Annotated in this window: 47 protein-coding genes, 2 tRNA genes and 1 other RNA gene (1 of these 50 running past the window's edge); 37 read left to right on the top strand and 13 right to left on the bottom strand. The window is 57.0% G+C overall.

All coding sequences use genetic code 11. The features are described from left to right. From Q9R35_RS16005 to Q9R35_RS15950, 12 genes are all read left to right on the top strand, one after another. Window positions 1-1,031: the final stretch of a UvrD-helicase domain-containing protein gene (locus Q9R35_RS16005; protein WP_311220116.1), read on the top strand. 2,272 nt of this gene lie to the left of the window's left edge; 1,031 of the gene's 3,303 nt are visible here — the last part of the coding sequence; its start codon lies beyond the left edge, outside the window; it ends in the stop codon at window positions 1,029-1,031. A gap of 16 nt (window positions 1,032-1,047) precedes the next feature. Continuing rightward, window positions 1,048-1,145, top strand: an RNA gene (gene ffs / locus Q9R35_RS16000) — signal recognition particle sRNA small type. Window positions 1,146-1,260: 115 nt separating this feature from the next. Then, complete coding sequence (gene dnaX, locus Q9R35_RS15995; RefSeq protein ID WP_311220115.1) at window positions 1,261-3,654, top strand: DNA polymerase III subunit gamma/tau; 2,394 nt, start codon at window positions 1,261-1,263, stop codon at window positions 3,652-3,654. 41 nt (window positions 3,655-3,695) lie between these two features. Further along, window positions 3,696-4,022, top strand: coding sequence for a YbaB/EbfC family nucleoid-associated protein (locus tag Q9R35_RS15990; protein WP_009463063.1), 327 nt, complete (start codon window positions 3,696-3,698; stop codon window positions 4,020-4,022). After that, window positions 4,022-4,633, top strand: coding sequence for a recombination mediator RecR (gene recR / locus Q9R35_RS15985; protein ID WP_003803396.1), 612 nt, complete (start codon window positions 4,022-4,024; stop codon window positions 4,631-4,633). The genes Q9R35_RS15990 and recR overlap by 1 nt, the downstream gene beginning before the upstream one ends. Before the next feature lie 105 nt (window positions 4,634-4,738). Then, a complete protein-coding gene (locus Q9R35_RS15980; protein ID WP_042484403.1) occupies window positions 4,739-5,779 on the top strand; it encodes an ABC transporter substrate-binding protein in 1,041 nt (346 codons plus the stop codon). After that, window positions 5,772-6,578, top strand: a complete 807-nt coding sequence (locus tag Q9R35_RS15975; RefSeq protein WP_009463065.1) for an ABC transporter ATP-binding protein — start codon at window positions 5,772-5,774, stop codon at window positions 6,576-6,578. Before Q9R35_RS15980 ends, Q9R35_RS15975 begins: the two co-directional genes overlap by 8 nt. Before the next feature lies 1 nt (window position 6,579). Next, window positions 6,580-7,374, top strand: coding sequence for an ABC transporter permease (locus Q9R35_RS15970; protein ID WP_042484406.1), 795 nt, complete (start codon window positions 6,580-6,582; stop codon window positions 7,372-7,374). Between the two features lie 269 nt (window positions 7,375-7,643). Next, window positions 7,644-8,147 (top strand): sigma-70 family RNA polymerase sigma factor, encoded by a 504-nt coding sequence (locus Q9R35_RS15965; protein ID WP_042483745.1) that lies wholly within the window; start codon window positions 7,644-7,646, stop codon window positions 8,145-8,147. Next, the gene (locus tag Q9R35_RS15960) at window positions 8,137-9,123 is read left to right on the top strand and encodes a FecR domain-containing protein (protein ID WP_125304698.1); all 987 of its coding nucleotides are present in this window, start codon (window positions 8,137-8,139) and stop codon (window positions 9,121-9,123) included. Before Q9R35_RS15965 ends, Q9R35_RS15960 begins: the two co-directional genes overlap by 11 nt. A gap of 194 nt (window positions 9,124-9,317) precedes the next feature. After that, complete coding sequence (locus Q9R35_RS15955) at window positions 9,318-11,741, top strand: TonB-dependent receptor (RefSeq protein WP_226791474.1); 2,424 nt, start codon at window positions 9,318-9,320, stop codon at window positions 11,739-11,741. An 85-nt stretch (window positions 11,742-11,826) separates the two neighbouring features. Beyond that, the gene (locus Q9R35_RS15950; RefSeq protein WP_052362921.1) at window positions 11,827-12,918 is read left to right on the top strand and encodes a YncE family protein; all 1,092 of its coding nucleotides are present in this window, start codon (window positions 11,827-11,829) and stop codon (window positions 12,916-12,918) included. Between the two features lie 144 nt (window positions 12,919-13,062). Here the strand turns inward: Q9R35_RS15950 and tal are convergent, their stop codons facing one another. Beyond that, on the bottom strand, window positions 13,063-14,025 hold the full coding sequence (tal, locus tag Q9R35_RS15945; protein ID WP_042483751.1) for a transaldolase: 963 nt from the start codon (window positions 14,023-14,025) through the stop codon (window positions 13,063-13,065). Window positions 14,026-14,194: 169 nt separating this feature from the next. On the opposite strand from tal, the gene carA reads away from it, so the two are divergent. The 4 genes from carA to Q9R35_RS15925 all read left to right on the top strand — a co-directional run bounded on the left by carA (window position 14,195) and on the right by Q9R35_RS15925 (window position 20,447). Next, window positions 14,195-15,358 (top strand): glutamine-hydrolyzing carbamoyl-phosphate synthase small subunit, encoded by a 1,164-nt coding sequence (gene carA / locus Q9R35_RS15940; RefSeq protein ID WP_042483754.1) that lies wholly within the window; start codon window positions 14,195-14,197, stop codon window positions 15,356-15,358. A gap of 8 nt (window positions 15,359-15,366) precedes the next feature. Next, window positions 15,367-18,609 carry a carbamoyl-phosphate synthase large subunit gene (gene carB, locus Q9R35_RS15935; RefSeq protein WP_042483757.1) on the top strand — a complete coding sequence of 1,081 codons (3,243 nt, stop codon included), beginning with the start codon at window positions 15,367-15,369 and terminating at the stop codon, window positions 18,607-18,609. 139 nt (window positions 18,610-18,748) lie between these two features. Further along, window positions 18,749-19,645, top strand: a complete 897-nt coding sequence (gene lpxO, locus Q9R35_RS15930; protein ID WP_252606078.1) for a lipid A hydroxylase LpxO — start codon at window positions 18,749-18,751, stop codon at window positions 19,643-19,645. Window positions 19,646-19,658: 13 nt separating this feature from the next. After that, on the top strand, window positions 19,659-20,447 hold the full coding sequence (locus Q9R35_RS15925; RefSeq protein WP_311220114.1) for an SDR family oxidoreductase: 789 nt from the start codon (window positions 19,659-19,661) through the stop codon (window positions 20,445-20,447). Window positions 20,448-20,491: 44 nt separating this feature from the next. Here the strand turns inward: Q9R35_RS15925 and Q9R35_RS15920 are convergent, their stop codons facing one another. Next, window positions 20,492-21,130 (bottom strand): histidine phosphatase family protein, encoded by a 639-nt coding sequence (locus Q9R35_RS15920; protein ID WP_042483768.1) that lies wholly within the window; start codon window positions 21,128-21,130, stop codon window positions 20,492-20,494. Window positions 21,131-21,452: 322 nt separating this feature from the next. Here Q9R35_RS15920 and Q9R35_RS15915 point away from each other — a divergent pair, with 322 nt between their 5' ends. Next, window positions 21,453-22,778, top strand: a complete 1,326-nt coding sequence (locus Q9R35_RS15915) for a solute carrier family 23 protein (protein ID WP_042483771.1) — start codon at window positions 21,453-21,455, stop codon at window positions 22,776-22,778. A gap of 408 nt (window positions 22,779-23,186) precedes the next feature. After that, a complete protein-coding gene (gene greA, locus Q9R35_RS15910) occupies window positions 23,187-23,663 on the top strand; it encodes a transcription elongation factor GreA (protein ID WP_042483775.1) in 477 nt (158 codons plus the stop codon). 97 nt (window positions 23,664-23,760) lie between these two features. On the opposite strand, the gene Q9R35_RS15905 is transcribed toward greA, so the two are convergent. Next, window positions 23,761-24,357, bottom strand: coding sequence for a YhbY family RNA-binding protein (locus Q9R35_RS15905; protein ID WP_026485246.1), 597 nt, complete (start codon window positions 24,355-24,357; stop codon window positions 23,761-23,763). A 17-nt stretch (window positions 24,358-24,374) separates the two neighbouring features. Between Q9R35_RS15905 and Q9R35_RS15900 the strand changes: the two genes are divergently transcribed. The 5 genes from Q9R35_RS15900 (at window position 24,375) to Q9R35_RS15880 (ending at window position 30,091) form a co-directional block, all read left to right on the top strand. Then, complete coding sequence (locus Q9R35_RS15900) at window positions 24,375-25,013, top strand: RlmE family RNA methyltransferase (RefSeq protein WP_042483780.1); 639 nt, start codon at window positions 24,375-24,377, stop codon at window positions 25,011-25,013. 107 nt (window positions 25,014-25,120) lie between these two features. Then, a complete protein-coding gene (gene ftsH / locus Q9R35_RS15895; RefSeq protein ID WP_042483782.1) occupies window positions 25,121-27,034 on the top strand; it encodes an ATP-dependent zinc metalloprotease FtsH in 1,914 nt (637 codons plus the stop codon). A gap of 23 nt (window positions 27,035-27,057) precedes the next feature. Beyond that, a complete protein-coding gene (folP, locus tag Q9R35_RS15890) occupies window positions 27,058-27,900 on the top strand; it encodes a dihydropteroate synthase (RefSeq protein WP_311220113.1) in 843 nt (280 codons plus the stop codon). After that, window positions 27,897-29,240 carry a phosphoglucosamine mutase gene (gene glmM, locus Q9R35_RS15885; protein ID WP_045931003.1) on the top strand — a complete coding sequence of 448 codons (1,344 nt, stop codon included), beginning with the start codon at window positions 27,897-27,899 and terminating at the stop codon, window positions 29,238-29,240. Before folP ends, glmM begins: the two co-directional genes overlap by 4 nt. 68 nt (window positions 29,241-29,308) lie before the next feature. Next, window positions 29,309-30,091: a GNAT family N-acyltransferase gene (locus tag Q9R35_RS15880; protein ID WP_311220112.1), complete on the top strand. Its 783-nt coding sequence runs from the start codon at window positions 29,309-29,311 to the stop codon at window positions 30,089-30,091. Between the two features lie 283 nt (window positions 30,092-30,374). Here the strand turns inward: Q9R35_RS15880 and Q9R35_RS15875 are convergent, their stop codons facing one another. Then, window positions 30,375-31,865 (bottom strand): Ppx/GppA phosphatase family protein, encoded by a 1,491-nt coding sequence (locus Q9R35_RS15875; RefSeq protein WP_042483793.1) that lies wholly within the window; start codon window positions 31,863-31,865, stop codon window positions 30,375-30,377. A gap of 240 nt (window positions 31,866-32,105) precedes the next feature. Between Q9R35_RS15875 and ppk1 the strand changes: the two genes are divergently transcribed. From ppk1 to pstB, 5 genes are all read left to right on the top strand, one after another. After that, a complete protein-coding gene (gene ppk1, locus Q9R35_RS15870; RefSeq protein WP_045931005.1) occupies window positions 32,106-34,178 on the top strand; it encodes a polyphosphate kinase 1 in 2,073 nt (690 codons plus the stop codon). A gap of 96 nt (window positions 34,179-34,274) precedes the next feature. Next, window positions 34,275-35,318 (top strand): phosphate ABC transporter substrate-binding protein PstS, encoded by a 1,044-nt coding sequence (pstS, locus tag Q9R35_RS15865; protein WP_042483796.1) that lies wholly within the window; start codon window positions 34,275-34,277, stop codon window positions 35,316-35,318. Between the two features lie 220 nt (window positions 35,319-35,538). After that, window positions 35,539-36,477, top strand: coding sequence for a phosphate ABC transporter permease subunit PstC (gene pstC / locus Q9R35_RS15860; RefSeq protein WP_094195842.1), 939 nt, complete (start codon window positions 35,539-35,541; stop codon window positions 36,475-36,477). Between the two features lie 12 nt (window positions 36,478-36,489). Beyond that, complete coding sequence (pstA, locus tag Q9R35_RS15855) at window positions 36,490-37,353, top strand: phosphate ABC transporter permease PstA (protein ID WP_042483801.1); 864 nt, start codon at window positions 36,490-36,492, stop codon at window positions 37,351-37,353. Between the two features lie 33 nt (window positions 37,354-37,386). Next, window positions 37,387-38,166 (top strand): phosphate ABC transporter ATP-binding protein PstB, encoded by a 780-nt coding sequence (gene pstB, locus Q9R35_RS15850; RefSeq protein WP_009463840.1) that lies wholly within the window; start codon window positions 37,387-37,389, stop codon window positions 38,164-38,166. 197 nt (window positions 38,167-38,363) lie between these two features. Here the strand turns inward: pstB and Q9R35_RS15845 are convergent, their stop codons facing one another. Both Q9R35_RS15845 and Q9R35_RS15840 read right to left on the bottom strand, forming a co-directional pair. Next, window positions 38,364-39,989, bottom strand: coding sequence for an acyl-CoA synthetase (locus Q9R35_RS15845; RefSeq protein ID WP_311220111.1), 1,626 nt, complete (start codon window positions 39,987-39,989; stop codon window positions 38,364-38,366). 253 nt (window positions 39,990-40,242) lie between these two features. Beyond that, window positions 40,243-40,659, bottom strand: a complete 417-nt coding sequence (locus Q9R35_RS15840) for a hypothetical protein (RefSeq protein ID WP_045931008.1) — start codon at window positions 40,657-40,659, stop codon at window positions 40,243-40,245. Between the two features lie 224 nt (window positions 40,660-40,883). Between Q9R35_RS15840 and Q9R35_RS15835 the strand changes: the two genes are divergently transcribed. Genes Q9R35_RS15835 through Q9R35_RS15825 form a run of 3 tightly spaced genes read left to right on the top strand, consistent with a single transcriptional unit; the run spans window position 40,884 to window position 43,457 of the window. Continuing rightward, window positions 40,884-41,432, top strand: coding sequence for a PepSY domain-containing protein (locus Q9R35_RS15835; RefSeq protein ID WP_143243294.1), 549 nt, complete (start codon window positions 40,884-40,886; stop codon window positions 41,430-41,432). Window position 41,433: 1 nt separating this feature from the next. Beyond that, entirely contained in the window at window positions 41,434-42,099 is a 666-nt protein-coding gene (locus Q9R35_RS15830; protein ID WP_009457946.1) for a response regulator transcription factor, read from the top strand. Beyond that, entirely contained in the window at window positions 42,096-43,457 is a 1,362-nt protein-coding gene (locus Q9R35_RS15825) for a sensor histidine kinase (RefSeq protein WP_311220110.1), read from the top strand. The genes Q9R35_RS15830 and Q9R35_RS15825 overlap by 4 nt, the downstream gene beginning before the upstream one ends. Before the next feature lie 210 nt (window positions 43,458-43,667). On the opposite strand, the gene Q9R35_RS15820 is transcribed toward Q9R35_RS15825, so the two are convergent. Further along, on the bottom strand, window positions 43,668-44,069 hold the full coding sequence (locus Q9R35_RS15820; RefSeq protein WP_009457944.1) for a DoxX family protein: 402 nt from the start codon (window positions 44,067-44,069) through the stop codon (window positions 43,668-43,670). 82 nt (window positions 44,070-44,151) lie between these two features. Here Q9R35_RS15820 and Q9R35_RS15815 point away from each other — a divergent pair, with 82 nt between their 5' ends. Continuing rightward, entirely contained in the window at window positions 44,152-44,877 is a 726-nt protein-coding gene (locus Q9R35_RS15815; protein ID WP_042483815.1) for a transporter substrate-binding domain-containing protein, read from the top strand. Here the strand turns inward: Q9R35_RS15815 and Q9R35_RS15810 are convergent. Next, on the bottom strand, window positions 44,861-45,766 hold the full coding sequence (locus Q9R35_RS15810; RefSeq protein WP_042483818.1) for a LysR family transcriptional regulator: 906 nt from the start codon (window positions 45,764-45,766) through the stop codon (window positions 44,861-44,863). The two genes, Q9R35_RS15815 and Q9R35_RS15810, sit on opposite strands and share 17 nt — an antisense overlap. Before the next feature lie 98 nt (window positions 45,767-45,864). Between Q9R35_RS15810 and Q9R35_RS15805 the strand changes: the two genes are divergently transcribed. Next, entirely contained in the window at window positions 45,865-46,302 is a 438-nt protein-coding gene (locus Q9R35_RS15805; protein WP_042483821.1) for a PACE efflux transporter, read from the top strand. 95 nt (window positions 46,303-46,397) lie between these two features. Here the strand turns inward: Q9R35_RS15805 and Q9R35_RS15800 are convergent. Then, a tRNA-Pro gene (locus tag Q9R35_RS15800) sits at window positions 46,398-46,474 on the bottom strand. 286 nt (window positions 46,475-46,760) lie between these two features. Between Q9R35_RS15800 and Q9R35_RS15795 the strand changes: the two genes are divergently transcribed. The 3 genes from Q9R35_RS15795 to Q9R35_RS15785 are packed head-to-tail and all read left to right on the top strand — an operon-like array spanning window position 46,761 to window position 49,315. Continuing rightward, the gene (locus Q9R35_RS15795) at window positions 46,761-48,383 is read left to right on the top strand and encodes a flavin monoamine oxidase family protein (protein WP_125304691.1); all 1,623 of its coding nucleotides are present in this window, start codon (window positions 46,761-46,763) and stop codon (window positions 48,381-48,383) included. A gap of 2 nt (window positions 48,384-48,385) precedes the next feature. Continuing rightward, on the top strand, window positions 48,386-48,802 hold the full coding sequence (locus tag Q9R35_RS15790; RefSeq protein WP_026485261.1) for a cytochrome c: 417 nt from the start codon (window positions 48,386-48,388) through the stop codon (window positions 48,800-48,802). Between the two features lie 18 nt (window positions 48,803-48,820). After that, window positions 48,821-49,315 (top strand): DUF421 domain-containing protein, encoded by a 495-nt coding sequence (locus tag Q9R35_RS15785; RefSeq protein WP_080723731.1) that lies wholly within the window; start codon window positions 48,821-48,823, stop codon window positions 49,313-49,315. Window positions 49,316-49,401: 86 nt separating this feature from the next. On the opposite strand, the gene Q9R35_RS15780 is transcribed toward Q9R35_RS15785, so the two are convergent. The 3 genes from Q9R35_RS15780 to Q9R35_RS15770 form a co-directional block, all read right to left on the bottom strand. Continuing rightward, window positions 49,402-49,478, bottom strand: a tRNA-Pro gene (locus Q9R35_RS15780). A 59-nt stretch (window positions 49,479-49,537) separates the two neighbouring features. Next, window positions 49,538-51,427, bottom strand: coding sequence for an LTA synthase family protein (locus tag Q9R35_RS15775; RefSeq protein ID WP_042483827.1), 1,890 nt, complete (start codon window positions 51,425-51,427; stop codon window positions 49,538-49,540). A gap of 242 nt (window positions 51,428-51,669) precedes the next feature. Next, window positions 51,670-55,227 (bottom strand): indolepyruvate ferredoxin oxidoreductase family protein, encoded by a 3,558-nt coding sequence (locus Q9R35_RS15770; RefSeq protein WP_042483830.1) that lies wholly within the window; start codon window positions 55,225-55,227, stop codon window positions 51,670-51,672. 127 nt (window positions 55,228-55,354) lie between these two features. Between Q9R35_RS15770 and Q9R35_RS15765 the strand changes: the two genes are divergently transcribed. After that, window positions 55,355-56,308 carry a LysR family transcriptional regulator gene (locus Q9R35_RS15765; RefSeq protein WP_404977960.1) on the top strand — a complete coding sequence of 318 codons (954 nt, stop codon included), beginning with the start codon at window positions 55,355-55,357 and terminating at the stop codon, window positions 56,306-56,308. 6 nt (window positions 56,309-56,314) lie between these two features. Here the strand turns inward: Q9R35_RS15765 and Q9R35_RS15760 are convergent, their stop codons facing one another. After that, complete coding sequence (locus Q9R35_RS15760; RefSeq protein WP_042483837.1) at window positions 56,315-57,616, bottom strand: phospholipase A; 1,302 nt, start codon at window positions 57,614-57,616, stop codon at window positions 56,315-56,317. Window positions 57,617-57,671 lie beyond the last annotated feature (55 nt).

The following is a 57,671-nucleotide window of genomic DNA, read 5'->3' as shown; positions in this document are numbered from 1 at the left end:
AGGTGATGACGATTCACAAATCCAAGGGGCTGGAGTTCGAAACCGTCATCTTGTTTGGCTTGCACAAGCAATCGGCAGCCGATTCCGAACCCTTGATTCGTCTGGAACACAGCGCCGAGCGCCTGATTCTGGGGCCGATCAGCCATAAAGGCAGCGAGCAACGCGATCCGGTGTCGCAGTTTCTGGCAGCGCGGGAACGTATCCGGGCCGAGCAGGAAAGCCACCGTCTTTTATATGTGGCCCTGACGCGAGCCCGTCAGGAGCTGCATTTGTTTGCGGAACTGAGCATCACCCAGGACAAGGGCCTGCGTGAGCCGGATGGCCGTTCCTTGTTGAGCCGTGTCTGGCCCGTCCTGGATCAGCCACAGGCTCCGGTTTGGCAAGCCGAGCAGGGCGCACAGCAAGAGGAGTCCGGGCAAAGTTCTGCGGCATTGTTGCAGCGAGTGGTGAGTCTGCCCGCTGCACCACCCGAGCAGTTGCCAAGCGCCAGCCCGCAGTATCAAAGCTGGCAGTGGTCCCTGGACACGACTCATGAAAAAGCCATTGGTACGGTTGCCCACGACTGGCTGGAAAAGCTGGGTCGTGAAGGTCTGGAGCAGTGGCCGGTAGAACGCTTGCAGCAAAGCCGCGCCGTGATGCGTCGCCAGTTGCAGCGGGCCGGTGTGCCCGCCACCTATCTGGATGACGCTGCCCAGTCCTTGTTTGAGGCCATTGCCGCAACCGTGCAGACCGAACGGGGCCGCTGGTTGCTGGGTGTCAGCCGCGCCTACCGTGAATGGTCCTTGCTGGACGTCAGCGGCCGGGTGTCGATTATCGATCTGGCCATTTCCCAGGAAGATCACTGGCTGGTGGTGGATTACAAGACCGGACGACCTGCCGAGCATGAAAGCCTGGACGATTTCAAGGCCCGGATGCTGGATCGTTATGCGCCGCAATTGCAGCGTTATTGTGAGCAGGTGCAGGCTCTGGATGGACGGCCCGCGCAGGCTGCGCTTTATTTCCCGAGAGCCGATCTTTGGCTGCCGTATTAATGCTACACTATTGGTCGGCGGGCCCCTCCGCATGGTTCGGCGGTGAATCTGGTCAGGTCGGGAACGAAGCAGCCACAGCCGTGCAGAATCAGTGCCGGAGTCAGGCTCGCCACTTCATTTGCTTATCGGGTTATGCGCGCCCGGTCTATCTGCTTCCCTTCAGCACCGAATCCGGTACACTTTTCCTTTCGCTTATTTGTATTGATGGTTCACGCCGTCCGGAATTCGCATGACCTATCTCGTTCTGGCCCGCAAGTGGCGCCCTCGCTCCTTTGACACCCTGGTTGGTCAGGACCACGTGGTGCGCGCTTTGACGCACGCCCTGGATACCCAGCGCCTGCACCATGCCTGGCTGTTTACGGGCACACGCGGCGTGGGCAAGACTACCTTGTCACGTATTCTGGCCAAGTCGCTGAACTGCGAAACCGGCATCACCTCCAAGCCCTGTGGCGTTTGTCGCGCTTGTACCGAGATTGATGCTGGTCGCTTTATTGATTATGTAGAGCTGGACGCCGCCTCCAACCGGGGCGTGGAAGAGATGACCCAGCTGCTGGAGCAGGCGGTCTACGCCCCCAGCTCGGGCCGCTACAAGGTCTACATGATTGACGAAGTTCACATGCTGACCGGGCACGCCTTCAACGCCATGCTCAAGACGCTGGAAGAACCGCCAGCGCACGTCAAATTCATTCTGGCCACCACAGATCCGCAGAAAATTCCGGTTACGGTCTTGTCGCGCTGTTTGCAATTCAATTTGAAGCAGATGACAGTGCCTGCGATTGTGGGCCACCTGCAGGACATTCTGACCCAGGAAGAAATGCAGTTCGAGCTGCCCGCCTTGCGTTTGCTGGCGCAGGCAGCCGATGGCTCCATGCGGGATGCCTTGTCGCTTAGCGATCAGGCCATTGCTTATAGCGCGGGCGATCTTAGCGCCCAGGCTGTGCAAGCCATGTTGGGCACCATTGATCAACGCCACCTGGCGCAGTTGCTGCAAGCGCTGGTCGCTTATGATGCGCAGGCCATTATGGGTGTGGCCGATGATCTGGCCTTGCGTGGCCTGTCTTATTCGGGCGCTCTGGCTGATTTGGCAACCTTGTTGTCCCGTATCGCCATCGAGCAGCGCATTCCCGGCACGATTTCTGATGATGATCCTCTGGCAGAGGCGGTGCGGCAATTAGCGCCCATGCTCTCGCCCGATCATGTGCAGTTGTTTTATTCGGTAGCGGTGCATAGCCGTCAGGAGCTGTCTTTGGCTCCGGATGAGTACGCCGGTTTTGTGATGGCGTGCTTGCGCATGCTGGCTTTGCTGCCCGAGCCTGTCTCGGCGTATGTGCCACCGCCAGCAGGGCCTTCGGGGTCTGATACTGCTGGTGCTGGTGCGGCTCAGGCTGCTCCCGCTCCTGCGGCAGCCCTCGCTGCCTCTGTTGATGCCGCCGCCTCTGCCGCGCCTCTACAGCAAGCTGCGCAGGGTGCGCAAACAGAGCCGAGCGCACAAACTGCACAAGCAGCGCAAACCACTCAGCCTGCGGTTAACCCACAGGCCGCGCCTCAGCAGGCACAGGCTTCTGCCCCTGTAGTCGTCCCGGTTGCTGATGTTGCCAGTGCACATGCAGCCCAAGCAGCGCCTGTCGCAGAATCCATCCCGGCTGACGACGATTTTGTCCCGGCCTGGGAAGACGCTCCTGAGCCTGCCGGCGCGCAGGTCAGCTATGAATCTTCAGAGTCTGCCCCAGCGGATGCAAGCTTTGAAGCCGGTTCCGCGACCAGTCAGCCTCAAGAAGCTGCGACTGCAGTTGCTGACAGCAGCGCTGTTGAAGCCGCCCAAGCGGCATCGACTCCGTCAGCCCAGCCAGCCGCAGAGCCCATCTCCGCATCCCAGGCTGATTCCTCTGCCGACCCTGTAGCGGAATCCTCCAAAGCCCAGGGCAAGAGCAGTGCTCAGCCCCTGATGTCGTCTCAGGCTCAGGCCGCCGCCCGAGTAGAACCCGTGGCTGAAGAAGCGCCGCCAGCCGTCTCCACCCAGGACGGCCCGGAAGAACCCGCCTGGCTGTCCGAGGGCATGGACGAAGAATTCGAGAATTACCAGCCTTTGGATATGGACGCAGCTCGTGCCGAAGAAGACGGCGATGTACCGTCTGTGTCCATGTCTGATCGCTTCATGCCCGACACCGAACTGGGCCTGCCCGTGCCGCAGAGCGGTTCGGACAGCCCGCGCACCGTGCGACTGGGCGGCATGAAACCGGAAACCTGGCCCGATGTGGCAACCAGCTTGCCCTTAAGCGGCTGGGCCGCCGAACTGGCCCGCCAGAGCGAATGGCTGGGTGTGAAAGGCCAGGAAATCCACTTGCGTGCCAAAATCAAGGCCACTGAAGGCAGTCAGGGCAAAGCGCGCTTGCGCACCGTTCTGTCGGAATACTTTGCCCAGTCCATTCAGTTGGTGATCGAATACGGGGATACAGGCGATGCTACCGCGCATGCCGTGGAGCAGGCCAAGCTGGCCGAGCGTCAGCGACAGGCCGAAGAGCAGGTTGCCCAGGATCCCTTTGTCTTGAGCCTGATCCAGGACTTTGACGGCAGCGTCAAAGCCGGGTCGATCAAGGCTGCTCCTTTGGTTCGGGCCGCCTGAATGGCCCCTTGTCAATTTATATCAATCAGGAAAACCAAACCATGATGAAAGGTCAGATTGCCGGCTTGATGCGCCAGGCGCAGCAAATGCAGGAAAACATGAAAAAGGCTCAGGAAGCCTTGGCCGATATCGAGGTCGAGGGCGTTTCCGGTGGTGGTCTGGTCAAGGTCATCATGAACTGCCGCCACGATGTGCGCCGTGTCTCTATCGACCCCAGCCTGCTGGAAGACGAAAAAGAGATGCTGGAAGATTTGATTGCTGCTGCCTTTAACGATGCACAGCGCAAAGCCGAGGCAACCTCGCAGGAAAAAATGGCGGGTGTTACCGCTGGCCTGCCACTGCCACCCGGTATGAAGTTCCCGTTCTAATGAACGAACCGCAGATCGCTGAGCCCGAACCGCTTCGGGCTCTGATCCAGGCTCTGCGTCGGCTACCCGGTGTGGGCGAGCGTAGCGCTCGCCGCATGGCTTACCATTTGTTGCAACACGATCTGGTAGGCGCCGACCAATTGAGCCGCGCTCTTGAACATGCCACGACGGCACTGCAGCACTGCCAGCGCTGCAATGGTTTCACTGTTCAACCTATCTGTGAAACCTGTGCCAATCCCCGCCGTGATCCGGCGTTGTTGTGTGTGGTGGAGACGCCTGCCGATCAAAACATGATTGAGGCTACGCATGGCTATCGAGGCCTTTACTATGTGCTGATGGGGCGTTTGACGCCGCTGGAAGGCATAGGCCCGGATGCCTTGCAATTTGACCGCTTGCTAGAGCGAGCCGGTGATGGCCAAGTGCAGGAAGTGATTCTAGCGACCAATTTCACCGCAGAGGGCGAAACCACCGCCCATCATTTGGCGGAAATGCTCACTAGCCAAGGTTTGAAAGTAACTCGACTGGCACGCGGTGTGCCAGCCGGGAGCGAGCTGGAGTACGTAGACCCCAGCACCATTGCCTGGGCCTTGATGGAGCGTCGCGCCACGTAATCGGGTTTGACCGCTTGGCGGACAAGGGGGGGACACCCCCCTTTGTTTTTTAGTATAAGTATCAAACCTAAATAATTAATGACCAACAACAAGAAGGGGATTGCCATGAAACTGACTCGTCGTCATGCACTCAAGCTGGTTGGAGCATCGGGTCTAGCGCTGTCATTGCCAACGCTGGGCCGTGCGCAAGAAATCGAGAAAAAAAACCTGACCATTGCCGTGGGCGGCAAGGCGCTGATCTACTATCTGCCCTTGTCCATTGCCGAGATCAATGGCTACTTTGATGACGAAGGTCTCAAAGTCAAGGTGGCGGACTTTGCCGGCGGCTCCAAAGCCCTGCAAGCCGTCGTGGGCGGTAGCGCCGATGTGGTATCGGGTGCGTTTGAGCACACCATCAACTTGCAGGCCAAAGGGCAGATGTACCGCGCCTTTGTGCAGCAGGGGCGTGCACCCGCCATTGTTTTGGCTGTGTCCAACAAGACGATGGCTGACTATAAGTCGCCAGCCGATCTGAAAGGCAAGAAAATCGGTGTGACCGCACCGGGCTCCTCGACCAATATGATGGTCAACTTCTATCTGGAACAAAACGGTCTGAAACCCTCGGACGTGGCCTTTATCGGTGTAGGCGCTGGTGCCGGCGCCGTCACCGCCATGCGTACCGGTCAGATTGATGCCATGGCCAACCTGGATCCGGTTATTGGCACCTTGCTTAAAGAAAACGAAGTCCGTGTCATTGCTGACACCCGTACGGTTGCGGATACCAAGACCATTTTTGGCGGCAACATGCCTTCGGCCTGCCTGTACGCCTCTGAAGAGTTCATTACCAAGAATCCCAATACGGCTCAGGCTTTGGCCAACGCCATTGTGCGCGCCGACAAATGGATTCAGGCCAACGACGCTGAAACTATTGCCAAGACCGTGCCTGCGACCTACCTGCTGGGTGACGTGGAGCTGTACAAGCAATGTCTGGATGCCAATAAGGAAGCACTCTCGCCGGATGGCCTGGTTGATTCTGATGGCCCGACGACCGCCTTGAATGCACTGGCCGCTTTTGTGCCGAATCTGGACGCATCCAAGATTGATATCAGCAAGATCTACACCAACGAATTTGCTGACAATGCCAACAAGAAGTACCCCAATGTCTGAGGCAGCACTTTCTTTAGATAACATCAGCTGTGTTTTTGCCTCCCGGGATGGCAAAGGTACGTATACAGCGGTTCGTGACGCCAGCCTGAGCATTGCTCCAGGCGAATTTGTGTCGGTTGTAGGCCCAACGGGCTGCGGCAAGTCCACGCTCCTGAACGTAGGGGCGGGTTTGCTGAGCCCTTCGTCGGGCGAAGTGCGTGTGTTCGGCAAACCCCTGGAAGGGGTGAACGAGCGCGCTGGCTACATGTTCCAGGGCGAAGCACTGATGCCCTGGCGCAGTGCCGAATCCAACGTGATGGCCGGTCTGGAGTTTGCTGGTGTCCCGCAGGACGAGGCCCGCGCCCGTGCCCAGGAGTGGCTCAAGCGAGTCGGCCTGGGTGGTTTCGGGGATCGTTACCCGCATCAAATGTCTGGCGGTATGCGCAAACGCGTCATGCTGGCCCAGACCCTGATTCGTGATCCCGACATCATTCTGATGGATGAGCCGTTCTCGGCGCTGGACATTCAGACCCGTCAATTGATGGAAAACGAAGTGCTGGAGATCTGGATGGCGCAGCGTAAAGCCGTGCTGTTCATCACGCACGACCTGGACGAAGCCATTGCCATGAGCGATCGAGTGGTGGTTCTGTCAGCCGGGCCGGGCACTCATCCCATCGGCGAATTTCATGTCGATCTTCCACGTCCTCGTGACGTGGCCGAAGTACGCAACGACCCCCGCTTTGTCGAATTGCATGCGGCGATCTGGGCCGTCCTGCGTGATGAGGTTCTGAAGGGTTATGCCCAGCAAAAGCGTGCCTGATATGTCTAAATCTATTACTCAATCCAAGCTGGCCCTGCGCGGCTGGCAAATCTCGCTGCTCGTCGTCATTCTTGCTGCCTGGCATTTCTTCACGCTGGACCCCAAAGTGGCTTTCTTCTTTGGGCAGCCATTGGAAGTGGTCAAGGTGATCTGGGCCTGGTTCGTCACCAACGGTGATATTTACGTGCACCTGGGCGTGACCTTGAGCGAAACCCTGCTGGCCTTTGCCATCGGTACGATTGCTGGTCTGGCTTGCGGTCTGTGGCTGGGGCTCTCGCCCCGTGCGGCGGCCTTGCTGGACCCGTATCTGACGGCGGCCAACTCCATGCCACGCGTGATTCTGGCGCCTATTTTCGGCATGTGGTTCGGTCTGGGTATCTGGTCCAAAGTGGCTCTGGCGGTGACGCTGGTGTTCTTCATCGTGTTCTTTAACGTGTACCAAGGTGTGCGTGAAGTCAGCTCCACACTGCTGGACAATGCCCGCATGCTGGGTGCCAGCCGTCGTCAGTTGCTGCGCCACGTCTATATCCCTTCGGCTACCAGCTGGGTGTTTTCCAGCTTGCACACCTCGGTCGGTCTGGCCTTCGTGGGCGCTGTGGTGGGTGAGTACCTGGGTTCAGCCAGTGGGGTGGGGTATCTGATCCTGCAGGCAGAGGGCACGCTGGATGTGAATACGGTGTTCGCCGGTATTGTGGTGCTGACCGTCTTTGCGCTGATCCTGGATGGACTGGTCAGTGTGTTTGAAGATCGCCTGCTGGCCTGGCGGCCACAAGGTGGCGGTACGGAAAAGCTCTGAACGTATGCCTGAGCAAGCCATCGACTAGCTTGGCTATACGTTGAAAAACCGGCTCCTGTTTCAGGCGCCGGTTTTTTTATGCTTGCTCCTTGTCGTAGGAGCAAGGCAATAGTCAGGTGCTCGCAAATCAGCTTATTGTGCGAGCATTGATGGAACGCATACGCCCAGAATGTGAGACTGTCGGAGCAAACAGCGAGCATTCCTGTTTTTGGAAATGAGAATTGTTGTTATTATCAGCCTTCTCCTTTCCTTACAGGCTCTTTGCTTTCATGTCCGACCGCCGTGCCTTTCGTAAAACCTGGCTTGCTCACTACAGCGAGCTGCTGGGGGCGTGGCGTCGTCGATCTCACGTTGATCACGATGTGGAAGATGCCATGCACGACGCTGTGCTGCGCATACTGGAAAACGGCTCGGTTTCGGCCGATAATCCGGCGGCCTATCTGCAACGCAGTACCTCCAACGGTCTGATCGACCGGCACAGGCGGGAGGAAAAACTGCCCATGGTGCCCTTGCACGAACTGCATGAATCCGAGCATCCCTTGGCAACTGGCCCGGAGTCCCAGGTGTATTCCAGCCAGATGGTCAATGATTTAAGAACGGTGCTGGATGAACTGCCGGACATTTGCAGGCAGGTGTATATTTACCAGCGCCTGGAGGGAAGCTCCCATGCCGAGATTGCCAGTGAACTGGGGATCTCTCGTGCCATGGTGGAAAAGCATATGAACAAAGCGTTGCGACATTTGAGTACAAGGTTACAGAAGTATGCCCCCTGATGTCCTGAACGCAGCGACCGCACAGGATCAGGCGGCCGCCTGGTTTTCTCATCTGCGCTCGGGTGAGGCCTCGCCCGAGGATTGGCGTGCCTTCGAGCAATGGCGACAGTCTGATCAGGAGCATGATCGCTGTTACCGCCATCTGGAGGCGATCTGGCAAGCGACCTTGCAGATTCCCGAGTCCGAGCTGCGGGCTGCCTTGCGGGCTTCGCGCCCATCGGCCCGGGTCAACAAGCCACGCCGTCGTTTTGCCTGGGGCATGACGGCAGGACTGTGTGCGGCGGGTGTACTTGCCGCTGTAGGAATACGGGCTAGCCTGGATACTGAGCCCTCCTATCAAACCACATTGACGACCCCACGCGGGCTGCACGAAGAATTGCGTCTGCCTGATGGCTCTACCTTGATGGCCAATACCGGCACACGGGCGCAGATTCGTTTTTACGAGAATGAGCGTGTCGTTGACCTGTATGCAGGCGAGGTGTTCTTTGATGTGCAGCCTGATCGGTCCCGACCGTTTGTGGTGCATGCCGGGCAAAGCAGGGTGGTGGTCACAGGTACGCGCTTCAATGTTCTGCATGAGCAGCAGCAATTGCAGGTGACGGTAGAGTCCGGTTCGGTCAAGGTGCAGCAGGGTGCCTGGTGGGACCGGGATACCCGCTTGCTGGAGCGTGGGCAATCCGTTTACACGGCTGAGGATGCTCCTCTGGGACTGGTGGAAAAGGCGGATCTGGATACCAGCCTGGCATGGCGTAACGGCATGATTGTGTTCGAAAACACGCCGCTGGAGCAGGCGGTGGCACAGATCAATCGTTACTTGCCGCAAGCGGCTGTTTTCGATGCGCCCCGTTTTGCCTCCTACAAGGTGGCTGGGGTTTTCAGTGTGAATGAGCCTTTGGCCCTGATTCACACCTTGCCCGACCTGGTGCCAGTGAAAGTTCAAACCTTGCCCAGCGGGCAACTGCGAATCAGCGAATAGAGCCCGAGTTTGCCTGGCAATCCAGGTTCTGTTTTTTATTTATCAAAAATAATTCTCATTTTTGTTCCGGTGTTTTGATTCTGGTTCGTCGATAGAGTAAGGGGAGCTGTTTCATGTCGCAGACGGCAGCGCCCATCACCTTGTCTTGAGGCCGCCTTGGGCGTGCCTTGCTACTCTTTGGACCTAGTCAGACTGTGAATACACCGACCTCTTCTGTGTGGCGCAACAAGCCCGCAATCAATACACGCTTGACGATTCTGGCAATCAGCCTGGCCTGCGCCGTCAGCGCCTTGCCGCTGGACGTACGTGCGCAGGCTCAAGCCACCTCCATCAATCTTCCTGTGCAGCCCCTTAGCAAGTCCTTGTTGCAGTTGGGGCAGCAGGCCTCGGTCCAGATCTTCTTCTCTCAGGAGTTGGTGGATGGCCATCAGGCGCCGGCCTTGTCGGGCAGCTATTCTCCTGAGCAGGCGTTGCAGCAGCTCTTGGCGGGCACAGGCATCACGTACAAGCGCAAGGGCAATACCATCAGCCTGACGCCGGACCCGGCCTCCTCGGTGGCCGAGCTGTCCACCATTACTGTCAAGGGCGGGATTCTGGGCGACTTGTCGCCTGCTTATGTGGGCGGGCAAGTGGCAACAGGTGGCAGCCTGGGTTTGCTGGGTTCCGTGGATGTCATGGATAACCCCTTTAGCACCACCAACTACACCTCCGAGCTGCTCTATGACCAGCAGGCCAGAACTCTGGCCGATGTGGTGGTGAATGATGCGGCGGTGCGCACGACGACCTCTACCGGCGGTTTTGGTGAGGACTTTGTGATTCGCGGCTTTGCGGTGGGCAGTGGCGATGTCAGCGTGAACGGCTTGTACAGTCTGGTGTCTTCCAGCCGTGTGCCCGTGCAGATTCTGGAGCGTGTGGAAGTCCTGAAAGGGCCCGGCACCTTGATGCGCGGTATCCCACCCGGAGGGAGTATAGGCGGGGCGATCAATCTGGTGACCAAGCGGGCTGAGGACGAGCCCTTGACCCGTGTGACGGCCAGTTATGTCAGCCAGGCGAACGTGACGGCACAGCTGGATGTGGGCCGCCGTTTTGGTGAAAACAAGGAATGGGGCGTGCGCTTTAATGGCGTCAAGCGTGGTGGGGAAGCCACGTCACGCGATGGCAAACAGGATCTGGGCATGGCCGCTCTGGGTGTGGATTATAGAGGCGCCCGTTTGCGCTGGTCTGCGGATGTCATCCACCAGGAAGACACGCTGGAAAATATCCGTTCGCAAATTGGCTTTCAAAGCGATCTGACCGAGCTGCCTGCACCTCCGGATGGCCGTACCAATTTCTATCCCGGTACCCGCCTGACCCAACGTGACAACACCATCATGTCCCGTCTGGAGTATGACTTCAGCGACTCGGTCACCGGGCATATCGGGGTGGGCTATCGCCACGGCAAGAATCGCCAGATTTTCCCGGTGAATGTGAAACCCGGTAATCCTAATGTGCGCCAGTCTGTAGATGCTGACGGCAATTTCAGCGTGATCTCCACGTTCTATGACTCCTATTCCAAAACGCTAAGCAGCGATGCGGGTTTGAGCGTGGATTTCGACACGGGCAGCGTGGCGCACAAGCTGGCTTTTGGGGTGAGCTATATGGATCAGGAGCTGGGCAATGCCTACAGCCCTGGCACCGAAGTGGCGGACTCCAATATCTACAACCCCGTGCCTATTCCGGCAGGTCCGTCAGAGCGGCTGACGCCACAAAAGGCTTCCAGCACCGGCCTGCTCAGCTTTGCCGTGGCAGATACCTTGTCCTTTGCGGATGACCGTGTCTTGCTGACGGTGGGGGCGCGTCGTCAGACCGTGGATGTCACCAGCTTCAATACGACTACAGGTGTAAAAACTGCCGATTACAGGGCCAGCTCCATCTCGCCCTTGGCGGGGATTGTGGTCAAGCCCATGGAGAATGTCTCGGTCTTCGCCAACTTCACCGAAGGCCTGACGCGCGGCACGATTGTGGGCGACACCTACGCCAACCGGGGCGAGATTCTCAAGCCTTTCAAGTCCCGTCAGTATGAGGCGGGTGTGAAAGTGGATTGGGGTGGCATCATGACCTCGGCCTCCCTGTGGCAGATTGCCCGACCTGCAGGGCAAGAGGATGGAAACAATGTGTATGGCTACTTTGGCGAACAGCGCAACCGTGGTCTGGAGCTGAGTGCCTACGGTGAATTGATGCCAGGTTTGCGCATGATGGCCAGTGCTGGCTTTACCCAAGGCAAGCTTACCAAAACCCAGAACGGCGTGAATGAAGGCAACCGGGCACCGGGTGTGCCTGCCAGCACCTATAACCTGGGTCTGGATTGGGATACGCCTTGGGTACAAGGCCTGAGCCTGAATGGCCGTGTGATTCATACCTCGTCCCAGTACCTGAACAACACCAACACCTTGAAGCTGCCCGCCATGACTCGCTTTGATGTGGGCGCGCGCTACTACACCGATATTGCGGGCAAGGATGTGGTGATCCGCGCCAATATCGAAAACCTGACCGACAAGCGCTACTGGCTGGCTTCCAGCAACTTTGCCACGAATGGGGCAGGGCGCACGTTCATGTTGTCGGCCTCCGTGAATTTCTGATTCGCTGATTGTTAACGTCAGGCAGGGGTTCGCGGCGGCTTTCGGTGCCGTGTAGCCCTGCCTGGACTTGGAAGGGAAAAACAAAATGTTGAAACGATGTTTTCTGATGTCCGTTCTGTCGGCGGCTCTGTTGAGCGTGACCGCGCATGCTCAGCCGTCTGTGCAGCCCTTGAGCCCAGAGTTGGCGCAGCGCAGCTCGATCACGGCCGATGGCGCCTTGCGCAAGGAGCTGGCCTACGGGATTTATCAGATGGCTTACAGCGCGTCTGAAAAGGCCCTGTATGTGGCTTCGGCAGAAATGCTTGATGGTGTACGGGGTGGGGCGCTCTACAAGCTGGACCCACAGACTCTGGATGTACTGGGTGTGATTCACACCGATGAAAGCAATTTTGGCTTGAGCAGCAATGCCGAGGGGAATGTGCTGTTCATGACGAACAGCCTGAACCCGGCAGTTGCGCGTGTGGAGCTGGGAGAAAAGGGTGGTCTGAAACGTACGCCCTTCAGCAATATGGGAACGGATGGTTTCAAGGTGGGGCCACGTACGGTGAAGCTGGATGAGGCTCACAAGCGTCTTTATGTAGGGGGTGTAGGCAATCCAGCAGTGATCTGGGTGCTGGACGAGAGCAGCATGGAAGTGCTCAACACCATTGAGAATGCGGGCAAATGGGTGACGGGCTTATTGTTGGACACGGATCATCGCCGTATGTACGCAGGCAATGGCGACGGTGAAGTGCTGGTGATTGATACGGACAAGAACCAGATCCAACAGCGCTGGAAACCTGCCGGGGACAAGCCGGCGATCTTGCTCAACTTTGCTCTGGACCCGAAGCGCAATCGTTTATACGCCACGGAAAATCAGCATCAGAAAACGGTTTATGTGCTGGATGCCAGCACGGGCAAACTGCTGGAGCAACTGGACGTAGGGGACGCGCTGGATATTGTCTATAACCCCAAGCGTGACGAGCTGTATGTGTCGCATCGTCAGCAGGGCAAGGTGTCTGTACTGGATGCGGGCAGCTATGCGAAAAAGGCGGAATACAGCTTGCCTGCTCATCCCAACAGTCTGCTGCTGGGGCCGGACGATCAACTGTATGTCACGGTGAAAGCGCCATTTACCCCTGACCACAAGGTCAGCGCCCGGGAAAGCGTGGTGCGTATTGATCTGAGCAAAATCTGATTGCCGTCCAGATAACGCTCAAAGCAAATCAGCCCGGCGTAATGCCGGGCTGATTTTTTTTGCTGATCAAATTGTTGATCAAGCAGGGGGTCTTCTTTCAGGGCTTTGCAGGGAGCAAGGCCTTGTATGTTGCTGCGCCAGGGATCAAGCCTGCTGACGCGCCTGTTGAATCAGGGTATCCAGCTTGATGCCGTCCGCGGTGAACTGGCGTATGCCTTCAGCCAGCTTTTCAGTGGCCATTGCGTCCTGGTTCAGGTCGGTGCGGAAGGTGATTTCGTTGCTGGCACGCCATTCGGGGGCGACGGCCTTGGCGCGGGCCACATCCAGCATGGCAGGGACTTCACCTTGGGCTGCATCCAGCTGGCCCAGCAGATCCGGGCTGATGGTCAGCAGATCGCAACCGGCCAGCGCCTTGATCTGGCCAACATTGCGGAAGCTGGCACCCATGATCTCCGTGGGGATGTCATAGGTTTTGTAGTATTCGTAAATGCTGCGTACCGAGCGCACGCCGGGGTCGTTTTCGCCCTGGTTGGCGCTCTCGTCCCAGTCCTGGCCAGCGGCTTTCTTGAACCAGTCGTAGATGCGGCCCACAAAAGGTGAGATCAGGGTGACTTTGGCCTGGGCGCAGGCGATGGCTTGTGGCAGGCAGAACAAGAGGGTCAGGTTGCAGTTGATGCCTTCAGCCTGCAGCGTACGGGCGGCCTGAATGCCTTCCCAGGTACTGGCCAGCTTGATCAGCACGCGTTCACGGGTGATACCGGCTTTTTCGTAATGCTGGATGATATGGCGGGCACGCTCGATACTGGCCAGCGTATCAAAGGACAGGCGGGCATCCACTTCGGTGGAGACGCGGCCCGGCACAATATCCAGAATCTGGCGGCCAAAGGCAACCAGCAGCAGATCGCTGGTTTCAGCCAGGCTGGCATGAGGATGGTCGGCGATGACACGGTCGAGCAAAGGCCGATAGGCCGCCTGCTGGACAGCCTTCAGAATCAGGGAAGGATTGGTTGTTGCATCGGTAGGGCGATACGCGCGCATCGCTTCAAAATCGCCTGTGTCGGCCACTACGGTTGTGCACTGGCGCAGGGAGTCAAGCTGAGTAGTCATGTCTGTTACTAGTCCATCGCAAAGCCATCAAACCAATCGATTACTGTAGACGATTTTCCAAGTTTTCGTGCCTGGTTTCAGTGTTATTACCGATAAACTACCGGAAAAACGCCGTTTGAGCATATAATTAGAAGGTTTAATATTAATTTCAGAATCCGGGGTTTTTAACGTGCTGCCGTCTTTATTTCCTGAGGAGTCCCGCACTATCACTAGTGCCGTCCTAGCCCTGGCGGATGGAACCCTATTCAAAGGGGTATCAATCGGTGCCGAGGGGCACTGTGTTGCTGAGATCGTTTTCAATACAGCCATGACGGGCTATCAGGAAATCCTGACAGACCCAAGCTACAGCGGGCAAATTGTTACGCTTACCTATCCGCACATCGGTAATACCGGTGTCAATCCAGAGGACTCCGAATCCACCAAAGCCCACGCTGCCGGGCTTGTCATTCGCGATTGTCCCGCCCGCTTGTCCAATTTCCGCTCCACCCAGTCCTTGCCCGACTACCTGAAAGCTCAGGGCGTTGTGGCCATCTCCGGTATCGATACCCGCAAGCTGACCCGCATTCTGCGCGAGAAAGGCTCCATGGGTGCCTGCATCCTGGTCGGTGACGATGCCGAACGTGCTCTGGAACTGGCCCGCTCTTTCCCTGGCCTGAAAGGTCAGGATCTGGCCAAGGTGGTTACCACCGACAAGACCTACAACTGGACCGAAGGTTCGTGGGAACTGGGTCAAGGTTTCTCCAAGCCCGAAGGCGAGCGCTTTCACGTGGTGGCTTACGACTTTGGCGTCAAGGCCAACATCCTGCGCCTGATGGCAGACCGTGGCTGTAAAGTCACCGTCGTGCCTGCGCAAACTCCATTGGCCGATGTGCTGGCTTACGAACCTGATGGTGTGTTCCTGTCCAACGGCCCTGGCGATCCGGAGCCTTGCGATTACGCCATTGAAGCCTGCAAGGGCTTGCTGGAGCGCAAGTTGCCCGTGTTCGGTATTTGCCTGGGTCATCAGATCCTGGGTCTGGCCGTCGGTGCTCAGACCTTGAAGATGAAAAACGGCCACCACGGTGCCAACCACCCTGTGCAGGAACTGGCCAGCGGCCGCGTGTTCATCACCAGCCAGAACCACGGTTTTGCGGTGGATGCCACCACCTTGCCAGCCAATGCCAAGGTCACGCACATTTCTTTGTTCGACCAGAGCCTGCAAGGCTTCGAGTTGACAGATCGCCCCGCGTTTTGCTTCCAGGGTCACCCCGAAGCCACTCCCGGCCCGCGCGATATTGCCTCGCTGTTCGACAAATTCATCAGCCTGATGGCTGCTCACCAGGCCAATAAATAAATCGCACTATGCCAAAGCGTTCAGACTTAAAAAGCATTCTTATCATTGGCGCAGGCCCGATCATCATTGGTCAGGCTTGTGAATTCGACTACTCGGGAGCCCAGGCGTGCAAGGCCCTGAAGGCCGAGGGTTACCGGACTGTGCTGGTCAACAGCAACCCGGCCACCATCATGACGGACCCGGACACGGCCGACGTCACCTACATCGAGCCCATCACCTGGCAAGCTGTCGAGAAAATCATTGAAAAAGAGCGTCCCGATGCGCTCTTGCCCACCATGGGTGGCCAGACCGCGCTGAACTGCGCCCTGGATCTGGCCAAGCATGGCGTGCTGGAAAAATTTGGTGTCGAGCTGATCGGTGCCAATGCCGCCGCGATCGAAAAAGCCGAAGACCGCCTGAAGTTCAAGGACGCCATGACCTCCATCGGTCTGGAGTCCGCCAAGTCCGGCGTGGCTCACTCCATGGACGAGGCCTGGGCTGTTCAAAAGCGTATTGCTGAAGAAATCGGCACAGCCGGTTTCCCCGTCGTGATTCGCCCCAGCTTCACGCTGGGCGGTACGGGCGGCGGTATTGCCTACAACCCTGAAGAATTCGAAACCATCTGCCGTCGTGGTCTGGAAGCATCGCCCACCAACGAACTGCTGATTGAAGAATCCCTGCTGGGCTGGAAAGAGTTTGAAATGGAAGTCGTGCGCGACCGCGCCGACAACTGCATCATTGTGTGCTCCATTGAAAACCTGGACCCCATGGGCGTGCACACGGGTGACTCCATCACCGTGGCTCCTGCCCAAACCCTGACCGACCGCGAATACCAGATCATGCGTAATGCATCGATCGCCGTACTGCGCGAAATCGGTGTGGATACCGGTGGTTCGAACGTGCAGTTCGCGGTGAACCCCGATAACGGCCGCATGATCGTTATCGAAATGAACCCGCGCGTGTCCCGTTCCTCGGCACTGGCTTCCAAAGCCACGGGTTTCCCTATCGCCAAGATTGCTGCGCGTCTGGCCGTGGGTTACACCCTGGACGAGCTGCTGAACGAAATCACCGGCGGTGCGACCCCCGCTTCGTTCGAGCCCACCATCGACTACGTGGTTACCAAGGTGCCACGTTTCGCCTTCGAAAAATTCCCTCAGGCCGACTCGCGCCTGACCACCCAGATGAAGTCCGTGGGTGAAGTGATGGCCATTGGCCGCACTTTCCAGGAGTCCTTCCAGAAAGCCCTGCGTGGCCTGGAAGTGGGTGTGGATGGTCTGAACCAGAAAACCACCGACCGCGAAAAACTGCAGGTCGAGCTGGGCGAACCTGGTCCAGAGCGTATCTGGTACGTGGGCGATGCCTTCGCTCAAGGCCTGAGCCTGGACGAAGTTCACAACCTGACCAAGATCGATCCCTGGTTCCTGGCCCAGATCAAAGAGATCGTGGACATCGAACTGGCTCTGGAACAAAAGACGCTGGCCGATCTGGACCGCGACACCTTGTTTGGTCTGAAGCGCCGTGGTTTCTCCGACCGCCGTCTGGCTTTCCTGCTGGATACCGTGGAATCGGAAGTGCGCAAACTGCGTCACCAGCTGAACGTGCGTCCTGTCTACAAGCGTGTGGACACCTGCGCGGCGGAATTCTCCACCGATACGGCCTACATGTACTCGACCTACGAGGAAGAGTGCGAATCCAATCCTACGGACAAGAAGAAGATCATTGTTCTGGGTGGTGGTCCTAACCGTATTGGTCAGGGTATCGAGTTTGACTACTGCTGCGTGCACGCTGCTCTGGCATTGCGCGAAGATGGTTACGAAACCATCATGGTCAACTGCAACCCCGAAACCGTTTCTACCGACTACGACACCTCCGACCGTCTGTACTTCGAGCCTCTGACTCTGGAAGACGTGCTGGAAATCGTCCACATCGAAAAACCAGTGGGCACCATCGTTCAGTACGGTGGCCAGACTCCGCTGAAATTGGCCCGTGCTCTGGAAGCCAACGGTGTACCTATCATCGGTACCAGCCCTGAATCCATTGACGTGGCCGAAGACCGTGAGCGTTTCCAGAAGCTGCTGACCAAGCTGGGTCTGCGTCAGCCGCCAAACCGTACGGCTCGTACCGAAGGCGAAGCGATTGCTCTGGCTGCCGAGATCGGTTACCCATTGGTGGTACGCCCAAGCTACGTGCTGGGTGGCCGTGCCATGGAAATCGTGCACGAACAGCAAGACCTGGAGCGCTACATGCGCGAAGCGGTCAAGGTCAGCAATGACTCGCCCGTGCTGCTGGATCACTTCCTGAACAACGCCACGGAAGTGGACGTGGACTGCCTGGCCGATGGCGAGCGCGTCTTTGTGGGCGGTGTGATGCAACACATCGAGCAGGCTGGTGTTCACTCCGGTGACTCCGCTTGCAGCTTGCCTCCTTACTCGCTCAGCGACGAAACCGTAGCTGAAATCAAGCGCCAGACCGCACTCATGGCCAAGGCCCTGAACGTGAAGGGTCTGATGAACGTACAGTTCGCCATTCAGGACGGGGATGTTTACGTGCTGGAAGTGAACCCGCGTGCTTCGCGTACCGTGCCGTTCGTATCCAAGGCTACTGGTCTGCAGCTGGCCAAGATCGCCGCTCGTGCCATGGCCGGTCAGACTCTGTCCGAGCAAGGCATTACTGAAGAAGTCACGCCGTCTTACTACAGCGTGAAAGAAGCCGTGTTCCCCTTCGTGAAGTTCCCTGGTGTGGATACCATTCTGGGACCTGAAATGAAGTCCACCGGCGAAGTCATGGGCGTGGGCACCTCCTTTGCCGAAGCCTTCGTGAAGTCGCAAATGGCTGCCAGCGTGAACCTGCCCAAGGGCGGTCTGGCCTTCATCAGCGTGCGTGCTCAGGACAAACCACAAGCCGTTGAAGTGGCTCGTGGCCTGATCTCGCTGGGCTTCAAGGTTGTGGCTACCCGCGGTACCGCCAGCGCCATCGAACAGGCTGGTCTGGCTGTTCAAGTGGTGAACAAGGTAACTGAAGGTCGTCCGCACATTGTGGACATGATCAAGAACGGTGAAGTTTCCTTGGTCATCAATACGGTTGAAGAGCGTCGCAACGCCATCGTTGATTCGCGTACAATCCGTACACATGCGCTGGCTGCCAACCTGGCCTACTACACCACCATTGCCGGTGCCGTAGCCGCTGTTCAAGGCCTGCAGTATCTGAGCCAAGGTGAAGGCTTGAAGGTTTACGCGGTACAAGAGCTGCACGCTCTGCTCGCGAAACACTAAGTCTCACCCAGCCGGAAAGGCGCACCTCAGTGGTGCGCCTTTTTTTGTTCTTGCATCAGACAAGACCGGGGCGTCGTATTGGGCAGCCGCAGGCTACAGCCTGCTTAGCGTGAAAGCTTTCTTCATTGGAGATCATGTCGTGAAATGGTTCATTCTTGCCTTGTTCATTGTGTGCACGATTGTGGTGCACTTCAGGGGTCGAGTCAGGCACCGTTTTTCCCGTCAGCTGCTGGATCACTCCACCTTCACGGCACCTCTGAATGTATTCATGTATGGTTTTTCGGCAGTGCCGAACGAACCGTATCTGGATCTGAAACATTTTCCCGAGCTGAACAAACTGCTGGAGCACTGCGACGAAATCCGTGCCGAGGCCAAGCAGTTGTTTGGTGAAGGCCACATCAAGGCTTCGGACAAGTACAACGATGCGGGCTTCAACTCCTTTTTCAAAACCGGTTGGACGCGTTTTTACCTGAAATGGTATGACGCCGACCACCCTTCGGCGCGCGAGCTGTGCCCGGTGACAACCCGCCTGCTCAAGGATATTCCGTCGATCAAGGCGGCCATGTTCACCTCCTTGCCGCCCGGTGCCCGTTTGCCGCGTCACCGTGACCCTTATGCGGGTTCGCTGCGCTTTCATATGGGCTTGATGACGCCCAACAGCCCCGATTGCTATATCGATGTGGACGGCCAGACCTACTACTGGCGTGACGGCGAGGCCGTCGTGTTTGATGAAACCTTTATTCATTACGCCGAAAACAAGACTGATCAAAACCGCATCATTTTGTTTGCTGACGTAGAGCGTCCCATGCGTTACCGCTGGGCTCAGGCCATCAACCATGCCGTGGGCGGTTTCTTGCTGCGTGCCGCTGCCGCCCCTAACCAGGAAGGTGACCGTACGGGTGGCATCAACCGTATTTTCGGCACAGTTTACGCGGTGCGTCGTTTCGGCAAGGCCATCAAGAAAAAGAACGAAACCCTGTACTACATCCTCAAGTGGTTGCTGGTGCTGGGCATTGCCGCTCTGATTTTCCTGTAAAAAGCAGGCAAAGATGCAAACGGTCTTTATCACGGGTGCCAGCAGCGGTTTGGGCAAAGCGCTGGCCCAGGAGTACGCGGCTCAAGGCGCCTGCCTGGGTTTGCTCGGGCGGCGTCAGGAGGAACTCCAGGCGCTGGCCGACAGCTTGCCCGGCGAGCACCGTATCTATGTGGCGGATGTCCGTGACAGAGATGCCTTGCATCAGGCGGCACAGGATTTTTTGCAGTTCACGGGGCAAAAGATTGACGTGGTGATTGCCAGTGCGGGAATCAGCGCTGGCACCTTGACGGAAGAGACTGAGGATTTCGCCGTTTTCAAAGCCATTGTTGATACGAATCTGCTGGCCATGGTGGCGACCTTCGAGCCCTTTGTTGGCACGATGAAGGTAGCGGGGAAGGGCGCATTGGTGGGGATTGCCAGTGTGGCGGGTATACGCGGGCTGCCGGGTGCAGGTGCATACAGCAGCTCCAAGGCGGCGGTGATTGCCTATTGCGAGAGCCTGCGTCTGGAACTGTCAGTGCACGGGGTATCCGTTGTCACCATTACCCCAGGCTATATCCGCACGGCCATGACGGCGCAGAATCCATACTCCATGCCGTTTTTGATGCCTGCCGAGGACTTTGCCCGCAAAGCTCGCAGGACCATCGAGCAGGGCGTGTCCTATCGGGTTATTCCTTGGCAGATGGGGCTTGTCTCGCGCCTGATGCGTCTTTTGCCTAATTGGCTGTATGACCGCTTGGCTCGTCAGGCGCCGCGCAAGCCACGACTAACAAAAAAAGCTGATCATGGTCCCTGTAGCTGATTTTTGAGGCCCTGTTTATTGGCCTCATTGTGGCTGTGTATGGCTTAAGCTTGCTCGTCCAGCGCCGTATTCAAATGCGGCAACTGCCCCCACTGCGTACAGGTCCAGTTCAAGTCCGCATCAATGCTGAAGAAGTTCAGGCTGGTATTCAGAATTGCGTGAGTGCGCTTGGCATTCAGTGGCTGCTGGTTCAGCTTGCGCCAGACCATATCAATAACGCCACCGTGTGCAAAAACCAGCAGGTTCTTGCCTGCATTCCGCTGGGACAGTTCTTCAAAGCAGCTCAGTATTCGCATCTGGAATTGGCGTAGCGACTCGCCGCCTTCCACGGCGTAATCAATATCTACCGTATCGTCTGGCTGATCCGGGCCGTGGCGGCCTGCCGCATCCCATGCCTGGCCTTCCAGGGTGCCAAAGCCGCGTTCGCGCAGTCCCTGGACTTGCTGGATTTCAATGTCCCAATGCTGACAGGCAATTTTCGCGGTTTCCGAGGCGCGTTGCAGATCACTGCTGATGACGACGTCTACCGGCATCTGAAACGCCGGGGAGCACAGGTAGCTTTGCAGGGCACGGGCCTGTTCTCGGCCAGTCTCGTTCAGTTCTATATCCTGCCAGCCTTGTAAACGACGTACGGCATTCCAGGCGGTTTCACCGTGGCGGATCAGACAAATAGACGTATTCATGCTGACGTAATCACTCTGCTAGGGAATCGGACTGCCGACGGCAGGCTGATTGTCTATTGTAATGGGCCAGTCAAGCGCAAGCAGATAGGGCGGGTATATACCGCATATAGCGCGAGGATCGAGCCCAAATAGCGGTTTCAAACCCTGATTGGTCAGGCCCATGTTGGGGTTTACCGCGTACCACCTTATTTTCAGGTGCCTTGTTGAGTCTTTCACGTTTAAAATCATGCCTCAACGAATCAGCCAGCCCTTCTTTCGGAGGGGCCGTGCCTGCGTATAACAAATTCAGCTGTATTTCTTTATTCCTTTTCTGGAACCCTCTATGTCTCAGTCTTACTTTCCGCGTTGGCGCCGTGTGTCCGGCAGCGAACCCGGTGCGGTTGTGCAGCCCGACGAATGTCTGGCCACGCCGCAAAACATTGCCATGGGTGCTCAGCACGTGGTGGCCATGTTTGGTTCCACCATTCTGGCCCCCTTGTTGATGGGCTTTGATCCCAATCTGGCCATCTTGATGTCAGGTATTGGTACGCTGATTTTCTTTGTGTTTGTCGGTGGCCGGGTTCCCAGCTACCTGGGTTCCAGCTTTGCATTTATCGGTGGTGTGATTGCCGTGACCGGCTATGCCGGCAGTGGCCCCAATCCCAATATTGGCGTGGCCTTGGGGGCCATTATAATCTGCGGCCTGGTCTATACACTGATTGGTATTCTGGTCTGGGTGTTCAATGCGCGTACTCAGGGTGGTGCGGCACGCTTGATCAACCACTGGATGCCCCCGGTTGTCACCGGCTCTATCGTGGCGGTGATCGGTCTGAATCTGGCCCCCATCGCCGCCAAGGGCGCCATGGGCAGCGGCACCTTCGATTCCATGATGGCCTTGATGACCGTGCTGTGCGTAGGCGGTATTGCGGTCTATACCCGTGGGCTGGCCCAGCGTTTGCTGATTCTGGTGGGTCTGGCTCTGGCTTGCGTGTTGTACTGGATATTCACCAATGTGATGGGCTACGGCACCCCGATCAATTTTGCGCCAGTTGCTGAGGCGGCCTGGTTGGGTCTGCCCACTTTTGCTGCGCCTGTATTCCAGGCTCATGCCATGACGGTGATTGTGCCGGTAGCCATTATTCTGGTGGCCGAGAATCTGGGTCACATCAAGGCCGTTAGCGCCATGACCGGCCAGGATCTGGACGGCTATCTGGGTCGTGCCTTTGTGGGCGATGGCGTGGCAACCATGCTGTCGGGCTCGGTGGGGGGGACGGGTGTCACGACTTACGCTGAAAATATCGGCGTGATGGCCGCTACCCGTATCTACTCCACGCTGGTGTTTGCCTTTGCAGCGGTCATTGCGATCTTCCTGGGGTTCTCGCCCAAGTTTGGCGCCGTCATCCAGTCGATTCCCGGCCCTGTGCTGGGTGGCATGTCCATTGTGGTGTTTGGTCTGATCGCTATTGCAGGGGCCCGTATCTGGGTGGTGAACCAGGTAGATTTCAGCGATAACCGCAACTTGCTGGTTGCTGCCGTCACCCTGATTCTGGGTGCTGGTAACTTCTCCTTGCAGTTTGGCGTCATTCGTCTGGACGGGATTGGTTGTGCCACCTTCGGTGCCATCTTGCTGCATGCTCTGCTGCGAGGTCGTCGCCACAATATGGTGTAGGCGGCGCAGGGCTGATCAATCTTGGCTCGGGCCTGACAGGCCCGGTCGCGGGTCGCTCAGTCGCCTTGCAATAGCTTGTTGTAAACAGCGGCCCCTGCCGACTTCTGTTTTTATACACAGGGGTTCCAGGGGCTTGCTATTTTCAGGCAGTTTGCCGACAATAGATCTCACACCCCGGTTCTTCGCGGGGTTTTTTTCTGCCGCAGAGTTTCTCCGTGTCAGGAAAGCCATATTGGGGCGGCCGGCAGGTTTTGGCTTGAGCAGTGTGTTTATCGGTACGCTGTAGGCTCTGCAGGGCTTTCAGCCAGCATAATCGGCCTGCTTGAATATTCGCCCCATCATCGTTATCCCCCTATTTTCCAGGCGCTCCTGCTACGGAGCGTCTTTTACTTGTTGAGCAGGAATACTATGTCTGCGATCCCATTGACTGCGCAGGGCGCACAACGTTTGCAAGTCGAATTACACCGCCTCAAGACGGTGGAACGCCCAGATGTGATTAACGCTATTGCCGAGGCGCGAGCACAAGGCGATTTGTCCGAAAACGCCGAGTACGATGCCGCACGTGAGCGTCAGGGCTTTATTGAAGGCCGGATTGCCGAACTGGAAGGCACGTTGTCCAATGCCCAGATCATCGAACCGGCCACGCTGGAGGCCGATGGCCGCATCGTGTTTGGTGCAACCGTCGAGATCGAGGATCTGGAGTCCGGCAATACCGTGACCTACCAGATTGTGGGTGACGTGGAGGCCGATATCCGTGCCAACAAGATCTCCATCTCCAGCCCTGTGGCTCGTGCCCTGATCGGCAAGACAGAAGGTGATGTGGTTGAGGTCAAGGCACCTGCCGGTATTCGTGAATACGAAATCCTGAGCATCAATTACGTGTGATGTTGCCCTCAAGCAGCAGGCTTGTCCTGCTGCTGGGGCAAGCGCGCAAAAGAAAGGCCCCTGTACATTGTGCGGGGGCCTTATAATTTACGGCAGTTTAGCGTTTGCCCGAACCACCCAGTCCGCGACGCGCGCCAGCCCGCAAGGACATGGCACTGCCAGGACGGTTGGTATTGCTGCGGGGTGCGGCAGCCGGTTTGACCGCCGAGAACTTTTGAACGCTGCGTGGTGCGGCCGAGGCTTTTTTCTCCTGGGTGCTGCTGCGTTCAGCTTGCATTTCTGCACGGCGAGCACGTTCTGTCTTGCGCGTACGCTGAACACCGGAAGCGGCCAGTTTCTTGGGCGTGTAAGGCTCCGAGGGCTTGCGCACCGCACGGGTAGGTTTTTCAACAGGCGCTCCCAAAACAGGGGGGCGTTCGATATTGGGTCTGTAGATGGTCAGGATTTTGCCCAGATGATGAATAGGGGCAGCATCGAGCGCATCGCAGATTTGTTCTAACATGGTCAGACGAGCCTGACGGTCATCACCGGCCACACGGATCTTGATGAGCTGGTGGGCCTGCAGGTGGACGGTGATCTCCTTGATCACGGCGTCGGTCAGGCCATTGTCTCCAATCAGGACAACTGGGCGCAGAGCGTGAGCAGCAGCACGAAGTTCGCTGCGCTCATGAGGTGTAAGGTTGAGTTTTGGCATAAAGAGATTGTACGGGAATGGCCAAGAAAAAATTCTCTAAAGAGTGGGTTCAGCAGCATATAAATGACCCCTACGTCAAATTGGCGCAACAAAAGGGGTATCGCGCGCGTGCGGCCTTCAAGCTCAGTGAAATATTGGATCTGGAGAAGATTCAGGTTCAGGGCAAGGTGGTGGTGGACCTGGGGTCTACGCCGGGCAGCTGGTCGCAGTTGATACGTGAACGCATGGTCGGCCCTGGCGGTGTGCTCAATGGTCGCATTATCGCACTGGATATATTGGAAATGGAACCAATTGCCGGTGTGGAGTTCATGCAAGGCGACTTTCGCGAGGACTCGGTACTGGAACAATTGCAAGAATCCCTGAAAGGTGCCGCCGTAGACCTTGTGATTTCGGATATGGCCCCCAACTTGTCTGGTGTGGCATCGGCCGATTCCGCCCGTATCCAGCATTTATGCGAGCTGGCACAGGAATTTGCCCTGCAGCATCTGACCGATGAAGGTGTGCTGATCGTCAAAGCCTTCCATGGCAGCGGGTTTTCCCAGATCGTGGAATCTTTCAAGCAGAATTTTGTCAGAGTCGTCGAGCGTAAACCCAAGGCTTCGCGCGATAAATCCGCCGAAACCTTTCTCGTTGCCCGAGGCTTGAAGGGCAGGTAATTTATGACTTGCCGGTCCTTGAATCGGGTAGAATGAACTATGTATGGCGCTTGTTCAGGTATGTGTAAGCATATTTGGCAAGTTATCGCAATCGCAGGAGATTGGCTTTGAACAATTCGTTTTCCAAAGTCGCGATCTGGATGGTTATTGCGCTGGTGCTGTTTACTGTTTTCAAGCAGTTTGACGGCCGGCCACCAGCCACTGATGGCGTCACTTACACGCAATTCATGAATGATGCCCGTTCCGGACGCATCAGCAAGGTAGATATTCAGGGCGATACCCTGCATGTCACGCCGGACTCTGGCCGCAGCTACTCGCTGACGTCCCCCGGTGACCTGTGGATGGTGCCTGAACTGGTGAAATCCGGTGTGCAGGTATCGGGCAAAGCCCGCGAAGAGCCTTCCTTCCTGACCAGCCTGTTCATCTCCTGGTTCCCCATGCTGCTCCTGATTGGCGTGTGGGTGTTTTTCATGCGGCAGATGCAAGGTGGTGGCAAGGGCGGGGCATTCAGCTTTGGCAAGTCGCGTGCGCGTTTGCTGGACGAGAACACTAACCCAGTTACCTTTGCCGACGTTGCTGGTTGCGACGAAGCCAAGGAAGATGTACAGGAACTGGTGGATTTCCTGCGTGACCCTACTCGCTTCCAGCGTCTGGGTGGCCGTATCCCCCGCGGTATCCTGATGGTTGGCTCGCCCGGTACCGGTAAAACCTTGCTGGCTCGTGCCATTGCTGGCGAAGCCAAAGTGCCTTTCTTCAGCATTTCCGGTTCTGATTTCGTGGAAATGTTTGTGGGTGTGGGTGCTTCCCGCGTTCGCGACATGTTCGAGACCGCCAAGAAGCAATCGCCTTGCATCATCTTTATCGACGAAATTGACGCCGTGGGCCGTCAGCGTGGTGCTGGTCTGGGCGGTGGTAACGATGAGCGCGAACAGACACTGAACCAGTTGCTGGTTGAAATGGACGGTTTTGAAACCGGCCAAGGCGTACTGGTCATTGCTGCTACCAACCGTCCTGACGTACTGGACCCCGCTTTGCTGCGTCCTGGCCGTTTTGACCGTCAAGTGGTGGTCGGCCTGCCTGACATCCGTGGTCGCGAGCAGATTCTGAAAGTACACATGCGCAAAGTGCCTTTGGCCCCCAACGTGGACGCCGTGGTGCTGGCTCGTGGTACGCCCGGTTTCTCCGGTGCTGACCTGGCCAACCTGGTTAACGAAGCGGCTTTGTTCGCTGCACGCCGTAACGGTCGCACCGTGGATATGCAGGACTTCGAGCGCGCCAAGGACAAGATCATCATGGGTGCAGAACGCCGCACCATGATCATGCCCGAGGAAGAGCGTCGCAACACTGCTTACCACGAAGCCGGTCACGCTCTGGTGGCTTGCATGCTGCCCAAGACGGACCCGGTTCACAAAGTCACCATCATTCCTCGTGGTCGTGCTTTGGGTGTCACCATGCAATTGCCGGAAGGCGATCGCTACAGCATGGACAAAGAGCGCTTGCTGAATATGATTGCCGTGCTGTTCGGTGGTCGTATCGCTGAAGAAGTGTTCATGAATCAAATGACCACCGGCGCATCGAACGACTTTGAGCGTGCAACGCAAATTGCTCGTGACATCGTGACTCGCTACGGCATGACGGACTCCCTGGGTCCTGTTGTATACGCCGAGAACGAAGGCGAGGTCTTCCTGGGCCGCAGCGTTACCAAAACAACGCACGTGTCCGAAGCCACCATGCAGAAAGTGGACTCCGAGATTCGCAAGATCATCGACGAGCAGTACGCCGTTGCCCGCAAGCTGATCGAGGACAACAGCGACAAGATGCATGCCATGGCCAAGGCTTTGCTGGAGTGGGAAACCATTGATGCCGACCAGATCGACGACATCATGAAAGGTTTGCCACCACGGGCTCCTCATGTGCCCAACAGCAATGACAGCAATTCCTCCGACGGTTCTACGCCGCCAGCCGCTGGTCCTAAACCAGCCGATGACGAGGGTGCCGCGGCGACAACGCCAGTTGCTTAACTTACGTAGGCCAAGCCTATTTCATGAATTACCCTGAGTGGTCTTGTGGGCGCTTCCAGTTTGGGCTGGAGCGCCCTTTGGTTATGGGGATTGTGAATGTCACCCCAGACTCCTTTTATGACGGCAATACACACAATGATTTGCCTCGGGCGCTGGACCACGCCCGCCAGTTAATCGCCGAAGGCGCAGACATTCTGGATATTGGTGGCGAATCGACTCGCCCCGGTGCTGAACCCGTTTCCCTGGAACAAGAGCTTGAGCGCGTCATCCCCCTGATCGAGGGTTTGCGTGACAGTGGTGTGGCCTTGTCGGTGGATACCTTCAAGCCCGACGTTATGCGAGCCAGCCTGGCAGCTGGCGCGGACATGATCAATGACATCTATGCCTTGCGCATGCCCGGTGCCATAGAAGCGGTCAAGGACTCTGATTGCGGCCTGTGCATCATGCACATGCAAGGTGAGCCCAGGACCATGCAAGAGCAGGTTCACTATGATGATGTGGTCGTTGATGTACGTCATTTTTTGCAACAACGATGTGGGGCCATAGTCAGCGCAGGAATTCAATCCGAGCGTATCATGCTGGATCCCGGCTTTGGCTTCGGTAAAACAGCGGCACATAATTATCAGTTGCTACGGGATTTGCAGCAGGCGGCAGTGCCGGGTTACCCCTGGCTGATCGGCTTGTCGCGCAAATCCATGATTGGCCATGTCACGGGGAAACCCGCCAGTGAGCGTTTGATTGGCAGTCTATCGGCAGCCCTTGCCTGCGTGGCACGGGGCGCAAAAATTGTCCGTGTCCATGATGTAGCCGCCATGCGCGAAGCGCTGGATGTGTGGAATGCGGTTGAATGTGGAGTCTCTGAATGAGCGATCGTAAGTATTTCGGCACCGATGGTGTCCGCGGTGAAGTAGGTGGCCCAACCATTAACCCCGAGTTCGCCTTGCGCTTGGGTTATGCTGCTGGCCAGGTTCTGGCTGCCCAATATGAAGGTACCGGCCGCCCCACCGTGGTGATTGGCAAGGACACCCGTATTTCCGGCTACATGCTGGAATCGGCGCTGGAAGCCGGTTTGTCGGCTGCCGGGATCGATGTATTGCTGGCAGGCCCTGTACCGACGCCCGCTGTAGCGTATTTGACACGTACCTTGCGCCTGACGGCCGGTATCGTGATCTCTGCCTCGCACAACCCGTATTACGACAACGGCATCAAGTTCTTTTCCGCCCAGGGCACCAAGCTGCCTGACGAGATTGAACTGAAAATTGAACAGGCCATTGACCAGCCCATGCATTGGGTGAAGTCCGAGTCCCTGGGCCGTGCGCGTCGCCTGGCCGACTCGGCCGGCCGTTACATTGAATTTTGCAAGAGTGCCTTTCCGAACGACTTGAACCTGAACGGGCTCAAGATCGTTGTGGATGCGGCTCATGGCGCTGCCTACAATATCGCCCCGCACGTGTTCCGCGAGCTGGGTGCAGAGGTCATTGCCGTAGGCGTTCAGCCTGATGGGTTCAACATCAATCAGGAAGTGGGCGCAACTTATCCCGAGAAGCTGGCCGAAGAAGTGCGCAAGCACGGTGCCGATTTGGGTATCGCTCTGGATGGTGATGCTGACCGTCTGCAAATGGTCGATTCCCAGGGTCGCATCTACAATGGCGACGAACTATTGTATCTAATTGTTGCCGATCATCTGCAGTCTCAGCCCGTCAAAGGCGTGGTTGGCACCCTGATGACCAACCTGGGTTTCGAGAAGAAAATGCAGGAATTGGGCGTTGAATTTGCACGTGCCAAAGTGGGTGATCGCTACGTACTGGAATTGATGCAGCAAAAAGGCTGGGTCTTCGGTGGCGAAAGCTCGGGTCATTTGTTGTGTCTGGAATGGCACACCACGGGCGATGGCATTATTGCCGCCCTGCAAGTTCTGACTGCCTTGTGCCATAGCGGCAAAAGCCTGCCCGATTTGATGGAAGGCTTGAAGATGTACCCGCAGATTATGGTCAATGTGCCGTTGCAGCCGGGTCAGGATTGGAAAAACCATGCAGGTTTGCAACAGGCAACCCAGGAAGTGGAGAAAATGCTGGGTGACCGTGGTCGAGTGCTGATTCGCGCATCGGGCACAGAACCCAAGCTGCGTCTGATGGTGGAAGCAGAACAAGCCGATCTGGCTCAAGCAGGCATCGATACCTTGCTTGCAGTGGATTTAATGAAATAGTAATGTGGCTATCAAATACCTGAAACATTGTTTGTGCATGATGCACAAAAGTGTTTGGAGTCATCACGATGCTAAATCTTGAGCGCGAACGTACTGAAGTGGATTGGGCTAATACTTGGGCAGGTCATACCGTTGGAGGCCTGGCCTTGCGCCTGGCTCGTACCCAGGCAGAGCTTGAATGCCTTCAGCGCTTGCGTTTTCAGGTTTTCACCCAGGAAATGAACGCCGTCTTTCCAGACCAGCATAATGGTCTGGATATAGACCGCTTCGACCCCTGGTGCGAGCATTTCATGGTTACTGAACCCGAGGAGAACCGGGTTGTGGGAACCTACCGCTTGCTGACCCCTGAAAATGCGACCAAAGCGGGCGGCTATTACTCTGAGTCCGAATTTGATATCAGCGCCCTGGATGCGCTGCGGCCCAGCCTGGTCGAGGTTGGGCGCTCCTGCATCCACCCCGACTACCGCAATGGCTCGGCCATCATGATGTTGTGGGGCGGTATTGCTGCCCTGACGCGAGTCGGCGGTTATCGCTATCTTCTGGGTTGCGCCAGCGTCAGCTTGCGCGACGATGGTGTCACCGCCGCCGAAGTCTGGCGTGTGGCCCAGAAGTCCATGCAGGACAACAAGCACATTCCGCATGTGCAGCCCTTGAATCGTTATCCGGTCGAGCGACTGAACAGCGATTTGCCAGCGCGTATTCCACCGCTGATCAAAGGCTATCTGAAGCTGGGTGCCACGATTTGTGGTGCGCCTGCCTGGGATCCGGATTTCAATACGGCAGACTTTCCTGTCCTGCTGGACCTGGAAGCCATGGACGAGCGCTATAAACGGCACTTTGGCCTGGTCTGATTGCGTACTGCTCAGGCCTGATCAAGTCGGGCCTGAACAGGGCCTGCAGATAAAAAGAACCCCCGAAAGTTGGATGACCATCCAACTTTCGGGGGTTTTTTAGGTTTTGATGATCTACGTGGCTTGACTCTGCTGTGTGTGGCTGAGCCAGTGAGCAGTTTGGCCCGCTAGTGCGAGCTACACGGGAGTCAAAGCGTCTGTCAGCCTGAGCTGGAGTGCTGACAAGCCGGGTGGATTGTTTTTCAACAGGCTCACCCAGCCTTCAGGCACCCAGCGGGTCCTGTCAGACCAGCTCCAGGCTCAGATCATTGATATCGCTTTGCCAGGCCTGGACCTCGGCCAGCAAGGACGCTTGAGACAGGGGATGGCTGGCCATCCACTCATGGTCCAGATGAATCTGGACGGTTTTGCCCCGAGCCTGCAGGCTCAGCGGCAAGGTTTCCCTGTCTTCGCGACGACGCATCAGCATGACGGCCAAACGCAGACTCAACAAGGTCAGCCACCAGGCGTTATTGGTCTCAAAGCGCTTGAGCTTGCCCAGCTTGCCTTGATGCCCCAGGCTCAGAAAGCTGAGCAACATCTGGTCGTCGTTGGAAAAGCCAGGCATATCGGCGTGTTCCAGCACATAAGCGGTGTGCTTGTGGTAATCCGCATGCGCAATGCTCAGGCCCACTTCGTGCAGATCAGCGGCCCAGCCCAGTTGGCGCTGCAACTCCTGTACCTCGGGCGTATCGGGCAGCTTCAGTTGTGCAAAGAACTGCATGGCAGCGTCGTGCACACGATGCGACTGGCGCGTATCGACCTGATAGCGTTTCATCATTTGCTGCACGGTCTGGTCGCGCTGATCATGCTCGGATTCGCGACCCAGCATGTCGTAGAGCACCCCCACTCGCAGAGCGCCTTCACCGGGCAGCATCTGGCGAATCTTCAACTCCTGGAAGGCGGCCATCATAATGGCCAGACCTGCAGCCAGCACCGGCGCGCGATGAGGCTTGATGCCGCTCAGGTTGCGCATGTCCACCTTGCCATCGTGCACCAGGCGTTTGCGCAGCAACTCCATGCCTTCCAGGGTGATGCCCTTTTTGGACATGCCGTTCTCTTGCAGGATAGCGACCAGACCCTTGGCGGTGCCGGAGGAGCCATAGGCTTCCTGCCAGCCTGTCTTGCGGTACTGGCGTGTAATGCCTTCCAGTTCACGACGGGCGGTCAGAATCGCATTGCTCATGCGCTCCTCGGTGATCACGCCATCGGCAAAGAATTTGTCGGTATAGCTGACACAGCCCATGTACAGGGAGGACAGCAGCAGGGGCTTCAAGCCCTTGCCAATAATCACTTCAGTCGATCCACCACCAATATCAATCATCAGACGGCGATTGGGGGAGGGGGGCAGCTCGTTGCTGATTCCCGAAAAAATCAGACGGGCTTCCTCGTGGCCGGAGATGACCTCGATGGGAAAGCCAAAGGCCGCCTCGGCAGCGGGCAGAACCTCGCTTAAATTGCGTGCCACACGAAAGGTGTTGGTGGCCACGGCACGAACGCGATTGGGGTGAAAACCGGCCAGACGTTCGTTAAAGCGTTTCAGGATGACTACCGCACGTTCAATGGCATCGGGACTAATGTACTTGTCGGGGCCCATGCCGGCGGCGAGTCGGACGGATTCATTAAGGCGGTCGATGGTGTAGATCTGTGCATGACCGTTGTGCTGAACCACTCGTCCAATGGATAAACGAAAGCTGTTGGAGCCCAGGTCCACAGCGGCAAGAAGTTGTTCCATGAGGCATCGCTCGGGATGATTACTGTGCGATTATAAGGACATTAATCATGGGTTTTGTTACATGAACCGGAAAATTGAGAAAAGTTAGACGAAAGCATCGTTGGAAGGGTGATGGGGTATTTGTGCGCCGCCTCCCGGGTGGTGATTTAGACTGGAATGGCTCTGGGGTCATAGAGCTGTAACATTCATGTAGTAAAAGTCTCACGATCCCATCTTTTTTGGCTTTTTAACGACCTCACCATGCTGCCTTCTCCAGATTCAACCTTGCTAAACCGTGAGTTGTCCTTGCTCAAGTTCAATGAGCGAGTACTGGCCATGGCCGAAAATTCGACCACGCCTTTGCTGGAGCGCTTGCGCTACATCTGTATCGTGAGCTCTAACCTGGATGAATTCTTTGAAATTCGTATTTCCAGTCTGAAAGAACAGATTTTGCAAAATCCTCATCAAGTGGGAGATGACGGATTTTTGCCTCAGCAGGCTTTTGATAAAGTGCAAGCCGCTGCTCACCAGCTGGTCGAGAAGCAAAACGACCTTTTGATGGACGATGTACTGCCTACCCTGATGGATGAGGGCATCGGGCTGCTGCTGACCGCGCTATGGACACCTGCCCAGCGTGAGTGGGCCTATCAAACCTTTTTGCGTGATGTCATGCCTTTGCTCACGCCTATCGGTCTGGACCCGGCGCATCCCTTTCCACGCGTGTACAACAAGAGCCTGAACTACATTGTTGAGTTGAGCGGTGAGGATGCGTTTGCCCGTACAGGCACGATTGCCATTGTGCAGGCACCGCGTGCCTTGCCCCGGGTGATCCGGGTGCCGGACGATATTGCCGGCATCCCTCAGGGCTATATGCTGCTGACGTCGCTGATCAGCGTATTTGTGGGCGAGTTGTTCCCCGGCATGGACGTAAAGGGTTGCTATCAATGGCGCGTCACCCGCAACAGTGATCTGTTTGTGGACGAAGAAGAAGTCACCAACTTGCGTGCCGCTTTGCAAGGCGAACTGTCGCAACGTAACTTCGGTGCCGCTGTGCGACTGGAAATTGACCGTTCCATGCCCGAGCGTCTGGAGCGTTTCCTGCAAAGCGAGTTCTCGCTGGATGTCCCCGACACTTATCGTGTCAGCGGCCCGGTCAATCTGACGCGCCTGATGCAGCTATGCAATGTCCCGGATCGTCCCGACCTGCTGTTCCCGGATTACCGCGCACCGATTCCAGCGCCTTTTGATTCTTCTTTTGAGTCTCCCGCCCAGTTCTTTGAGGCGATTGCCCGCAAGGATCAGTTGCTGCATCACCCTTATCAGTCCTTTCAGCCGGTCCTGAGCTTTTTGCGTGCCGCTGCAGCCGACCCCGCTGTCGTGGGTATCAAGCAGACCATTTACCGTACGGGTGAAGACTCGGAGTTGATGAACATTCTGCTGTCGGCTGCCCGTGCAGGTAAGGAGGTGACGGTGGTCGTGGAGCTGATGGCCCGTTTTGACGAGCAGACCAATATCAATTGGGCCGCCAAGCTGGAAGAAGTGGGGGCACACGTCAGTTACGGGGTGGTGGGCCACAAGACGCATGCCAAGATGGCTCTGGTCTTGCGTCGAGAGGCTGGCCTGATTCGCCGTTACGGGCATCTGGGTACGGGCAACTATCATCCACGCACGGCTCGGCTGTACACGGACTTTGGTTTGATTACCGCCAATCAGGAAGTGTGCGAGGACATGGACAAGGTATTTTCCATGTTGACTGGTCTGGGTGCCTGGCGGCCGTTGAAGCGACTGTTGCAGTCGCCGTTCACCTTGCATGACAGCATGATGGAACGAATTCAGGCAGAAACCGAGCGCGCCTTGGCAGGCAAGAAAGCCCGCATCATGGCCAAGATGAATTCCTTGCTGGAACCCAAGATCATTCAAGCTCTGTATGACGCCAGCCAGGCCGGGGTCAAGGTAGACCTGATCGTGCGCGGCGCCTGCGCCTTGCGGCCGGGAGTCAAGGGCTTGTCGGATAACATCCAGGTGCGTTCGATTATCGGACGCTTTCTGGAGCATTCGCGTGTTTTCTATTTCTACAATGGCGGCCAGGAAGAGGTCTTTATTTCCTCGGCTGACTGGATGGACCGCAATTTCTTCCGCCGCGTGGAGCTGGGTGTGCCGGTACTGGATCGCAGCCTGAAAAAGCGGGTCATTGCCGAAGCCTTTACCTATGCCCTGCGTGACAACCAATTGTCCTGGAAAGCCAGCCCGGATGGCACGTACAGCCGTATTCGCAGTCGCGGCGCTCCGTTCAACCTGCACCAGAACATGATGCAGCGTCTGGGCGGTGTGTGAAATACAGACTGTCATGAACGTGTCATATAGCCTGTTTATTATGACGTCACATACAGGGTGGGCCTGTGATCTGACTATCATCAAGAGGATTTCTCGATGTTAAAACGTGTATTCAACAAGGTAAGTATTGCTCTGGCGTTCAGCGCTTTTGCGGCCACTGCCACAGCTGCAGACGTAACCGGTGCTGGTGCGTCGTTCCCTTACCCAATCTATGCCAAATGGGCGGCTGAATACGCCAAGCAAACGAACAACCGCGTCAACTACCAGTCGATTGGTTCGGGTGGTGGTCAGCAGCAGATTATTGCCAAGACCGTGGATTTCGGTGCTTCTGACGACCCAATGAAGGTCGAGACACTGGAAAAAGAAAACCTGTTGCAGTTCCCTGCCGTGATCGGTGGTGTGGTGCCTGTGATCAACGTGGAAGGCATCGAGCCTGGCAAGCTGAAACTGTCCGGTAAAGTACTGGGCGACATCTACCTGGCCAAGATCACCAAGTGGGACGACGCAGCAATCAAAGAACTGAACCCCGATCTGACCTTGCCTAACAAGGACATCGTGGTGGTTCACCGCTCCGACGGTTCGGGCACCACCTTTGGCTGGACCAACTACCTGTCCAAAGTGTCCCCAGACTGGAAATCCCAGGTTGGCGAAGGCAAGGCTGTGAAGTGGCCTACCGGTCAGGGTGGCAAGGGTAACGAAGGCGTGGCCGCTTACGTGCGTCAGCTGCAGAACTCGATCGGCTATGTTGAATACGCTTACGCCAAGCAAAACAAACTGTCCTGGACCCAGTTGCAGAACAAGGACGGCCAGTTCGTCCAGCCTGGTCAGGAAAGCTTTGCTGCCGCCGCTGCGAACGCAGACTGGGCCGGTACGCCTGGCATGGGTGTAATTCTGACCGAAGAGCCTGGTGCACAATCCTGGCCTATCACTTCGGCTACCTTCATCTTGATGCACAAGGTGCAGGACAAGCCTGAGAACGGTAAAGAAGTGCTGAACTTCTTTAACTGGGCCTTTGAAAACGGCGCTCAAGCCGCTGCTGATCTGGACTACGTGGCTCTGCCTAAAGACGTAACCGACAAGATCAAAGCTGCCTGGGCTGCTGAAATCAAGTCCAAAGACGGCGCTGCGGTCTGGAAGTAAGATTCGTGTTCAAATACAGGTCAGTTGTAAATTGATCTTGTGAGACGGCCCACCTCTAGGTGGTGCCGTCTTTATTATGTAAAAATTACGGTTTTGTCTTGGACGCACCGCGCGTGACCCGATCGTTTTGCCGGACCTGAACTTGCCCTGCCTGTTACAGAATCCGTAAATCGATTGCAGTGCGTTTGTCCCATTCCGGCCTGACCCTTCATCTGTCTACATGAAATCAAATCAGAACGCCTTTATGGACGGCATTTTCAAGAACATGACGCGCTCGTTTGCGTTTCTCGTGTTCATATTGCTGGCTGCCATCTCTATTTCCCTGATCTATGGAAGCCGGGAATCCATTGCCGAATACGGTTTCTCTTTTCTCTGGACGAATAACTGGGATCCGGTCAATAACGAATATGGCGCATTGGTGCCCATTGCCGGTACCTTGCTCACTTCCCTGATCGCGCTCTGTATTGCTGTGCCGGTCTCTTTCGGGATTGCGATGTTCCTGACGGAACTCTCGCCAGCCTGGCTGCGTCGCCCTTTGGGCACGGCCATCGAAATGCTGGCTGCCATTCCCTCCATCATTTACGGCATGTGGGGCCTGTTTGTTTTCGTGCCCCTGTTCCAGCGTTATGTGCAGCCCAGCCTGATCTCCTTTTTTGACGGAGTGCCTGTGCTGGGCCAGATCTTTGCGGGCCCTCCCTTCGGGATTGGTGTGTTCACCGCCGGTCTGATTCTGTCCATCATGGTGATCCCCTTCATTACCGCCGTGATGCGCGACGTGTTCGAGCTGGTTCCGCCCATGCTCAAGGAGTCCGCTTACGGTCTGGGCAGCACGACCTGGGAAGTGATGTGGCGTGTGGTTCTGCCTTTCACCAAGAACGGGGTCATTGGCGGGATCATGCTGGGTTTGGGGCGTGCCTTGGGTGAAACCATGGCCGTCACTTTCGTGATTGGTAACTCCTTTAACCTGCCAAGTTCGCTGTTCTCGCCATCGAACTCGATTGCGTCGGCCCTGGCCAACGAGTTTAACGAAGCCGGTGGCATGCAGAAGTCTGCCTTGCTGGAGCTGGGTTTGATCCTGTTCCTGATCACCACGGTTGTATTGGCGATCTCCAAGTTGCTCTTGTTGCGTCTGGCCAAGAACGAAGGCACGTCGCGCTAAGGATCACCTACCATGTTTGATAAAAAATCTGCAATTAGTCTGAGCAACCCGATTTACAAGCGCAGGCAGGTATTTAATCGCCTGATGCTGGGGGTGTCTTTTGCTGCTTTGATCTTTGGCCTGTTCTGGCTGTTCTGGATCATCTGGACCCTGATCGAAAAGGGCAGCAGCGCCATGGCCTGGTCCCTGCTGCTGGAAAGCACGCCGCCTCCCGGTGGTGAGGGTGGTCTGCTGAACGCCATCGTCGGTAGCGTCATGATGGCTGGCGTGGGCACCCTGATCGGTACGCCTATCGGCATTCTGGCCGGCACCTATCTGGCCGAATACGGTCAGCGCGGCTGGCTGGCTCCGGCAACCCGCTTTTTGAACGACGTGCTGCTATCGGCACCGTCCATCATTATTGGTCTGTTCATCTACGCCGTGTACGTGGCCCAGGTGGGGCACTATTCGGGTTGGGCCGGCTCGCTGGCCCTGGCCATTCTGGTAATTCCTGTGGTCGTGCGTTCTACCGACAATATGCTGATGCTGGTCCCCAATGGCCTGCGTGAGGCTGCGGCCGCTCTAGGCTGCCCCAAGTGGAAGATTGTGATGTCCATCTCTTACCGTGCAGCCTTGCCCGGTATTGTGACGGGTGTTCTGCTGGCTGTGGCTCGTATTGCGGGTGAAACGGCTCCCTTGTTGTTCACCGCCTTGAACAACCAGTTCATGTCCCTGAACATGAACGCACCGCTGGCCAACTTGCCTGTGGTGATTTTCCAATATGCTGCCAGCCCCTTTGAGGACTGGAACCGTCTGGCCTGGGCAGGTGCGGTGCTGATTACCTTGCTGGTCTTGGGTATCAATATCCTGGCTCGCAGCCTTTTCCGCCAAAAATAACGTTTTCACGGAGCGCCCTAGTCGGCCAACGCTATGAGTCAAATTATTACCTCCGACGAATCGACCAAGATTGAAATCCGCAACCTGAATTTCTTCTATGGCAAATTCCATGCCCTGCGCAATGTGAACATGTCTATCAAGGAAAAGAAGGTCACGGCCTTTATCGGACCCTCCGGTTGCGGTAAATCCACCTTGCTGCGCACGCTGAACCGCATGTACGAGCTGTACCCCGGCCAGCGCGCTGAAGGTGAAATCCTGCTGGACAATGAAAACCTGCTGACGTCCAAGCAGGACATTTCCCTGATCCGCGCCAAGGTGGGCATGGTGTTCCAGAAACCAACACCGTTCCCCATGAGCATTTACGACAACGTGGCCTTTGGCGTGCGCTTGTTCGAGCGCCTGAGCAAAGGTGAGATGGACGAGCGTGTGGAATGGGCCTTGTCCAAAGCCGCGCTGTGGAATGAAGTGAAAGACAAGCTGCACCAAAGTGGTAACGGCCTGTCCGGTGGTCAGCAGCAGCGTCTGTGTATTGCCCGTGGTGTGGCGATCAAGCCCGAAGTTCTGCTGCTGGACGAACCCTGCTCGGCGCTGGACCCAATTTCCACCGCCAAGATCGAAGAGCTGATTGCCGAACTGAAAGCGGACTACACCGTGGTGATCGTGACCCACAACATGCAGCAAGCGGCACGTTGCTCGGATTACACCGCCTATATGTACCTGGGCGAGCTGATGGAATTTGGTGAAACTGACCAGATCTTCGTGAAACCGGCTCGCAAGGAAACCGAAGACTACATCACGGGTCGTTTCGGCTAATCAGATGGTTGCAGACAGAGCTGCCTTTGGGGTTTTTGTCTGGAGTCTGATGAAAAGTCATATCCTCACACCGGGCTAGTCGCTTCTGTGTGAACAACACCCCAATTATTGGACGTGAATCCAATGATTGGGGTGTTTTTTCTTTATGGGCGTGGCAAGGCCGTGTTGGTTCCAACAATCGCCTGCAGCCTCGCCGCTTATTGGCTCAATTTGCGTAAAGCGTGGCGTATGACCTTGCCTGTCGTGGTCATAGGCAGCGCATCCACAAATTCAATCAGCCGTGGGTATTCATGCGCAGCCACCCGGCGTTTGATGTGCTCCTGAATTTCCTTGACCAGTGCTTGTGATGGCTCGACATCGTCTTTGAGCACAATAAAGGCCTTCACGACTTCGGTACGCTCCGGGTCAGGGACACCGATCACTGCCGCCATGGCGACGGCGGGATGCCCCATCAGGCCATCTTCAATCGGGCCGGGCCCAATGCGGTAGCCGGAACTGGTGATGACATCATCATCGCGGCCTACAAACTGGATATAGCCATCCTCGTCCTGCATGCCTTTGTCGCCGGTCAGCAGCCAGTCGCCAACAAATTTCTCGCGCGTGGCTTCGGGACGCTGCCAGTAGCCCAGAAACATCACCGGATCGGGAGCTTGCACGGCGATATGGCCTTCGACACCGGCTTTCTGAATCTGCCCCTGATCATCCACAATTGCGACCTTGTGGCCGGGCACAGCCTTGCCGATCTTGCCTGCCTGACCGGGAAACCAGGCCGAGCAGGAGGACACGATCATATTGCACTCGGTTTGTCCGTAGAACTCGTTGATGGTGATGCCCAGTTCCTGTTTTGCCCAATCCAGCAACTGCGCACCCAAAGACTCCCCACCGCTGGCGATGGATTGCAGCTTCAGAGGCCATTGCTCGCGCGACCATTGGCTGCGGCGCAGCATTTTCAGCGCAGTAGGGGGCAGGAAGGTATGCGTGACGCCATGTTCGGACATCAGCTTCCAGGTGGCTTCGGCATCAAATTTTGGGAAGCGGTAGGCCAGTACGGGTATGCCGCGATGCCAGGCGGGGAGCAGCACATCCAGCAGGCCACCAATCCAGGCCCAGTCGGCGGGCGTCCACATCAGGCCTTCACCCGTAGGCAGGAAGTTGTGTGACATTTCCACGCCTGGCAGATGCCCCAGCAATACGCGGTGGGCATGCAAGGCGCCTTTGGCCGAACCTGTGGTGCCGGAGGTATAGATCAGCACGGCAGGGTCATCTGCGCGGGTGTTCAGGGTACGTGGTGCCGGTTCAGGGTGAGCGGCAATGGCTTGCCACAGGGACAGTGCCCCGCCCTGATCCTGCTGGCTGTCACTTTGATAAAGGTGTTTGAGCTGTGGCAGATGCTCGCGCAGTGGCAGCAGTGTCTCCAGGCCCTGTTGATCGGTAACCAAGGTGCTGGCACCGGAATCATTCAGCCTGTAGCGCAGTGCGTCCGTCCCAAACAGGGTGAACAAGGGCATGGCAATGGCGCCAATCTTGTAGGTCGCCAAATGCGCCAGCGCTGTTTCCAGCCCCTGCGCCAAAAAGATGGCGATACGATCGCCAGCTTGTATGCCCCGGGCTTGCCAGGCGGCGGCCAGCGAGTCGGACCAGGCTTTGAGTTGATCGAAGGTGTAGCGCTTGACCTGACCGTCGGGCAATTGCTGGATCAGGGCCAGACGTCCGGAGCCATCGGCCCATTTGTCGCAGGTGTCGTGAGCGATGTTGTAGTGATCGGGGATGGACCAGTGAAATTCCGAGTAGCTTTGTGAGTAAACAGAATCAGCAGACAGCATGAGAGGCACTTTTCCCAAAGGTGAAACAGACTCCCATCCTAACGCTTTGAGCCGGTTGACCCTATCCGGGCTAATCAGTAGAAAAGAAAAACGGCGCCAGGGGATGCGCCGTTTTTCGTCCTGCTTGCTTGCCACTGCCGTGAGGGTGGTGGCAAGGTCCAACTACCGACTTTGACTGCTGATACAACGGTGTGTTGTCACTTCAAACTACTGCTTGCGAACATCAACTGCTTGGGGGAAAGTGTTTCCGTGATCAGGACTTGGCGGCCTCTTTCGTGGCGCTGTCACCTTGCTGAGCGTGACCGGAGCGGTGGCCACGGCGATGCTGACCGTCGTTTTTACGCTCTACAACCGTAAACTCGCCATTGGCACCTTCGGAGCGGACACGCACAACCTTGCCGTCCTTATCGACCACCATGGCCATGATGTGGTCGCCTCGCTGGTGCAGGCTGCCCACTTTGGTGTAGCCGGCATCTTTCAGACGCTGGTAGGCGGGACCGATATCGGTGACTTGATCAGCGGTCAGCGGTTTGTGATCACGAGCCTGACGAGTCTGTTTTTGGGTGGTTTGTGTTTGGGCTGCGCTTGTGGCTTCCTGTGCAATGGCAGCGGTGCCACCCAACAGACTTGCGCTCAATACCAGGGCAGAAAAAAGGGAAGTGCGTTTCATGTATAGCTCCTTCATGTAATCAAAAAGTAGTGCTGTCAGATTCCTGGGTAGCTTCCTTTTGAGAGGGGAAGGTTTGTTTGTCCTGTCAGCCTGGTGCCCATTATGAGCAAGGGGCTCTGAATCTAAACTGAAGCCGCTGTTCATGTTATGTTCATCCGCAGCTTGCTATATAAGGGGGCGTGATCTTTTGATCCCTCTTTTTTTGATTGCACCTACCGATTCTTATGACGTCCCTTAAACAATCCGCATTGCTGATGAGTTTGGCCGCCGTTCTGATGGCGGTGATGCCATTGGCACTTGCCCATTCCCATGATTCCCCTGACTGCGGCAGCAAAAAGCAGCGGGGCGATTCGTCGTGGGACAGGGATCAGCGTTCGGACTGGTCGGGACATGATTACTTTGGGGATGACGACTGTTTTCGTCGTCTACCCCCGCCGCCACCTCCGCCCGAGCCACCCCCGCCTAACGAGCGTTTCGGCCCCAGTCCGTACTGGCCTCCGGGGCCGGCCTACCGTGGCCACGATCAGGCCCGTGAGGCCGTGCGCCGTGGGGAAGCCTTGCCGCTGCGGGAGGTCTTGAAACGGGTGAGAGAAACGTATCCCGGTCGGGTACTGCGTGTGCAGTTTGAATATGATGAGCGCGTTGAACTGTGGGTGTATGAGTTACGCATGCTGGTTGACGACAATCGCCTCCTGCGCCTGAAAGTGGATGCCCTGACCGGCAAAGTGCTGCTTGTGCGTGGCGTGAAACGCCCGCACTCCCGAGGACATTGATATGCGGATACTGGTTGTTGAAGACGAGCCTACCTTGGCAGCGCAATTGCAGCAGGCACTGGAGCGGGCGGGCTATGCAGTTCAAGTCGCCCATGATGGTGAGCAAGGCCATTACCAGGGCGAGGTTGAAGCCTTTGATGCCGTGGTGCTGGATCTGGGTTTGCCGGGCATGGATGGGGTGTCGGTATTGCGCCGCTGGCGGGCTTCGGACATCAATATGCCGGTGCTGATTCTGACAGCCCGCAATGACTGGCACGACAAGGTTGAAGGCATGGACGCCGGTGCTGACGACTATGTGGCCAAACCCTTTCATATGGAAGAGTTGCTGGCGCGTATGCGGGCCTTGCTGCGCCGTGCGGCGGGACAGGCGAATCCGCGTTTGCAGTTGGGAAAACTGGAGCTGGATGCGCGCTCGTCCTCGATCAGTTGTGCGGGCATGGTTTTGTCGCTGACCAGCCATGAATACCGTTTGCTGGCGTTCATGATGCATCACCCCGGTCAGGTGCTGTCACGCACTCAATTGACCGAGCATATTTACTCCCAGGATTTCGAGCGCGACTCCAATACCATCGAGGTTTTTATTGGCCGTCTGCGCAAGAAATTGCCTGCCGGTTATATCGAAACGGTGCGAGGCATGGGCTACCGTCTGGTGGACCCTGAAGCATGATCGCCTGGCGTGGCCACACCATTCTGGGATCGTTGCGCGGCCGTTTGCTGCTGGGGACGCTGGCCTGGATTCTGATCAGTATCGTTCTGGCCGGTTTGGGCCTGAATCGTCTGTTTCAGGATCACGTTTATCGCCAGTTCGAGCAGCGTTTGCAAACCCATCTGGACCAGATCATGGCGGACGTGAATCTGGACAACGCGGATGGCGTAACACTGCAGTCGCGCTTGAGCGACCCCTTGTTTGAACAGCCTTATTCCGGCATGTACTGGCAGATTGCGCGCCAGGAGGCGGGGAGCGATCAATGGACGGTAGCCCTGCGCTCGACCTCTTTGTGGGACGAGGCGCTGGACGTGAATGCCCCCGATACGCCCGACGGTGTCTTGTCGTTGAATGGCCCCGAAAAGCAGCGCTTGGTGGTGCTGCGCCAGGAGCTGGACGAGGTTAACGACAAGGGCCAAAGCCTGCAGATCATGGTGGCAGGTAACCGGGAGTTGCTGGCCGAGCCCTTGGCCCGTTTTGAGCGGATTCTGTTCCTGTCTCTGGGCGGTTTGGCCGTGGGCCTGATTCTGGCGGCCATCTTGCAGGTGGTGCTGGCCTTGTATCCCTTGCATCTGTTGCGACGCCGTTTGCTGGATGTGCAGGAAGGACGCGAGCCGCAAGTCAGCGGCAATTTCCCTAGCGAAATTCAGCCCTTGGTGGATGATTTCAATGCAGTGCTCAGTGCCAATGCAGGCATGGTGGACCGCGCGCGGGCTCAGGCTGGAAACCTGGCCCATGCCGTAAAAACCCCGTTGACGATTATGGGCAACGCGGCCCAGGCGGAAGATCCGCATCTGGCAGCGTTGGTCAGCGAGCAAGTGGCCTTGGCCCAGCGACAGGTGGACCACCATTTGTCTCGGGCAAGGGCCATGGCGGTACGCGCCATCGGTGTGCGTACGGATGTGTCGGCCTGCCTGCAGTCCCTGTGTCGGGTGATGGGACGTTTGCATAGCGACAAGCAGATCCATCTGGATTTGCCCGATCAGGAGCTGCTCTTTAAAGGCGAGGAGCAGGACCTGCAGGAGATGGCCGGGAATTTGCTGGATAACGCCTGCAAATGGGCGACGCAGAATGTGTGGTGCCAGGTGTGGCAGCAGGACAATGTGCTGCATCTGGTGGTGGAAGATGATGGCCCCGGCCTGGACCCGGAGCAGATGGAGCGTGTGTTTGGCCGTGGTCAACGTGCAGATGAACGGCATCCCGGTTTTGGTTTGGGATTGGATATCGTCCGTGAGCTGGCGCGCAGCTATCAGGGCAAGGTGCACGCCAGTGCGTCGGAGAAAGGTGGTTTGCGGCTGGATTTGACCTTGGCGAGTTAAGGCAGGGAGCTAGGCGGCCAACGCCAACGCCAATGCTAGTGCAAGTGCAAGTGCAGTGTCGGCGAACGGAACGTAGAGGCGTCTGAGGCGAGTGGACTGAGTGCTGGTGCGAACCGGGTCTGGTGGTGCTAATGTTGTTTGATCACCCAAGAAAAACGCCCGGCAAAGCGGGGCGTTCTGCGTTCTTTCAGCACAAGACTCGAGCCAGACTTAATTCCAGGGGCCGCCATCGCCACCCAGGCTGTAACGCCCGGCGCCAATCAAGCCGACTGTGAGCGCGCCAATCAGGAACATGCCTTGCAACTCCAAAGCCCAAATACCTTGGGCATTGAAACTGCCGATCTGGTTGCTGTGGGCCAGCAGCAAGGCAATGACCATGTTCATGGCTACAATCAAACCGCCGGCACGGGCGTAAAAGCCCAGAATCATCAGGACGGGAGCAATCACTTCGCCTATGTACACGCCCCAGGCCAGAAAGCCGGGCATATTGTTGGCGATCAGCATTCTTTCGATTCCTCCGATGCCATAACGTATCTTGGCGATGCCGTGCAGCAGGATCAACACACCGACCGTGACACGCAGCAAGAGTTTTCCAAGATCATCACGAGACATACAGGCGCTCCATTACGTAGTGGGACAGGAAGGTGCGTTATTGTAGAAGACCGGGTTCTTAAAAGTATGACGGAGCATTTACATGACACAAAAGCAGGCTGTCGCAGCAGAACTGGCCCCCAGCGGGGTTTTGCGTGTTGCCATGAATTATGGCAATCCCGTCCTGGCCCAACGTGGTGCCAATGAGCAGTCGCCCAAAGGGGTGTCGGCCGATCTGGCGCGCAGTGTGGCGCAAGAGCTGGGCTTGAGCGTGCAATTTCATGGCTACGATGCGGCCCAGGCCGTCGTAGAGGCGGTCTACAGGGACGAGTGGGATCTGGCCTTTTTGGCGATTGATCCCAAACGTGCGGAAAAGATCCGCTTCAGTGAAGCTTATGTGCATATCGAAGGCACGTATCTGGTACGCGAGGAGTCTGCCTTTCAGACCGTGGACCAGCTCGATCGGCAGGGCGTGTGCATTGCGGTTGGCAAGGGCGCGGCCTATGACCTGTTCCTGAGCCGTCATTTAAAGCAGGCGGATCTGGTTCGGGCAACAACCTCCGCTGACGCTATCGACCTGTTTGTGGAGGAGGAACTGGATGCCGCTGCCGGTGTGCGTCAGCCTCTGGAGCGCTATGCACGTTCCCGCAGCGGTTTGCGTGTATTGCCTGACAGTTTCACCGTGATTCGTCAGGCCATGGCGGTGCCATCGGAACGTACGCTGGCCCATGCCTGGGTCGAGGCCTTTATCGCCCGGCAGAAGAAAGAAGGGATGGTGGCGCAGTTCCTGGCCGATAGCGGCCAGGCCAATGTCACCGTGCCGGAATAGGCTGAAGGCGCGTATTCAGTTCGTCCTGCAGGGCCTGTCTGAACAGGGCCTGCGCTTTGCCCACCTCCTGGCCCTTGGATTGCAGCAGATAAATGGGCAGATCCAGCCCGTTGCTGCCGGTGGAGAACTGGATGCGCTGCAAACGGCCAGACTCCAGTGAGGGGCGCAGGCAGGACAAGGGTAGATTCGCCCAACCCAAACCCCGCTCCACCAGTTCCAGTGTCATGGGCAAGCTATCCGTTTTCCATTGACGCAGGCTGAGCATGGAGCGGTCTTTGCTGACATCGTTGTCGGGGCTGGTAATGACAATCTGCCGGTAGGCTTTCAAATCTTCCAGGGGGCGGGGGCCACCTTGCAGCAAAGGATGGCCAGGCGCGGCCACGGCGCTAATGGTTTCGGTCCATAAGGACTGCACAATGCCCACGCTTTCCAGCTCCAGCCCACCATAGGCAATACATAGATCCAGCTCGCGTTTCTTCAGAGCGTCGACCAAGGTGTCTTGTGGCGCGGTCCGTATTTCCATATCCAGGCCGGGGTAGCGTTGTTCCAGAGCCTGCAGGGCAATCAAGGCTGGCCTGGGATCTACATCACAGACTATGCCCAGTCGCACATGGCTTTCCAGCCCACCCGATAATTCCTGCAAATGCAGCCGCAAACCCTGCAAGCGGCTGGCGATCAGTTTGGCGTCGGGCAGCATGGCCAGCAACTCGGCAGTGGGCACGGGCTCCCGGCGGCTGCGATCAAATAGCGTCAGATCCAGCTCGGCCTCCAGATTGGCCACGGCCATGCTGACGGCCGATTGCGTCCGTCGCAAGGCCCGAGCGGCCGAGGAAAACGAACCGTGTTCGACTACGGCCAGTAGCAGCTCAAGATGATCGCTGGTAAGCATGGCTTAACCTATAAGTAAAACTGATGGAATCTGACTTTTTCTAAAAGAAATACTGCGGATAATCATGCTTTTCGGCATTTTTATCAAGGATATTTATCGTGCAGGGGTGGAAAAGAAGAGTGGTCTACGTGGGGATGTTCGAGCTGTTGGGCATGATGGTAGCGGCAACCGTATTGGGGCATTTGAGTGGTGCAGGGGCGATGGAAAGCGGCGTGTTGTCCTTCATGATCAGTACTTGTGCGGTGTCGGTGAACCTGTTCTACAACATGCTGTTTGAAGCCTGGGAGCGCCGTCGCCAGATTCAGGCGCGTACCTTCTGGCACCGGGTGCTGCATGTGGCCGGTTTTCAGATCGTGCTGGTGTCTTTGCTGGTTCCGCTGATCGCGTGGTGGCTGAATATCAGCTTGTGGAAGGCGTTCATGATGGAAGCGGTGCTGCTGGCTTTCTTTCCGATCTTTGCCTTTATCTACAACTGGGCATTTGATTCTATTTTTGGTTTGCCCGACTCGGTAGGGGTGAGTGCAAGCCAAAGTTAAATGCTGTAGCGGTGCCGGCAGTAAATGCAGGTAATGAATTGAACCGGCAAAACTAAAAGGCCTTGCAGATTGCTCTGCAAGGCCTTTGAATTTTTTGGTCGGGGCGGCGGGATTCGAACTCGCGACCCTCTGGTCCCAAACCAGATGCGCTACCAGGCTGCGCTACGCCCCGACTAAGAAAAAAATTATATCTCGTCGTGGGGAACTTGGCAAGCATATGCCTACATGAAAAAGGGGCTTGCACGCATTTATCTGGAGTCAGCTAATTTTCAGGGCTGTAAAGATGTGTTTCTTGTCTTGGGCTTAAACATTTTAGGTGCTTATAGTTAAGTGACAAGCTGATCATAAGGCATTGTGTTCTTTGTTTTTTTCCACACGAGTAGCATTCATGCACCGGGGGCAGGCAAAGAAGTTGGGGGCGAATGCTGCTCATCATTTTTCCAAAAGGAGAAAGGACGATGAGCCAAGTTTCACAGGGTGGAATACTGACACGGCGGCATTTTCTGACCATGGTCGGGTATGCCGCAGGTGGCGCGGCCATGTATCAGGCCATGATGCGCCTGGGCCATGCGGCGGAGGGCAGCTACGATGGCCCGATTCGCCTGGAGGGCAAGCCCAAGCCAGGGACCTCTGTGGTGATCCTGGGAGCGGGGCTGGCTGGCATGGTGGCCGCTTTGGAGCTGCGCAATGCAGGCTACAAAGTCAAAATCCTGGAATATCGTGAAAAAGTGGGAGGGCGGAACTGGTCCTTGCACGGCGGTGACAGCTACACTGAACTGGGCGGGGCCAAGCAGGATGTGAAGTTCGACAAGGATCAGTACATCAATCCGGGGCCTTGGCGTATTCCCTTTCATCACAGGGCCTTGCTGGACTATTGCAAGCGGCTCAAGGTCAAGCTGGAACCCTTTATTCAGTACAACTACAACGCGTACTTGCATAGCAAAGAGCATTTTGATGGCAAGCCCCAGCGTTTTCGCCATATCCATGCGGATTTCCAAGGACAGGTCTCCGAGCTTTTGTCCAAAGCCATCAATACTCAATCGCTCGATGCTCCCTTGTCCAAAGAGGACCAGGAAAAGCTGCTGGAGGCTTTGCGTAGTTGGGGAGCGCTGGATAAAAACATGGCCTATGTGAAAGGTCATGCCAGTTCCGAGGTCCGCGGTTTCGAGCGTGATCCGGGAGGTGGCCTCAATGCCCAGCCCGAGTTTTCCGAGCCCTTGAAGCTGGCTGATATTGTGCGCTCCAGCGTTTGGCACAATATGGGCATTCATGATTTGTACGAGTTTCAGCAGACCATGTTTCAGCCGGTCGGCGGCATGGACCAGATTGGCGCTGCGTTCGGTAAAGAGCTGGAGGGGCTGTTTACGTTTAATGCCAAGGTTACTGCCATCAAGCAGAACGATGGCAAGGTGACGGTCAGCTACAAGGATCAAAGCAAAGGCAGCGAGCACACTGAAACGGCAGACTGGTGCGTATGTACCATTCCTTTGTCGATTCTCAGTCAGATCGATCTGGATGCCAGCAAGGAAATGCACGCTGCCATTGACGCAGTGCCCTACGCTCCCTCGGTCAAGATCGGGCTGCAGTTCAAGCGGCGCTTCTGGGAAGACGATGACGCTATTTATGGCGGTATCAGTTACACGGACCTGCCCATCACCCAAATCTCTTACCCCAGCGGCGGCATGATGGCCGGTGGCAAAGGCGTCTTGCTGGGGGGCTATATGTTTGGCCCCAGCGCGGTGGAATGGTCCTCGCTTAGCCCCGAAGACCGGGTCAAGAAGGCATTGGAATATGGCGCGCAGATCCACCCGCAGTACAAGGATGAGTTCGAGAGCGGGGTGGCAGTGGCCTGGCATCGTGTTCCCTGGACATTGGGCTGCTATGGCATGTGGACCGATCAGACTCGGGCCGCGCATTACGAGAACTTGTGTCAGATTGATGGCCGGCTGGTTCTGGCGGGCGAGCATGCTTCCTATGTCAACGCCTGGCAAGAAGGGGCGATCCTGTCCTCCCTGAATGCGATTTCCCGTTTGCATAGCCATATTGTGGGTAATCAACAAGCCGATTCCAAAGGAGCCTAGTCATGATGATGCGATCTCTAGCGGTTTTTCTGGCCTCGGGACTGTTGACCATCAGCCATGCGGACACGGCGGTGGTAGGGGGTGATACGGTCGTCTTTACCCAGAAAACCGGTCAGGAAATTTATGAGCAGGTCTGTGCGTCTTGTCACATGATCGATGGCAAGGGCGCTCAAGGGGCGGGCATGTATCCGTCCCTGTCCAAGAATCCGAAACTGGGGGCACCTGCCTATGTGGTGTTCATGGTGAACCAGGGCAATAAGGGCATGCCCGGTTTTGGTGGCGTTCTAAATGACGAGCAAATAGCCGAAGTCGTCAACTATGTGCGCTCTCATCTGGGCAATGAGTTCAGTGACAAGATCACGGCTAAGGATGTGGCAGGCCAGCGTCCCAAGGACCATCAGTACTTCGATCTGAACTGATCGCAGGTTGCTGGCGCTATGCTGACACTGGATTGGAGCACGGTCTTCGCACTGGAAATGCCGGTGCTGGAGTCCGTGCTGCGAGGCACCGTGGTGTACTTTGTTCTGTTCATCCTGCTGCGGCTGGCGGGACGACGAGAGCTGGGCTCGCTGGGCGTTGCGGATTTGCTGATTCTTTTGCTGATTGCCGACGCCAGTGGCAATGCGATGTCAGGGGGCAGCAATTCCTTGACGGACGGTTTGCTGGTGGCCGCAACCATTGTTGCGTGGGGGTACATCGTCGATTGGCTGATGTACCGATTTCCGGCGCTCAATGCATTGGCAACGCCACGCAAGGTGTGTGTGGTCAGGGATGGGCAGTTGCAGTGGCGCAATATGCGTCGAGAGTTTGTGACTCGGGATGAGATCTTGAGTGAAATGCGCCTGGCCGGGATTCAGTCGCTGGATGAAGTGGCGGCAGCTTATATCGAGCCTAATGGCAAACTCAGCTTTTTGAAGGCGACATCGCCGTGATTGGAACCGATCGGGAACAGGCAGGGACGCAGGCAAAGAAAAAGGCTTAGTTCACTGTGCAATGAACTAAGCCTTTAATTCTTTAATGGTCGGGGCGGCGGGATTCGAACTCGCGACCCTCTGGTCCCAAACCAGATGCGCTACCAGGCTGCGCTACGCCCCGACTAAAGACAAGCATAATAGAACGAATTCAGGGCTTCGTCAAGCCCTGCGCCCCCGGTTCTAGCGTTTTTGCAGGTGGGGCAGGGTGTAAGCCTGTTCGTGGTATGCCCAGCTAGGCCACAGGACGTGGGCCAGCGCTTCCTTGGCCAGTGCTTCGTCTATCTGTTCCAGCGGCTCGTACTTGTCCGGTGCGGTATAGCGATACTGGCAAGGCGGCAGGTGTGGCATCAGCACGGTCAGAATGTCGCCTTTCAGATAACCGTAGTTCTCGAAGTATTGCATCATGGCTCGGTCGCTGTCTTGCTGGGTCAGGTCGCGCCCGATCATGGGGTGCTCGCTTTCAATGCCCATCAGGGACAGCAAGGTGGGAGCCAGGTCGATCTGGCTCATGATGCGTTCGTCCTGGCGGCTGGGAACGCCTGCACCCAGAATCAGGGCGGGAATATGGAAGTGGCGCAAAGGCACCAGGTTGGCACCGCCCACGCGCGAGTCGTGGTCAGCCACAATCAAAAATACCGTGTTGTCCCAGTAGTCGGATTCGCGCGCTTTCTTGAAGAAGTCGCCAATGGCCCAGTCCGCGTAACGCACGGTGTTCTCTACGGTGGCGGGATCGCCTTCTACCTGGATACGGCCAGCCGGGTACTCCCAGGGCGAGTGATTGCTGACGGAAAAGGCCAGCGTCAGGGTGGGCTGCTCCTTGTCCTGGCCAAGCAACTGGTGCAACTTGTTGAACATATCCTCGTCGCTGGCGCCCCAGGTGCCGACAAATTCGGGGGACTCAAAGCTGGATTGTTCATATAGCTCGTCAAAACCGTTGCCCAGGAAAAAGCTCTTCATATTGTCAAAGTGGGCCTCGCCGCCATAGATAAAGCGCGAGCGGTAGCCTTGTTCCTTGAGCAATTGGGCCAGGGTAAAGAAGCGGGTTTGTGAGCCGGGCAGGCGCAGTACGGCGTCGGCCACGGTTGGGGGGAAACCGGCGGACACGGCTTCCAGACCCCGTACCGAACGAGTGCCGGTTGCGTAGGCGCGGCGGAAGTTCCAGCCTGTCTGGGCCAGCTTGTCCAGCTCGGGCGTCAGCTTGGCGCCCCCCAGATTGCTGACATATTGCGCACCCAGGCTCTCTTCCACGATCAGGACCAGATTGGGTTTGCGCTCGCGTTTCTGCGCGGGGGTTTGACGGTGCAGGGTGGGCAATGTGTCAGGCCCGGCAGGCATCGCGGCCGCATCGCGCACGATCTGGTTCATTTCGGCGGCATCCATGCCACCGTAAATGTCCTCGGCAGAGCGCTCGTTTTTCATGCTGTAGATGGCGTAGGCCACGTTGTACAGCGAGTTCAAGGGCAGCGTGTTGAGCATGCTGTCGCTGCTCCAGGCCACCGAAGAGGGGTTGATGGGGCGGTGTGCCAGGGTGCCACGTATCGCCAGCGCGCACAGAGCCGCGCCTGCCAGCATCCAGATGGGGCGCAGCCACCAGCTCATGATGGGATCGGGGCCGATATGACCAAAAATAGACCAGCCCGAGTACACAATCAGCCCAAGACCAATCAGGGCGATGCCTATCATCAGCTTGTAGCCTTTCCAGAGCATGCCCATCACTTCCTGGGGGTGCTTCAGGTAGTCCACGTACAGTCGGTTTGGGCGTGTGTCGTATTCAATAATGAACTGGGGCGTGGAGACTTCCAGCAAGGTCAGCAAGAACCAGGCGAAGGTAAACCAGATGGCGGCTACCGTCGTCATGGCGGGATAGTGTCCCAGCCAGGGAGCCAGCAAGATCACGGGGGCGCTCAAGGCGGCAATCATCAGTGCGTCGATACGCAGGCCGCCAATCAGAATGGGCAGCAGACCTCCGGCCTGACGCACGCGTGGCCATTGCCATAAGGCAAAAGCCAGCCTGAATGCGGTCAGCAAAATCAGGGCTGAAGGAATGAAAACGTAAACGAGATGGCGCATAAGAAAGTGGTCCTGGATCGACCTGATTACCACAGGCGGTGGCACTGGCATCGAATTGCACGATTGTATGTCAGTTTAATGAGCAAACTATCCTGTTAAACGCGTGGGCTTGCCCAGGAAAAGTCGGCGGGCTAGCGGTTCAGAGTGTAAAGACGAAAAAAAAGCAGGCCGCTTTGAAAGACAGCCTGCTGCTAAGGAGGAGCTAGGGGGAGCCAGCCCTGTGTCCAGGGTTGGCTATAAGTTCAGGCAACGCGTTGGCTGGGCTCGGTACGGGAACGGAACTGGCTGCGTTGCTGTTCACGCTGAGCGTAGGCTTTGACATGGCCCGCATCCTTGACATGGCCGTAGCCACGGATCAGATCCGGGTAGTTCAACCAGCGCTGGGCCACTTCCATATTGTCCGCATCCAGGTGGGCGCTGACTTCATTCAGGTCAGCCAGATAGTCTTCAATATTCTGACGTTCCTGACGGCGTTCCTGGGTGTAGCCAAAGATATCCAGCGCACCACCGCGCAAGCCGCGTAGACGGGCCAGAATCTTGAACAGGCTGCGGGTCGAAGGGCCAAACTTGCTCTTGATTGGCTGACCCTGGCTGTTCTTGCGACCGAGCAAGGGCGGAGCCAGATGGTATTCAATCTGGTAGTCCTTGCCAGGCTCACCCGCAAACTGGGCACGCAGCTTGTCCAGGAAGGCCGGGTCGGTGTACAGGCGGGCCACTTCGTACTCGTCCTTGTAGCTCATCAGCTTGGCCAGTTGCGTGGCGGCGATGCGAGTCAGGGGCAGAGCCTTGTCCTGATTCAGGCGCGATTCGCGTTCCATGACCTTGTTGATGGCGTCGCGATAGCGCTTGGCCCAGGCCGGGTTCTGATACGCAGTCAGGTGCTCTTCCATGCGTTTGATCAGGGACTGCACGCTTTCAGGGAACGTGACTTCGCGGGCTTTGGGCGTCGCACCTTCCATCAGGGCTTCGATACCTTTTTCAGCGGCCAGACGCCCCCATTGAAAGGCTTCGCGGTTGGCTTTGACGGCAACCCCGTTCAGTTCGATGGCGCGCAGCAAGCTGTCCATGTGCAGAGGTATCCAGCCACGCTGGAAGGCATAGCCCAGCAAGATGGGGTTGGCGTACAGGGCGTCACCCATGACGTGTACGGCCAGGGCATTGGCATCCAGATAGCGGATCTCTTTGCCCACGGCGCTTTCGATATCCGTGCAGGCCGTTTGCAGCGGGAATTTCCAGTGCGCGTTGCCGATCAGATCCGAGGTCGGGCTGGCAGCGGTATTGATAATGGTGTGTGTGCGGTCGCGGCTGACACGGCTCAGTACGTCCGTGGAGGCGCTGACCAGGGCATCACTACCAATCAGCAAGGAGGCCTCGCCAGTCGGAACGCGGGTAGCGTGCAGCAAATCGGGCTGGCGTGCAATTTGCACGTGGCTCAGCACCGCACCCCCTTTCTGGGCCAGACCGGCCATATCCAGAACGCTGACACCTTTTTGCTCGATATGAGCGGCCATACCCAGCAGGCCACCTACCGTCACGACACCCGTGCCACCGATACCGGCAATCAGAATGCCGTAAGTCTTGTCCAGATCCGGCAGTTTGGGCAGAGGCAGATCGGCCAGATTGAAGGACTCCAGCGAGCGGCCTTGGGCTTCCGGCTTGCGTACTTGTGCCCCTTTCAGGGTGACAAAGCTGGGGCAGAAACCGTTAACGCAGGAGAAATCCTTATTACAGGAGGACTGGTTGATACGGCGCTTGGAACCCATGGGGGTGTCCAGCGGCTCAACGGACAGGCAGTTGGACTTGACCGAGCAGTCCCCGCAGCCTTCACAGACTGTGTCATTGATAAAGGCGCGCAGGGCGGGGTCCGGATAAGTCCCTTTCTTGCGGCGACGGCGTTTTTCTGTAGCGCAGGTCTGGTCATAGACCAGGATGGTGGTGCCGGGCACTTCGCGCAGCTCGCGCTGTACGCGGTCCAGCTCATCGCGGTGATACACAGGCGGGTTGCCAGCCAGGGTAACGCCCTTGAATTTCTCGGGCTCGTCGGTAACCACCACAATCTTGCGTGCACCCTCGGCATGCACCTGGGCAATCACGTCCGTGACTTTCAGGATCCCGTCTACGGGCTGGCCGCCTGTCATGGCGACGGCATCGTTGTACAGAATCTTGTAGGTGATATTGGAGTTGGCCGCGATCGAGGCTCGAATCGCCAGAATCCCCGAGTGGAAATACGTGCCATCGCCCAGGTTGGCGAAGACGTGTTTTTCATCGGTAAAGGGCTGCTGACCAATCCAGGCGACGCCTTCGCCACCCATATGACTGAAGGTAGAGGTGCTGCGATCCATCCAGACTGTCATATAGTGACAGCCAATTCCGGCCATGGCACGTGAACCCTCGGGCACGCGGGTAGAGGTATTGTGCGGACAGCCCGAACAGAACCAGGGTTTGCGCTCCACGCTGACGCGCGGCATGCGGGCTTCGCGGTCCTTGGCGTCCAGAATGGCCAGACGGGCCTGGATGCGGGCATGCAGTTCCTCTGGGAGATCCATGGTGCCCAGGCGGCGGGCAATGGCGCGCGCAATAATCGCGGGGGACAGTTCACCTTGAGGCGGCAGCAACCAGGGGGAACGCGACAGGGACCACTCGCCGCCACCGTGCTCGGTCTCGTCAAACTTGCCGTAAACCTTGGGGCGTACATCGTCGCGCCAGTTGTACAGTTCTTCTTTAAGTGCGTATTCCAGAATCTGGCGTTTTTCCTCTACCACCAGAATTTCGGACAAGCCAGTTGCGAACTGGCGGGCGTCCTGCCCGTCCAGGGGCCAGATACAGCCCACTTTAAATAGTCGGATGCCTAGCTCGGCACAGAGCTCGTCGGAAAGGCCCAGATCGGCCAATGCCTGGCGGGTGTCCAGATAGGCTTTACCGGCCGTCATGATGCCAAAGCGGGCTTCGGGCGAATCAATCTCGACGCGGTTCAATTTGTTGGCGCGCACATAAGCCAAAGCGGCGTACCACTTGTGGTTCATCATGCGGGCTTCTTGCGCCAGTGGCGGGTCTGGCCAGCGGATGTTCAGGCCATCGGCGGGCATGTCCTCGATCTCGGGCAGGACAATGTTCAGGCTGTCCGGGTCCAGGTCCACCGAGGCGTTCGATTCCACCACTTCGGTGACGCACTTCAAGGCCACCCATAGACCGGAGAAACGGCTCATGGCCCAGCCGTGCTGGCCAAAGTCCAGGTATTCCTGCACGTTGGCCGGATACAGCACGGGGATACCGGCGGCGGCGAAAACGTGATCGGACTGGTGGGCCACCGTGGAGGATTTGGCGCCGTGGTCATCGCCTGCCAGTACCAGCACACCGCCGTGACGGGCGCTGCCGGCCGAGTTGGCATGCTTGAACACGTCCATGGAACGGTCCACACCCGGGCCTTTGCCATACCACATGGCAAAGGTGCCATCGAAGCGGGCACTGGGGTACAGATTGGTTTGCTGGCTACCCCAGACGGCGGTAGCGGCCAGATCTTCGTTCAGACCGGGCTTGAACACGATGTCGTGTTCTTGCAAGTGTTTGCTGGCCTGCCATAACGCTTGGTCTACGCTCCCTAGTGGGGAGCCCCGGTAGCCAGAGATAAAGCCTGCTGTATTCAGACCGGCGCGCCGGTCCCGTTCTTTTTGCAGCATGGGCAAGCGCACCAGGGCCTGGGTGCCGCTCATATAGGCGCGGCCCTTGGTGACAGTGTATTTGTCATCCAGGGACACCGATTCCAACATGGCCTTGTAAGGTTTGTTGAGTGGGGCATTCATGAGTTTGTCTCCTGCAAGAAGGATTGTTTTCGTGCAAGTTGTTGTAGTTTGTTCTTTAGTCTAGGGCAGCTTTTTGTTATCGTAAAATCAAATTTACGTGTACCTGATATCTGAAAAACGGATGGCTATGAAACATGAAGTGACCCTGAGACAGTTCCGATATTTCATTGCTGCGGCGGTTAGCGGGCAGTTCTCGGCGGCGGCCCAGGCGGAGAATGTCTCGCAGTCGGCCATCAGCAATGCGGTGCAAAGTCTGGAGCGTCAGCTCAATGTGGCTTTATTTGAACGCTTGCCCCACGGCGTGGAGTTGACGCCACAGGGGCAGGCGTTTTTTCACCACGCCCATCACGTGATTGATGCGGTCAGTGATGCACTGAATCACGCAGATTTGCGTCGCCAAAATATCGAAGGACAAATTCGGGTGGCCGCGGGCTATACGGTTCTGGGCTATTTTCTGCCTGATCTGATCAGCCGTTTCAAGCACAGTTATCCTAATATCGACATCGAGCTGGTGGATATGGAGCGCCCCGAAATGGAGGCGGCCTTGCAGGACGAGCGCATCGATCTGGGTGTTGCTATTTTGTCGAATATCACCGATTTGGCTTTGTTCGGGCACCATCGCCTGAGCAGTTCCCGCCGTCGTTTATGGGTGTCCGATCAACACGCTCTGGCCAATGAGTCCAGCGTGTCCCTGGAGCAGATCAACAACTATTCCTACATCTTTCTGACGGTAGACGATGCCGATACGGCGGCCATGCGTCATTGGGGCAGCCCCGGCTTTCCGGAGCGCATCGCTATGCGGACGCGCTCCCTGGAGGCGGTGCGCGGTTTGGTGGCTTATGGCTTTGGAGTGACGATCTTGTCAGATATGGTTTACCGGCCCTGGTCTCTGGAAGGCAAGCGTATCCATGCCATCGGGATTCATGACCCGGTCGAGTCGGTAGAGGTAGGCTTGTTGTGGCCCAAAGGACGTGAGCCAGGAGGATTGGTGGCCTTGTTCCAGCGTTTTCTGATCCAGGCCTGTGATCATGATATGGCCCGCGCCGGCATGGGAAGCCGACGCGGTGGGGGACTGTTGTAGAAGTGCTTAAGGCACCAGCGCCAGACCGATACGGAACTGAGAAGAGCGATCGCGATATCCCAGCATGGTTTCCGCATAGCCCGAGAAGTACTGGCCGTAGAGATAGCCATTCATGTTCAAAGGCGTGCGGTTCAGCGGCCAGGCAATCGTGAACTCATGCGTATTGCGGCTGCCCGCGCCCTTGTTGTACATGCCAGACAGTACTAGTCCGTTGTCCTGCGCGTAACGGACCTTCCAGTCGTAACGGCCACGGTAGTGTGCCCAGTCTGCGTTCTCGCCCATGAATACATAGTGCTTGATGCGTGGGGCAAACGTCAGTGTGGCGCCGTGATCAAAGCGGTAATTGAACTCGGGCTGGATGAAAACCTCGTTCATGGAGCGGGAGTCGTCTCCGGCCTTGCCGTTGGAGGCGTGTTCGTAGCCGGTGGCCAGGCCCATGAACAACCGTTTCTGCTCGGACTCCCAAATGGAGTCCTTACGCCAGAAGAAGCTGGGGCGGTAGGTGGTGTCTACAAAAGGCTTGGAGTCGGCATGCAGATCCCACAGGGCTGTTTGCGTATAGCCAATGTAGAAGTGATCGTAGAATCTCGGATTGCTAGGATCATCCGGCGAATGCAGACGGTACTTGAAGCTCAGCTGGAAGCGGGCATTTGTGCCGCCTTTATTGCCGACAATAAAGTAGGTTGGGTCGTGAGCCGAAATCGCATTGCTGAAGTTCTCGAAGCTGGAGTTCGCGGGTTTCAGGCCTTGTCCATTATTGATGGCTGGCCCTTCGCGTTGTGCTCCGGCTGCGACGGCCTGGGCATAGGGCAGGGCGGGGTCAATGACACGTGGGTCATGGCCAGCACCTGCGTTCACCACGGCGGCGTTTGCTGCTTGCGAAGTAATCGGGCTTTGGGCTTCCGGATTGGTGTCCAGTGCCAACATCACACGCTCGCCTTCAATATTGACGGCTTGCAAGCCGGTCAAGCCATTGGGGACCACGGCTCGCCAGCTGTAGGCGGTGAAGTTGTTGGTAGGGATGGATGCTCGGGGCCGCGGGTTGACCAGTTCGGCCAGGCTGCGGATGACGTTGCCGTTATTGTCGCGCCACTGCAAAACCAGGTTTTGCGGGGCGGTCCAGCTCATCAAGCTGCCTGTGTCGTTGTAGACGATGGCGTCAATATCGACGGTTTCACCAGAACTGGCCTGTACTTGGCGCAACTGGTAGCTGATACCTGCCTGTGCGGTATTCAGGATTGCGCTCAAGATAAGAAGGGGGGCCGATAGTATTAAAGAGTGCTTACTTAGTTTCTTTTTGGTCGGCATGGAGAAAAGTCCAGGAAAGCGTGTTAATCCGTACACGACTGTACCATTTGCGACT

It is taken from the genome of Alcaligenes sp. AB3, assembly GCF_031844565.1.
Lineage (GTDB): Bacteria > Pseudomonadota > Gammaproteobacteria > Burkholderiales > Burkholderiaceae_B > Alcaligenes > Alcaligenes faecalis.
This window is presented reverse-complemented; position numbering and strand designations above follow the sequence as displayed.

Bases quoted from the DNA above. Each gene is read 5' to 3' on its own strand.
- dnaX (WP_311220115.1), top strand. From the start codon at position 1,261: ATGACCTATCTCGTTCTGGCCCGCAAGTGGCGCCCTCGCTCCTTTGAC.
- Q9R35_RS15990 (WP_009463063.1), top strand. From the start codon at position 3,696: ATGATGAAAGGTCAGATTGCCGGCTTGATGCGCCAGGCGCAGCAAATG.
- recR (WP_003803396.1), top strand. From the start codon at position 4,022: ATGAACGAACCGCAGATCGCTGAGCCCGAACCGCTTCGGGCTCTGATC.
- Q9R35_RS15980 (WP_042484403.1), top strand. From the start codon at position 4,739: ATGAAACTGACTCGTCGTCATGCACTCAAGCTGGTTGGAGCATCGGGT.
- Q9R35_RS15975 (WP_009463065.1), top strand. From the start codon at position 5,772: ATGTCTGAGGCAGCACTTTCTTTAGATAACATCAGCTGTGTTTTTGCC.
- Q9R35_RS15970 (WP_042484406.1), top strand. From the start codon at position 6,580: ATGTCTAAATCTATTACTCAATCCAAGCTGGCCCTGCGCGGCTGGCAA.
- Q9R35_RS15965 (WP_042483745.1), top strand. From the start codon at position 7,644: ATGTCCGACCGCCGTGCCTTTCGTAAAACCTGGCTTGCTCACTACAGC.
- Q9R35_RS15960 (WP_125304698.1), top strand. From the start codon at position 8,137: ATGCCCCCTGATGTCCTGAACGCAGCGACCGCACAGGATCAGGCGGCC.
- Q9R35_RS15950 (WP_052362921.1), top strand. From the start codon at position 11,827: ATGTTGAAACGATGTTTTCTGATGTCCGTTCTGTCGGCGGCTCTGTTG.
- tal (WP_042483751.1), bottom strand. From the start codon at position 14,025: ATGACTACTCAGCTTGACTCCCTGCGCCAGTGCACAACCGTAGTGGCC.
- carB (WP_042483757.1), top strand. From the start codon at position 15,367: ATGCCAAAGCGTTCAGACTTAAAAAGCATTCTTATCATTGGCGCAGGC.
- Q9R35_RS15925 (WP_311220114.1), top strand. From the start codon at position 19,659: ATGCAAACGGTCTTTATCACGGGTGCCAGCAGCGGTTTGGGCAAAGCG.
- Q9R35_RS15920 (WP_042483768.1), bottom strand. From the start codon at position 21,130: ATGAATACGTCTATTTGTCTGATCCGCCACGGTGAAACCGCCTGGAAT.
- Q9R35_RS15915 (WP_042483771.1), top strand. From the start codon at position 21,453: ATGTCTCAGTCTTACTTTCCGCGTTGGCGCCGTGTGTCCGGCAGCGAA.
- greA (WP_042483775.1), top strand. From the start codon at position 23,187: ATGTCTGCGATCCCATTGACTGCGCAGGGCGCACAACGTTTGCAAGTC.
- Q9R35_RS15905 (WP_026485246.1), bottom strand. From the start codon at position 24,357: ATGCCAAAACTCAACCTTACACCTCATGAGCGCAGCGAACTTCGTGCT.
- Q9R35_RS15900 (WP_042483780.1), top strand. From the start codon at position 24,375: ATGGCCAAGAAAAAATTCTCTAAAGAGTGGGTTCAGCAGCATATAAAT.
- folP (WP_311220113.1), top strand. From the start codon at position 27,058: ATGAATTACCCTGAGTGGTCTTGTGGGCGCTTCCAGTTTGGGCTGGAG.
- glmM (WP_045931003.1), top strand. From the start codon at position 27,897: ATGAGCGATCGTAAGTATTTCGGCACCGATGGTGTCCGCGGTGAAGTA.
- Q9R35_RS15880 (WP_311220112.1), top strand. From the start codon at position 29,309: ATGCTAAATCTTGAGCGCGAACGTACTGAAGTGGATTGGGCTAATACT.
- Q9R35_RS15875 (WP_042483793.1), bottom strand. From the start codon at position 31,865: ATGGAACAACTTCTTGCCGCTGTGGACCTGGGCTCCAACAGCTTTCGT.
- ppk1 (WP_045931005.1), top strand. From the start codon at position 32,106: ATGCTGCCTTCTCCAGATTCAACCTTGCTAAACCGTGAGTTGTCCTTG.
- pstS (WP_042483796.1), top strand. From the start codon at position 34,275: ATGTTAAAACGTGTATTCAACAAGGTAAGTATTGCTCTGGCGTTCAGC.
- pstC (WP_094195842.1), top strand. From the start codon at position 35,539: ATGAAATCAAATCAGAACGCCTTTATGGACGGCATTTTCAAGAACATG.
- pstA (WP_042483801.1), top strand. From the start codon at position 36,490: ATGTTTGATAAAAAATCTGCAATTAGTCTGAGCAACCCGATTTACAAG.
- pstB (WP_009463840.1), top strand. From the start codon at position 37,387: ATGAGTCAAATTATTACCTCCGACGAATCGACCAAGATTGAAATCCGC.
- Q9R35_RS15845 (WP_311220111.1), bottom strand. From the start codon at position 39,989: ATGCTGTCTGCTGATTCTGTTTACTCACAAAGCTACTCGGAATTTCAC.
- Q9R35_RS15840 (WP_045931008.1), bottom strand. From the start codon at position 40,659: ATGAAACGCACTTCCCTTTTTTCTGCCCTGGTATTGAGCGCAAGTCTG.
- Q9R35_RS15835 (WP_143243294.1), top strand. From the start codon at position 40,884: ATGACGTCCCTTAAACAATCCGCATTGCTGATGAGTTTGGCCGCCGTT.
- Q9R35_RS15830 (WP_009457946.1), top strand. From the start codon at position 41,434: ATGCGGATACTGGTTGTTGAAGACGAGCCTACCTTGGCAGCGCAATTG.
- Q9R35_RS15825 (WP_311220110.1), top strand. From the start codon at position 42,096: ATGATCGCCTGGCGTGGCCACACCATTCTGGGATCGTTGCGCGGCCGT.
- Q9R35_RS15820 (WP_009457944.1), bottom strand. From the start codon at position 44,069: ATGTCTCGTGATGATCTTGGAAAACTCTTGCTGCGTGTCACGGTCGGT.
- Q9R35_RS15815 (WP_042483815.1), top strand. From the start codon at position 44,152: ATGACACAAAAGCAGGCTGTCGCAGCAGAACTGGCCCCCAGCGGGGTT.
- Q9R35_RS15810 (WP_042483818.1), bottom strand. From the start codon at position 45,766: ATGCTTACCAGCGATCATCTTGAGCTGCTACTGGCCGTAGTCGAACAC.
- Q9R35_RS15795 (WP_125304691.1), top strand. From the start codon at position 46,761: ATGAGCCAAGTTTCACAGGGTGGAATACTGACACGGCGGCATTTTCTG.
- Q9R35_RS15790 (WP_026485261.1), top strand. From the start codon at position 48,386: ATGATGATGCGATCTCTAGCGGTTTTTCTGGCCTCGGGACTGTTGACC.
- Q9R35_RS15785 (WP_080723731.1), top strand. From the start codon at position 48,821: ATGCTGACACTGGATTGGAGCACGGTCTTCGCACTGGAAATGCCGGTG.
- Q9R35_RS15775 (WP_042483827.1), bottom strand. From the start codon at position 51,427: ATGCGCCATCTCGTTTACGTTTTCATTCCTTCAGCCCTGATTTTGCTG.
- Q9R35_RS15770 (WP_042483830.1), bottom strand. From the start codon at position 55,227: ATGAATGCCCCACTCAACAAACCTTACAAGGCCATGTTGGAATCGGTG.
- Q9R35_RS15765 (WP_404977960.1), top strand. From the start codon at position 55,355: ATGAAACATGAAGTGACCCTGAGACAGTTCCGATATTTCATTGCTGCG.
- Q9R35_RS15760 (WP_042483837.1), bottom strand. From the start codon at position 57,616: ATGCCGACCAAAAAGAAACTAAGTAAGCACTCTTTAATACTATCGGCC.